Annotated in this window: 58 protein-coding genes and 1 pseudogene (2 of these 59 only partly in view); 9 read left to right on the forward strand and 50 right to left on the reverse strand. The window is 44.3% G+C overall.

All coding sequences use genetic code 11. The annotated features are described in order from the left end of the window. From K1J09_RS07510 to K1J09_RS07630, 25 genes are all read right to left on the reverse strand, one after another. Position 1: a 1-nt sliver of an NAD-dependent epimerase/dehydratase family protein gene (locus tag K1J09_RS07510; RefSeq protein WP_223323731.1), read on the reverse strand. Its footprint begins 860 nt before the window's first position; a 1-nt sliver of its 861-nt coding sequence is all that appears in the window; the start codon is cut by the window's left edge — 1 of its three bases falls inside, at position 1; the stop codon falls past the left edge of the window. Between the two features lie 6 nt (positions 2–7). Further along, complete coding sequence (locus K1J09_RS07515; protein ID WP_125330741.1) at positions 8–613, reverse strand: sugar transferase; 606 nt, start codon at positions 611–613, stop codon at positions 8–10. Between the two features lie 15 nt (positions 614–628). Further along, positions 629–2,431: a polysaccharide biosynthesis protein gene (locus tag K1J09_RS07520; protein WP_223323732.1), complete on the reverse strand. Its 1,803-nt coding sequence runs from the start codon at positions 2,429–2,431 to the stop codon at positions 629–631. A 41-nt stretch (positions 2,432–2,472) separates the two neighbouring features. Next, entirely contained in the window at positions 2,473–3,171 is a 699-nt protein-coding gene (locus tag K1J09_RS07525; protein WP_002902059.1) for a polysaccharide biosynthesis tyrosine autokinase, read from the reverse strand. 10 nt (positions 3,172–3,181) lie between these two features. Next, positions 3,182–3,877 (reverse strand): Wzz/FepE/Etk N-terminal domain-containing protein, encoded by a 696-nt coding sequence (locus tag K1J09_RS07530; RefSeq protein WP_002894051.1) that lies wholly within the window; start codon positions 3,875–3,877, stop codon positions 3,182–3,184. A gap of 7 nt (positions 3,878–3,884) precedes the next feature. Beyond that, on the reverse strand, positions 3,885–4,616 hold the full coding sequence (gene cps4B / locus K1J09_RS07535; protein ID WP_223323733.1) for a capsular polysaccharide biosynthesis protein Cps4B: 732 nt from the start codon (positions 4,614–4,616) through the stop codon (positions 3,885–3,887). Continuing rightward, a complete protein-coding gene (cpsA, locus tag K1J09_RS07540) occupies positions 4,613–6,085 on the reverse strand; it encodes an LCP family glycopolymer transferase CpsA (RefSeq protein WP_438873659.1) in 1,473 nt (490 codons plus the stop codon). The genes cps4B and cpsA overlap by 4 nt, the downstream gene beginning before the upstream one ends. Positions 6,086–6,325: 240 nt before the next feature. Continuing rightward, on the reverse strand, positions 6,326–6,925 hold the full coding sequence (nrdG, locus tag K1J09_RS07545) for an anaerobic ribonucleoside-triphosphate reductase activating protein (protein ID WP_002899261.1): 600 nt from the start codon (positions 6,923–6,925) through the stop codon (positions 6,326–6,328). Next, positions 6,922–7,440: a GNAT family N-acetyltransferase gene (locus K1J09_RS07550; protein WP_223323735.1), complete on the reverse strand. Its 519-nt coding sequence runs from the start codon at positions 7,438–7,440 to the stop codon at positions 6,922–6,924. Before K1J09_RS07550 ends, nrdG begins: the two co-directional genes overlap by 4 nt. Before the next feature lie 9 nt (positions 7,441–7,449). After that, a complete protein-coding gene (locus K1J09_RS07555) occupies positions 7,450–7,947 on the reverse strand; it encodes a GNAT family N-acetyltransferase (protein ID WP_223323736.1) in 498 nt (165 codons plus the stop codon). 52 nt (positions 7,948–7,999) lie between these two features. Beyond that, complete coding sequence (locus K1J09_RS07560) at positions 8,000–8,140, reverse strand: hypothetical protein (protein WP_002894059.1); 141 nt, start codon at positions 8,138–8,140, stop codon at positions 8,000–8,002. Between the two features lies 1 nt (position 8,141). Then, the gene (gene nrdD / locus K1J09_RS07565) at positions 8,142–10,337 is read right to left on the reverse strand and encodes an anaerobic ribonucleoside-triphosphate reductase (protein WP_223323737.1); all 2,196 of its coding nucleotides are present in this window, start codon (positions 10,335–10,337) and stop codon (positions 8,142–8,144) included. A 222-nt stretch (positions 10,338–10,559) separates the two neighbouring features. Continuing rightward, a complete protein-coding gene (locus tag K1J09_RS07570) occupies positions 10,560–12,107 on the reverse strand; it encodes a heme transporter CcmD (RefSeq protein WP_223323738.1) in 1,548 nt (515 codons plus the stop codon). 38 nt (positions 12,108–12,145) lie between these two features. Then, on the reverse strand, positions 12,146–12,289 hold the full coding sequence (locus K1J09_RS07575; protein WP_002905558.1) for a hypothetical protein: 144 nt from the start codon (positions 12,287–12,289) through the stop codon (positions 12,146–12,148). A gap of 178 nt (positions 12,290–12,467) precedes the next feature. Then, on the reverse strand, positions 12,468–14,003 hold the full coding sequence (cls, locus tag K1J09_RS07580) for a cardiolipin synthase (protein ID WP_223323739.1): 1,536 nt from the start codon (positions 14,001–14,003) through the stop codon (positions 12,468–12,470). Positions 14,004–14,197: 194 nt separating this feature from the next. Continuing rightward, the gene (locus tag K1J09_RS07585; RefSeq protein ID WP_009660193.1) at positions 14,198–14,677 is read right to left on the reverse strand and encodes an SP_0198 family lipoprotein; all 480 of its coding nucleotides are present in this window, start codon (positions 14,675–14,677) and stop codon (positions 14,198–14,200) included. A 57-nt stretch (positions 14,678–14,734) separates the two neighbouring features. After that, positions 14,735–15,967: a bifunctional folylpolyglutamate synthase/dihydrofolate synthase gene (locus K1J09_RS07590; protein ID WP_223323740.1), complete on the reverse strand. Its 1,233-nt coding sequence runs from the start codon at positions 15,965–15,967 to the stop codon at positions 14,735–14,737. Positions 15,968–16,148: 181 nt separating this feature from the next. Then, positions 16,149–16,460: a DUF1292 domain-containing protein gene (locus tag K1J09_RS07595; protein WP_002894073.1), complete on the reverse strand. Its 312-nt coding sequence runs from the start codon at positions 16,458–16,460 to the stop codon at positions 16,149–16,151. Positions 16,461–16,484: 24 nt separating this feature from the next. After that, a complete protein-coding gene (ruvX, locus tag K1J09_RS07600) occupies positions 16,485–16,904 on the reverse strand; it encodes a Holliday junction resolvase RuvX (protein WP_223323741.1) in 420 nt (139 codons plus the stop codon). Beyond that, positions 16,904–17,170 carry an IreB family regulatory phosphoprotein gene (locus K1J09_RS07605; RefSeq protein WP_002894075.1) on the reverse strand — a complete coding sequence of 89 codons (267 nt, stop codon included), beginning with the start codon at positions 17,168–17,170 and terminating at the stop codon, positions 16,904–16,906. Before K1J09_RS07605 ends, ruvX begins: the two co-directional genes overlap by 1 nt. A gap of 177 nt (positions 17,171–17,347) precedes the next feature. Then, positions 17,348–17,890 (reverse strand): hypothetical protein, encoded by a 543-nt coding sequence (locus K1J09_RS07610; RefSeq protein WP_009660238.1) that lies wholly within the window; start codon positions 17,888–17,890, stop codon positions 17,348–17,350. A gap of 105 nt (positions 17,891–17,995) precedes the next feature. Beyond that, on the reverse strand, positions 17,996–18,568 hold the full coding sequence (locus tag K1J09_RS07615; protein WP_009660169.1) for an SP0191 family lipoprotein: 573 nt from the start codon (positions 18,566–18,568) through the stop codon (positions 17,996–17,998). A gap of 135 nt (positions 18,569–18,703) precedes the next feature. After that, positions 18,704–19,102: a transcriptional regulator Spx gene (spx, locus tag K1J09_RS07620; RefSeq protein WP_002894078.1), complete on the reverse strand. Its 399-nt coding sequence runs from the start codon at positions 19,100–19,102 to the stop codon at positions 18,704–18,706. Positions 19,103–19,187: 85 nt separating this feature from the next. Beyond that, positions 19,188–20,336: a recombinase RecA gene (recA, locus tag K1J09_RS07625; RefSeq protein ID WP_002902034.1), complete on the reverse strand. Its 1,149-nt coding sequence runs from the start codon at positions 20,334–20,336 to the stop codon at positions 19,188–19,190. Between the two features lie 58 nt (positions 20,337–20,394). Beyond that, complete coding sequence (locus K1J09_RS07630; RefSeq protein ID WP_009660174.1) at positions 20,395–21,651, reverse strand: competence/damage-inducible protein A; 1,257 nt, start codon at positions 21,649–21,651, stop codon at positions 20,395–20,397. Between the two features lie 270 nt (positions 21,652–21,921). Here K1J09_RS07630 and K1J09_RS07635 point away from each other — a divergent pair, with 270 nt between their 5' ends. Then, the gene (locus K1J09_RS07635) at positions 21,922–22,332 is read left to right on the forward strand and encodes a helix-turn-helix domain-containing protein (RefSeq protein WP_009660243.1); all 411 of its coding nucleotides are present in this window, start codon (positions 21,922–21,924) and stop codon (positions 22,330–22,332) included. 207 nt (positions 22,333–22,539) lie between these two features. On the opposite strand, the gene K1J09_RS07640 is transcribed toward K1J09_RS07635, so the two are convergent. The 4 genes from K1J09_RS07640 to K1J09_RS07655 form a co-directional block, all read right to left on the reverse strand. Next, positions 22,540–23,031: a hypothetical protein gene (locus tag K1J09_RS07640; RefSeq protein ID WP_002894087.1), complete on the reverse strand. Its 492-nt coding sequence runs from the start codon at positions 23,029–23,031 to the stop codon at positions 22,540–22,542. Beyond that, positions 23,028–23,651, reverse strand: a complete 624-nt coding sequence (locus K1J09_RS07645) for an ATP-binding cassette domain-containing protein (RefSeq protein ID WP_009660224.1) — start codon at positions 23,649–23,651, stop codon at positions 23,028–23,030. The genes K1J09_RS07640 and K1J09_RS07645 overlap by 4 nt, the downstream gene beginning before the upstream one ends. Further along, positions 23,651–25,633 carry an ABC transporter permease gene (locus K1J09_RS07650; protein WP_009660147.1) on the reverse strand — a complete coding sequence of 661 codons (1,983 nt, stop codon included), beginning with the start codon at positions 25,631–25,633 and terminating at the stop codon, positions 23,651–23,653. The genes K1J09_RS07645 and K1J09_RS07650 overlap by 1 nt, the downstream gene beginning before the upstream one ends. Before the next feature lie 67 nt (positions 25,634–25,700). Beyond that, complete coding sequence (locus tag K1J09_RS07655; protein WP_176693608.1) at positions 25,701–25,967, reverse strand: hypothetical protein; 267 nt, start codon at positions 25,965–25,967, stop codon at positions 25,701–25,703. A 346-nt stretch (positions 25,968–26,313) separates the two neighbouring features. On the opposite strand from K1J09_RS07655, the gene K1J09_RS07660 reads away from it, so the two are divergent. Next, positions 26,314–27,162, forward strand: a complete 849-nt coding sequence (locus tag K1J09_RS07660) for a helix-turn-helix domain-containing protein (protein ID WP_223323742.1) — start codon at positions 26,314–26,316, stop codon at positions 27,160–27,162. A gap of 9 nt (positions 27,163–27,171) precedes the next feature. Here the strand turns inward: K1J09_RS07660 and K1J09_RS07665 are convergent. The 4 genes and pseudogenes from K1J09_RS07665 to ruvA form a co-directional block, all read right to left on the reverse strand. Then, positions 27,172–27,279, reverse strand: a pseudogene (locus K1J09_RS07665) (DNA-3-methyladenine glycosylase I); the annotation flags it as partial. A 127-nt stretch (positions 27,280–27,406) separates the two neighbouring features. Next, positions 27,407–28,060, reverse strand: coding sequence for a CPBP family glutamic-type intramembrane protease (locus K1J09_RS07670; RefSeq protein ID WP_009660214.1), 654 nt, complete (start codon positions 28,058–28,060; stop codon positions 27,407–27,409). Between the two features lie 4 nt (positions 28,061–28,064). Beyond that, positions 28,065–28,619, reverse strand: coding sequence for a DNA-3-methyladenine glycosylase I (locus tag K1J09_RS07675; protein ID WP_124765035.1), 555 nt, complete (start codon positions 28,617–28,619; stop codon positions 28,065–28,067). Positions 28,620–28,628: 9 nt separating this feature from the next. Beyond that, positions 28,629–29,219, reverse strand: a complete 591-nt coding sequence (ruvA, locus tag K1J09_RS07680) for a Holliday junction branch migration protein RuvA (protein WP_124765037.1) — start codon at positions 29,217–29,219, stop codon at positions 28,629–28,631. A 168-nt stretch (positions 29,220–29,387) separates the two neighbouring features. Here ruvA and K1J09_RS07685 point away from each other — a divergent pair, with 168 nt between their 5' ends. Beyond that, positions 29,388–29,891 (forward strand): helix-turn-helix domain-containing protein, encoded by a 504-nt coding sequence (locus K1J09_RS07685; protein WP_124765039.1) that lies wholly within the window; start codon positions 29,388–29,390, stop codon positions 29,889–29,891. Then, the gene (locus tag K1J09_RS07690) at positions 29,875–30,396 is read left to right on the forward strand and encodes an RDD family protein (RefSeq protein ID WP_185681438.1); all 522 of its coding nucleotides are present in this window, start codon (positions 29,875–29,877) and stop codon (positions 30,394–30,396) included. The genes K1J09_RS07685 and K1J09_RS07690 overlap by 17 nt, the downstream gene beginning before the upstream one ends. 35 nt (positions 30,397–30,431) lie before the next feature. Here the strand turns inward: K1J09_RS07690 and mutL are convergent, their stop codons facing one another. Further along, entirely contained in the window at positions 30,432–32,375 is a 1,944-nt protein-coding gene (gene mutL / locus K1J09_RS07695) for a DNA mismatch repair endonuclease MutL (protein ID WP_124765043.1), read from the reverse strand. 184 nt (positions 32,376–32,559) lie between these two features. Between mutL and K1J09_RS07700 the strand changes: the two genes are divergently transcribed. After that, positions 32,560–33,000, forward strand: coding sequence for a LytTR family DNA-binding domain-containing protein (locus tag K1J09_RS07700; protein WP_124765045.1), 441 nt, complete (start codon positions 32,560–32,562; stop codon positions 32,998–33,000). Further along, positions 32,997–33,467 carry a DUF3021 family protein gene (locus K1J09_RS07705; RefSeq protein WP_124765047.1) on the forward strand — a complete coding sequence of 157 codons (471 nt, stop codon included), beginning with the start codon at positions 32,997–32,999 and terminating at the stop codon, positions 33,465–33,467. Before K1J09_RS07700 ends, K1J09_RS07705 begins: the two co-directional genes overlap by 4 nt. Before the next feature lie 45 nt (positions 33,468–33,512). On the opposite strand, the gene mutS is transcribed toward K1J09_RS07705, so the two are convergent. Together mutS and argR are read right to left on the reverse strand one after the other, a co-directional pair. Then, entirely contained in the window at positions 33,513–36,062 is a 2,550-nt protein-coding gene (gene mutS / locus K1J09_RS07710; RefSeq protein ID WP_124765049.1) for a DNA mismatch repair protein MutS, read from the reverse strand. Positions 36,063–36,140: 78 nt separating this feature from the next. Beyond that, the gene (gene argR, locus K1J09_RS07715; RefSeq protein ID WP_223323743.1) at positions 36,141–36,578 is read right to left on the reverse strand and encodes an arginine repressor; all 438 of its coding nucleotides are present in this window, start codon (positions 36,576–36,578) and stop codon (positions 36,141–36,143) included. A 300-nt stretch (positions 36,579–36,878) separates the two neighbouring features. Between argR and argS the strand changes: the two genes are divergently transcribed. After that, positions 36,879–38,567 carry an arginine--tRNA ligase gene (argS, locus tag K1J09_RS07720; protein ID WP_004185127.1) on the forward strand — a complete coding sequence of 563 codons (1,689 nt, stop codon included), beginning with the start codon at positions 36,879–36,881 and terminating at the stop codon, positions 38,565–38,567. 31 nt (positions 38,568–38,598) lie between these two features. Here argS and nrdI read toward each other — a convergent pair whose 3' ends face one another. The 4 genes from nrdI to malQ form a co-directional block, all read right to left on the reverse strand. Beyond that, positions 38,599–39,087: a class Ib ribonucleoside-diphosphate reductase assembly flavoprotein NrdI gene (gene nrdI / locus K1J09_RS07725; RefSeq protein ID WP_002894111.1), complete on the reverse strand. Its 489-nt coding sequence runs from the start codon at positions 39,085–39,087 to the stop codon at positions 38,599–38,601. Positions 39,088–39,149: 62 nt separating this feature from the next. Then, positions 39,150–39,668, reverse strand: coding sequence for an ABC transporter permease (locus K1J09_RS07730; RefSeq protein WP_124765053.1), 519 nt, complete (start codon positions 39,666–39,668; stop codon positions 39,150–39,152). A 181-nt stretch (positions 39,669–39,849) separates the two neighbouring features. Continuing rightward, entirely contained in the window at positions 39,850–42,111 is a 2,262-nt protein-coding gene (gene glgP / locus K1J09_RS07735; protein ID WP_002917857.1) for a glycogen/starch/alpha-glucan family phosphorylase, read from the reverse strand. A 32-nt stretch (positions 42,112–42,143) separates the two neighbouring features. Continuing rightward, the gene (malQ, locus tag K1J09_RS07740; protein WP_223323744.1) at positions 42,144–43,655 is read right to left on the reverse strand and encodes a 4-alpha-glucanotransferase; all 1,512 of its coding nucleotides are present in this window, start codon (positions 43,653–43,655) and stop codon (positions 42,144–42,146) included. Positions 43,656–44,090: 435 nt separating this feature from the next. Between malQ and K1J09_RS07745 the strand changes: the two genes are divergently transcribed. After that, complete coding sequence (locus tag K1J09_RS07745; RefSeq protein WP_125357250.1) at positions 44,091–45,074, forward strand: LacI family DNA-binding transcriptional regulator; 984 nt, start codon at positions 44,091–44,093, stop codon at positions 45,072–45,074. 117 nt (positions 45,075–45,191) lie between these two features. Beyond that, positions 45,192–47,267, forward strand: coding sequence for a type I pullulanase (pulA, locus tag K1J09_RS07750; RefSeq protein WP_223323745.1), 2,076 nt, complete (start codon positions 45,192–45,194; stop codon positions 47,265–47,267). Positions 47,268–47,310: 43 nt separating this feature from the next. Here the strand turns inward: pulA and thrC are convergent, their stop codons facing one another. The 10 genes from thrC to K1J09_RS07800 all read right to left on the reverse strand — a co-directional run. Continuing rightward, positions 47,311–48,795: a threonine synthase gene (gene thrC, locus K1J09_RS07755; protein ID WP_223323746.1), complete on the reverse strand. Its 1,485-nt coding sequence runs from the start codon at positions 48,793–48,795 to the stop codon at positions 47,311–47,313. Positions 48,796–48,907: 112 nt separating this feature from the next. Then, positions 48,908–50,005, reverse strand: a complete 1,098-nt coding sequence (locus tag K1J09_RS07760; RefSeq protein WP_223323747.1) for a LysM peptidoglycan-binding domain-containing protein — start codon at positions 50,003–50,005, stop codon at positions 48,908–48,910. A 446-nt stretch (positions 50,006–50,451) separates the two neighbouring features. Further along, positions 50,452–51,075, reverse strand: a complete 624-nt coding sequence (locus tag K1J09_RS07765; RefSeq protein ID WP_002902008.1) for a V-type ATP synthase subunit D — start codon at positions 51,073–51,075, stop codon at positions 50,452–50,454. Next, positions 51,072–52,466, reverse strand: a complete 1,395-nt coding sequence (locus K1J09_RS07770) for a V-type ATP synthase subunit B (protein WP_002902006.1) — start codon at positions 52,464–52,466, stop codon at positions 51,072–51,074. Before K1J09_RS07770 ends, K1J09_RS07765 begins: the two co-directional genes overlap by 4 nt. Then, entirely contained in the window at positions 52,453–54,243 is a 1,791-nt protein-coding gene (locus K1J09_RS07775) for a V-type ATP synthase subunit A (protein WP_223323748.1), read from the reverse strand. Before K1J09_RS07775 ends, K1J09_RS07770 begins: the two co-directional genes overlap by 14 nt. 164 nt (positions 54,244–54,407) lie before the next feature. Further along, positions 54,408–55,103 carry a GNAT family N-acetyltransferase gene (locus tag K1J09_RS07780; RefSeq protein WP_223323749.1) on the reverse strand — a complete coding sequence of 232 codons (696 nt, stop codon included), beginning with the start codon at positions 55,101–55,103 and terminating at the stop codon, positions 54,408–54,410. A 7-nt stretch (positions 55,104–55,110) separates the two neighbouring features. Beyond that, a complete protein-coding gene (locus K1J09_RS07785) occupies positions 55,111–55,431 on the reverse strand; it encodes a V-type ATP synthase subunit F (protein ID WP_002894448.1) in 321 nt (106 codons plus the stop codon). After that, complete coding sequence (locus K1J09_RS07790) at positions 55,418–56,431, reverse strand: V-type ATPase subunit (protein WP_223323750.1); 1,014 nt, start codon at positions 56,429–56,431, stop codon at positions 55,418–55,420. The genes K1J09_RS07785 and K1J09_RS07790 overlap by 14 nt, the downstream gene beginning before the upstream one ends. A 10-nt stretch (positions 56,432–56,441) precedes the next feature. Then, a complete protein-coding gene (locus tag K1J09_RS07795; protein WP_049552818.1) occupies positions 56,442–57,032 on the reverse strand; it encodes a V-type ATP synthase subunit E family protein in 591 nt (196 codons plus the stop codon). A gap of 10 nt (positions 57,033–57,042) precedes the next feature. After that, positions 57,043–57,055, reverse strand: partial view of a V-type ATP synthase subunit K gene (locus K1J09_RS07800; protein WP_002898768.1) — the 3' portion only. Its footprint extends 467 nt past the window's final position; the window shows 13 of its 480 coding nt (coding positions 468–480); the start codon falls outside the window, past its right edge; the stop codon is at positions 57,043–57,045.

Here is a 57,055-nt window from a genome sequence, read left to right on the forward strand (position 1 = left end):
TCAGCCTTTAATCTTTCTTTTCCATATTTCCCGTGCCGCCTTCGACAACACCTTCGCTCTTAGCAACACTCTTAATGGTTCCAAAGAAACAGCGGACATCTAATCCAAAAGACAAATGCTGGACGTAGTAGCCGTCCAATTCAGCTTTCTTGGCAATCGGCAACTCATCTCGCCCATGAATCTGAGCCCATCCTGTCAGACCTGGCAAAACATCATTTGCTCCATAGCGGTCTCGCTCTTCAATCAAATCATACTGATTCCAAAGAGCCGGTCTTGGACCTATGATACTCATATCACCCACAAAAATATTCCAAATCTGAGGCAACTCATCCAGAGATGTCTTCCTAAGAAATTTCCCAACCTTTGTAATCCATTGCTCAGGATTTTCAAGTAAATGAGTTGGAGTATCCTTAGGTGTGTCAATTCGCATCGTTCTGAATTTCAAAATATAGAAGTGTTTCTTATGCAGACCGACCCGCTTCTGTTTGAACAAAACTGGTCCTTTTGAATCCAATTTAATAGCAAGTACTAGAAACAGAAAAAATGGTGATAGGACAAACATTCCTAAGAATGACAAGACTATATCTAATGTTCGTTTAAAAAATTTATACATGATTATCCTAAAAACTTATTGCTGTGCAAACTTTACCAGGCTATCCTTGAGGTCATTTGCACCAAGAGTCAGAAGGGAGTCCACATAGGAATCCACCTCTATCTTAGGCAGTGACTGAACATTCCCTACAAAAATCTTTTCATAGACTTGATCATTAACCTTTTCCTTGGCAGACAAGAGCTCCTCATAAAGCTTTTCACCTGGTCGAATGCCTGCTTCCTGAATCTGAATCTCCTCTTCAGTATGGCCGCTGAGCGTAATCATCTTTTTAGCTAGGTCCAAAATTTTCACAGGCTCGCCCATATCCAAGACAAAAACCTCTCCCCCTTGCATCAAGGCCCCAGCCTGAATCACCAAGCGGCTGGCTTCTGGTATCGTCATGAAATAGCGTGTCATTCGAAAGTCCGTCACGGTGATAGGACCTCCCTTGGCAATCTGCTCCTTGAACAAAGGAACCACACTACCTCGGCTGCCCAAAACATTCCCAAAGCGAACAGCTGAGAAAAGAGTCTTTCCTTCTTCATTTAAGCTGGTCACGACCATTTCTGCTACACGCTTAGTTGCCCCCATAACATTAGGCGGGTTGACCGCCTTATCTGTAGAAATCATGACAAATTTCGCGACACCAGCTGCCTTTGCTGCTTCTGCTACATTTCGTGTGCCGTAGATATTGTTTTTGACCGCTTCTGTCGGATTGTACTCCATCAAAGGAACATGCTTGTGAGCTGCTGCATGATACACTCGATCAGGGCGATAGGTTTCCATAATATGGAAAATCCTCTCTCTGTCTTGAATATCTGCAATGATTGGAATCAACTCAATATCATCTTTATAACGGCTTGACAGCTCCTTGTGAATCAAATAAATTGAATTTTCTCCATGACCTAGAAGCAGGAGCCTAGCTGGGCAGAATTGAGCAATCTGACGGCAAAGTTCCGAGCCGATAGACCCACCGGCCCCTGTAACAAGCACTGTCTTGCATTTAATATTGGACTTCAAACTTTGCTGATCCAGCTTAACTTCTTTACGCCCTAACAGATCTGCAATATCAATTTCCTGAAGTTTGCTGACAGATAGTTTCCCCGTAATCACCTGTTCATACTTAGGCATGGCATTGACCTTGACCTCCGTCTGTTGGCAGTACTCTACGATTCGTTCGTAGTCATCCGGAGCCAACGAAGGAATGGCAATGACAATTTGTTCGACTTCATAATTCCCTACAATTTCAGGTATCTGCTCAGTTGTTCCTACAACTTTTACTCCATGAAGATAGGTATTTTGCTTATTCTTATCGTCATCTACAATCGCGACTATCTTCAAATCTTTTGATTTTTGCTGGGCTGTCTTGATAAAAAGACTAGCACCATCCCCTGAACCAACAACAAGGGTCTTCGTCCCATCTACTTTCTTACCCAGTAAGGCTGAAGGGTGCTGCACGAATTCATGAATCTCCCGCCAGGTCAGCCTTGAAGCAATAACCAACAAAAATGATAGCAGCATAGAAAGGACAATATATCTACTGTTTGTGGATTCGTAAAAGATTTTCTCTACAACGTATACAATTGAGTAAGCTCCCAAAATTGAGCCCCCCACTCGAAACATTGTTTTGTAATCTGTATACCTTGTAATGGTAGAAAAGACATTCGACAGTGTTGCAAATGTCAAATACAATACAATAATCCCCATTAAAATAGAGACAAAAGATAAATCCGTTATCCCGACATATTTTGCTAAGAAGAATTTTGAAATCCCCTGACTTATACTGAGCAAAATAATATCAACAATAATTAAGATGACTCTTTTTCTCGCTCTTGTCATGTTCCTAATCTCCCAATTATCCTAAAACTCTTTAATCCCTATTATTTCCCATAATTGCCATAGCTGCCGTATCCCCCATAAGTTCCGTAGGCACCATAGCGTTCCAAATCAATGTTATATTTATTGAGGACAACACCCAAAAAAGAAGTTCCCGTTTGTTCCAACTGCTCTTTAGCCTTCATGACTGCTTTTCGTTTGATATGGCCTGCTTGTGTCACCAAGAAGCTAGCATCGCATTTCTGAGCGATGATAGCCGCATCAATGACCAGACCAATCGGTGAAGTATCCACAATGATATAGTCATAACGAACACGTAAATCAGTCAAAAGCGCATCAAACTGCTTGCTTTGCAAAAGCCCCGTCGGATTAGGTGATACTGGACCAGATAAGATCACATCCAGGTTGTCCAGATCTGTATCGTTGATGACTTCATGCAGGGCAGCCTGTCCTGACAGATAGTCCGTCAGTCCTGATACTTTTCTCTGACTGCTAAACACACCAGACATGACTGAGTTGCGGATATCCGCATCGATCATCAAGGTCTTATGACCAGCTCTGGCAAAGGCGGCCGCGAGATTCACTGAGGTTGTAGACTTTCCTTCATTTGCCGTCACCGAGCTTATTTCGACCATCTTGATATTGGCGCCACTCAGCTGTACATTAGTACTTAGAGCATTGTAGTATTCCTCGGTTAGTTTGACAAGGTTCCTTTTTTTCCTAACTAATTCTAAGGTTGCCATTTTCTCTCCCTTACATTCTGTTCATATCTGGGATAACGCCCAACAGCGTCAAGCCCATGACTTCTTCAATGTCCTCTGGCTTCTTCACCCGATCATCCAGGATTTCGACAGCGATGATAAAGATTGACATCAGGACGCTGCCCCCTAAAAATCCTAAGATAACATTACGCCGAATATTTGGTGAAGAAGGCTCTGCTGGGACTGTTGCTTCTTCCAAAGTTGTCACATCAGAAACTTTTGTCACTTCGATGATTTTCTCAGCGGCGATATTACGAAAGGCATTGGCAATGCGAGCCGCTTCCTCTGGATTGTCATCCTTAACCGTAATCGAAACGATACGAGTATCCGCCGGAACGGAAACGGTGATGTGACGCGTCAGCTCTCTTGGTGACGTTTGCAGTTTCAGCTCACTAATTGCCTGTGATAGAACCGCCTGTGACAGAATGATTTCCTTAAAGTCCTTAACGAGGTAAGACCCTGCCTGCAAGTCCTGATTAGTCAAAGCTGCCTGCGTTTCGTTCTGACGGCTAACCACATAGATGCGTGTGGTGCTCTGATACATTTTCTTAGCAATAAAGACGCTGTAGCCAAAAGCCAGCAAAGAAAAGAGCACCGCTCCCAATACGATGGTGAATTTCTTCAGCCACAGGGCTCTCAGCAAGGACAGAATATCGATTTCTACGATTTGCTTTTCTTGTTTTTCCATTTTTCCCCTAAATCAATTCATTTTTCAATAATAATGCTTGGTTACCGCCAAAGAGGGCCTCTGCCCGGCGGGAACCGTATTTCTTAGCGACGATGTCAAAGGCCTCCTTCATAAAGGGCGGTCTCTGACTTAGATTGTGCATGTCGCTGGCAACAAAGTGGACCAAGTCCTTCTCCAAAAAGAACTGAGCCCGTTTTTTCATAAATTTATGCGAGTCTCCTAGCAGCTTGGGCTTCAGAACACTGGAGCTATTAATCTGAGTATAGCAGCCCATATTAATGAGTTCCTGCACCTTCTTTTCATCATTTTCCAGACAGTGATAACGCTCGATATGAGCCACGACCGGTGTTAGACCTAAGCGCAGAATCTGAGCCAAGCCTTTATGGATATCCTTATAGGGCGTCGCCATGCTAAACTCAATCAACACATAGCGTGTGCCAGCTAGACTGGGGAAAATTCCCTTTTCCAACTTATCCGCCACATCGCTGGTGTAGTAAACCTCTGCCCCATAGAGAACCGTCAAGTCAGGCCCTACAAGCTCTGCCAATTCTTTCACCATTTTAAAGTTAGCGCTTATGGTCTCTTCAGGCGTTTCAAACATGCCCTTTCTGCGATGAGAGGTAGAAATGATGGTCCGAACTCCCTGTCGATAACTTTCTTCCAGCAGTTTTTTGGAATCCTCAAAGGTCTTAGGACCATCGTCCACATCAAAGATAATATGAGAATGGATATCAATCATGGTGTTTTCCCTTCCATTACCTGCTGAATCGCTGCCTTAGCATTATCAAGGCTTTCCGGTTGGATTTCCATCATGTAGAGATTGGAATCTGGCATAGCATAGGATGGTAGATCCATACGACCGTTTCCGCTGATGGCTTGTGACTGAACTTGATAGCTTCCACCTGACTCCAGCTGGGTATTGACCAGATTCATAAGAACAGGCAGCTCCATATTGGTCTGGATAGAATCTTGCAAGCCGGAAATAATCTCGTTGTAGTTCTTCAAAGCACTGGTTGAAGTCAGCTTTTTAATGACTGCTTCGATAACTTTTTCTTGATTTTTTCCGCGGTCATTGTCGCCCCCCTGAAGAGAGTAACGTTCGCGAACAAAGCCTAGTGCCTGATCTGAGTTCATATGGACTTTCCCTACTGGGAAATGATGATTGCCGTGTCGGCTAGTAAATTCTTGGTCATTTTCAACATCAATCCCACCCAGCAGGTCTACCAGCTTGAGGAAAGAAGAGAAATTCAGACGAACATAGTAGTCAATGCGAATACCGTAAAGATTTTCCAGCGTGTGGACAGAAGCATCTACCCCGTAAATCCCTGCATGGGTCAGCTTGTCCATCTGTCCAGCTCCTCCATCTGCAATCGCCACATAAGAATCACGAGGAGTTGTAGTCAAGAGGACTTTCTTGGTCTTGCGATTGACCGTCATGATGATATTGACATCTGAGCGTGAGACAGATGAGATAGAGCCATAAGTATCGATACCGCTGACATAGATATTAAAGACATCCGCATTGGCATCATCGCTGCGCTTGCCGGTCTCTACCTGACGGGTAATTTTATAAGTATAGATTTTCTTTATCTTTGAAGCATAGTCAGCATCGTGAGAAGCCAGCATATCTCCAAATGAGCTGTTGAGGGCAATGGCCTCGGTCTCTTGATTGATGAGGGCCTTGTAGGCTGCGATATAAGACGAGCTATTTTCTACAGTGAGTTCTGTCTTTTTAGTCTTCTTGATGTGAGCCAGAAGAGCCGTTACATTGTCCTTGTCTCCATTTTCAGTCGGAGCCGTCAGCTTCTTCAGCTGAGTCACATCTGATTTGTCGCTGTCCGCCCGGACATAAACGGCCATTTCAATTTCAGAGTAATTTGAGGTGGAGTTCACACCTCTAGATAAGTCCATCAGCTCCTTGACCCCGTACATAGCTCCTGAGGATACCAGCAAAGTCACAAGCAAAAGCACCATGGTCAGGACTTTGAACTTATTTTTCCATACAAAGAAGGCTGCCAGTAAAATAACAGCCGCCAAAAGAGCAGACAAAATAAGGTTCAGGTGATGAAACGCCAGAACATTATTTTTAAATATAGAAAAAACAAGCAAACCTGAAACCAAGCTTACCAATGTCAGTAAAGCTGCATTAAAGAGCCTCAGCTTCTTCCCCTTTTTAGAAGCAGGCACATTTCTCCTATGTTGATTCATAATTCTCCCTTTTTCTCCCCTGAGATATAAATACATTTTATTATATCATAAATGCATTATGATACACTAAAATATTTAAAAATATTTTAGTTTTTTCCAAAATTTGTTGACAAAAAAGGACAGTCTGTATTAATTTTCGGTAAATTCTTTCTTTCTTCTCGAAAAACCGATATTTTATACTGTTTTTGACAACAGAAAAAAGAGGCAAAACCTCTTTTATACCAGCATTTTACTTATTTTTTAAAGCATCTTATCCCTGTCAACTTGCTCATAGGCCTGGAGGCCATCATTCAGCTTATCCCAGATGACTACCTGGCCTGACTGAAGGGATTTCTGCACATCAATGATGCGCTGATTAGAAGAACCACGGAACTGCAGCATGAGATTCTTCTTGGTAAGGTCAAAACGGCCGTCCACTAGAATGTCAATCAAACTCAGCAGCTCCAGCTTATCCTCCGTTTCCAGCATCATCTCCTCCCAGGTGTAGCCAGTCCAGGACCAGATATCCTTGTCCGGAAGCTCTCTCCGAATCCGCTTGACCAAGGGCAGGAGAATACCTGTATTGAGAAAAGGCTCGCCGCCTAGGAGAGTCAGTCCCTGCACATAAGGCTCCGCCAAGTCTTTCATTATCTGCTCCTCCAACTCTTGGGTATAGGGAATACCAGCGTTGAAGGACCAGGTTGCTGCATTATAGCAGCCCTCACAGTGAAACATACAGCCACTGACATAGAGGGAGTTACGGACACCTTCACCATCCACAAAGTTAAAGGCCTTATAGTCAATGATTCGCCCCTTACTCAGCTCCTCACTTTTCCATTCTTGAGGTTTGGGATTATTCATGACACCTCCCCATCTAGCTCTATCCAGTAACGCTGACTTCTATCGATTGTATTTTCGTAAACACCGCCAGCAGAGAGAATGGTGCGACGACTGGCTTCGTTGTCTTCATCGCAGGTAATCAGTACTCGTTCCAGTCCTTGCTTTCGAGCCGCTGCTAGTCCTAATCTCAACTGCTCCTTCCCATATCCTTTGCCTCGTTGGCTGGGCCGGATAGAATAGCCAATGTGGCCACCCTCTACAAATAATTTGTCATTCAAGGATAGGCGCAGAGCTAAAAATCCTAGAGGCAGGACAGTCTCATCAAAGGATAAAAATTGAATGGCAGGAACCCAACCTGCTGGCAGCGTGGTAGCATCCTCCTGCCGTTCTACAATTTTCAACCAATCCTCATAATCCTTTGCTCGCTTCCAAGTGGAGCCCATGCCACCGTGCATATAGGATTTTGCAGCATCAAACTCCGCAATCATCTCTAATATCGCTTCTTTATCTTCCAAAGTTGGTCGTCTTAGCTCCATGCTCCCTCCTTAATCGACATCAATCCAATAACGCTCTTTCCCGCCTCGAATATCCTCTAAAGCTCCGCCATTAGCCAGAATCACTGACCGACTGGCAGCATTATCACAATCGCAAGTCACTAGGACTCGTTTTATATTTTTACTTTTGGCTACTTGCAAGCCTTGTCGCAGCTGCTCTTTTGCCAATCCTTTCCCACGCGCAGAGGGACGAATACTGTAACCGATATGCCCGCCTTCTTGGAGCAAATAGTCATTGAGCCGCAAGCGCAGATTGAGAAAGCCCACAGCCCGACCATCCGCAGCAAAAGAGATTAGTTGGATGTAAGGCACAAAACCTTGCGGCAAGCCTAGACCTGCCTCAGCTAGCTGAATCGTCTCCAGCCAGTCCTCATAAACAAAATCTGCTCCACCAAAGAAGCCGTCCTGTCGGCTACCAGCCGCTTCAAAGTCAGCCAGCATCTCTAAAATCTTTTCCTTGTCTTCTAGTTTCGGTCGTCTTAGCTCCATAGTGCCTCCTGATACGAAGAGAGTGAGACCGCCTTGCGCCCCACTCTGACTTCTATTGTTTCTTGTTCTTTTCTAAAAATTGCTGACGTAGTTTGGCTAATCGTTCTTTTTTGCCGCTGCCTCCCTGCGAATGTTTTTCATGGAAACGCTGCACCTGAGCCTTTCCTTTGTCGTCCAATTGATACTTTCCCATCTTAATTTCCTTCGTACTTAATAGTCGAGCCATTCATGTGCTTAACCCGAGCTGATATTTCCTTGTGACGGCCATTGACCATTGGGCGGGCTTGCGGATTTCCTAAGTAGCCGCAGGTCCGCTTGACCACATCGACCGTCTTGGGATCGCTGTTGCCGCAGTTTGGACAGGTGAAGCCCCGCTCGGTCGGCGTAAAATCTCCCTCAAAGTTACACTTGTAACAGCGGTCAATCGGTGTATTTGTACCTAAGTAACCAACTCGGTCATAGGCATAGTCCCAGACAGCTTCCAGTGCCTTTGGATTTTGCTGAAGAACAGGATATTCACAGTAATGGATAAAGCCGCCTGAAGCACCCACTTCAGGATAAATCTTCTCAAAGTCCAGCTTTTCAAAAGGAGTTGGATTCTTGCGCACATCGTAGTGGAAGGAGTTAGTATAGTATTCCTTGTCAGTAATATCTGGAACGACGCCAAACTTCTCTGTATCCAAACGGCAGAAGCGGTCGGTCAGGCTTTCAGATGGAGTTGAGTAGACAGAGAAATGATAGTCATACTGATCTGACCACTCTTGCACCCGGCGCTTCATATCTTTGACAATGGCAACTGTAAAGTCCTTGGCTTCAGGATTGGTCTCCCAGTCGCCGCCGTAAAAGACTGCTGCCACTTCATACAGACCGATATAGCCTAGGGAAACCGTTGCACGACGGTGAGTAAAGAGCTGGTCTACCTGATCATACTTGCCCAGACGTTGGCCAAAAGCCCCATACTGATAAAGAATCGGCGCATTGGCTGGACTGGCTTCCTTGGTCCGCTCCACTCGGTAGACCAAAGCGTCCTCAGCGATATTCATCCGCTCATTAAAGAGTTCCCAGAATTTATCTAAATCCCCCTCAGATTCAAGCGCAATCCGCGGCAGATTGACAGTAACGACACCTAGATTCATACGGCCGGAGTTGACTTCCTGACCATTTTCATCCTTCCAGCCTTGTAGGAAAGAACGGCAGCCCATCGGCACCTTGAAAGAACCAGTCAAGTCGATAATCTTGTCATAGGAAAGGACATCTGGATACATACGCTTAGTGGCACACTCCAGAGCCAGTTCTTTGATGTCGTAGTTAGGCGTTCCCGGCTCAAGATTAAGCCCGCGCTTAAGGGTGAAAATCAGCTTAGGGAAAATTGCTGTGCGGTGCTCGCTTCCCAGTCCCTTGATACGGATATTGAGAATAGCCTTCTGAATTTCCCGCTCAAAACGATTGGTCCCCAGACCAAAGCCCAGCGAAGTAAAAGGAGTCTGACCGTTAGAAGTAAAGAGAGTATTAATCTCATACTCCAGCGACTGCATGGCATCGTAGATATCCTTCTTGGTCTTCGCCCAGGCGTACTCTTCCCGCTTATCCGGCAAAACCCACTGCTCTGCATCCTTGAGATGCTTTTGATAATTAAGCTCAGCATAGGGCGCCAAGACTTCATCAATCCGGTCGGCCGAACAACCGCCATACTGGCTGGAAGCTACATTGGCAATGATTTGCGAGATCTGCGCTGTCGCAGTCTGAATAGACTTGGGACTCTCTACTTCTGCATTGCCAATCTTGAAGCCATTTTTCAGCATGCCGTCAAAGTCAATCAGACAGCAGTTCGTCATCGGTGTATAAGGGCTGTAGTCCAAATCATGGTAGTGGATGTCCCCCTTCTGGTGGGCATTGGCCACATGAGGCGGCAACATCTTAAGCCCAATGGACTTGCCAACAATCCCAGCTGTCAAATCCCGCTGGGTATTGAAAACATCACTGTCCTTATTGGCATTCTCATTGACTACCGTGCGGTCTTTATTGAGGAGCTTGTCGATGGTAAAGTTGATATCAGTCGCTTTTGAGCGCTCAAAATCCCGTTGGGTGCGGTAAGTGATGTAGTTCTCTGCAATGGCATATTCCTTGGCATTCAAAAGCTCATGCTCAACAATGTTCTGAATCTCATAGATTTTGACATACTTAGCGAAGCGACTGCTGATTTCTGCCACAATGCGGTCTGTGATAGCTTCTAGCTTGGCTTCCAGCATTGGATTCAGCGGACCGACTTCCTGAGCTGCCCGCACCATAGCCTTATAGATCTTTGACACATCAAAAGCCACTCTACGGCCATCCCGCTTCTCCACATAAATCGCTGGAGCAATTTCAAACTTCTCTTCCCTTAAAATCATCACGAACACTTCCTTTTCTCTGCCCTTAGGACAAATCAAGTCTCTTTAAACCTATCACTTGCGAAGAAATTTCCAAGAAATCTCCGACAGCAGTTCATCCAAAGAACAGTATTTTATAAATAAGTCGATACAAGACTCATTATAGCACGTTAAAATTAAAAATCAATATGTTGTGGCAAAAAAGTTATTTTTTCTTTTTATACACAACATATTGATTTTTTACTACTTAAGTTGATAAAGCTTGAAATGGTCAAGTTTGAGGTCAGCTTCCTTATAATTTTTGGAAATTAGCTGTTTCACATCTGACAGCAGTTTGACATCATTGTTAACCAAAATATACTTGGGCTGACTGTTTTCAAGTCCATTCTGAAGACCCAAACGATTTTCAGCCGTTCCCACATACAAAGTTGGAGACAAGAGAGAGACAGCTGATAGGCGGCCGCTCTTTTGATACAGACTAGCCGAGGTATCCCAAGCATAGATGGTATCCCCATCCTTGGTCTTTTCCTTAATATACTGAGCCGCCTCGCTTCTTTCAGCAGAGACACCGCTGGAAAGGATATACTCATTCACCAAAGGATAGCCAATCAGATAAAAGATGGCTAAGAGTGGCAGAAAGAACTGGCCTGAGAGATAAGAAGTCCACATCGTAGGGCGACGACGATCCCGACGATGACGCCCTGGTTCCTGCTGCTTGCCTTTATTGAACCACAAAGCAAAAAGAATCATGGCAAAAGGCAGGGCAGGAAGCAGTTGATAACTGCCCTGATCTGGCAGGATAAAAGCCGCAAAGACAGTAATGAAGAGCCCTAGCAGACCGATAAAGCGCAAGACGCGCAGGCTGGTTGCTTGTCCCTTTTCTCTTGAAAAGAGATTGACACCCAAAGCGGAAATAAAACCTAGACCGACTGTCAGCAAGCCATAATAAATCAAATTAGAAAGACTATGACTGCCAATCAAGCTGATGGAATCCCAAGCATAGGTCACCTGACTGATAGCCTGGCCAAAGGTTTGATTGGCAACAGTAAAGTAGCCGATAGGATAAAAAATCACTGAGAAGCCAAAGAGACCGGCTAAAAGCTGATAGAAGCCTCGAGCCGCACGCTTGGCTGCGATATTGTAGACCAAAAGCACCAGAGCAGTCAAAGAATAGAAGACTAGGCTGGAAACCGGATCAATCATAAAAGCAAGAGCTCCGAAAGCTCCATATAGAATGAACTTTTCATCCTTGATTGAATCCTGCAAATAGCGCACCAAAAAAGATAGATTCCAAAAAATAAAGGGCAGAACAAAAATACTAGAGTAAAGACCGCCAAATCCAAGGGCAAAGACTAGCAGGTAAAAGAGCAGCAAGAGACTGCGTGATAGGTCCTGTTTAGGTTGTAAGAGCACCAAGGTCTTGTGCAGGAAAAGTCCAGCCAGCCACAGAGCCAGCGTCTGAAAGACCATCCACAAAAGCTGGCCAAAAGCCAGACTGCTGGTCCAAGCCATCAGATAGTAAAGCAGACCACTAGTCCCATATATTTGCGAATAAGGCACTTGCCCCTGAGTCATGGCCCAGCCGGCATAGAGATTCTGACTTTGTAAATTCGTTGCTAGGTTGGTCAAAAAAGGATTGACCACACTCAGCAGGCTGATAGCCAAACTACACAAGAGCGTCAAAAAATAGGGCGTCGGCTCTGGCTTGGTAATTTTTTGCTCAGACCTTTCAGCCCTAGTCAGCTGCTCTTCTGAAACTTCTAAAACTTTTTCTTCCGTTGTATCATGCATATAAAATATTCTCCTTGATATCAGTCCCATCTAGTATATCAAATTCCTGTCCTCCTGTCAGCTTTCTCTTGACCCTTCTTCTGAGCATTATAGCTTCTAGCCAGCTCCTCCAGTTCCCGAAAACAGCGATATTCTCTCGTTTCATAAGCAAGCGGCTGACTGGAAATTTTCTCCATTATCATCTTAAAAAATTCCTTTATTTTTTACATTCGTAAAAACAGAGCAAAAATCCGTCCCCATATAAAAGCAAAAATAACAAGAACACATCTCAGCACAAACCGCAAAAGCACATACAAAAAAATCTGAGACTTCCGCCTCAGATTTTCTGTATATTTCTGCAGAACTTACCCTCCTCCGGCATTAGAGCATAGGTGCAAAGAGCTGCATGATTTCTTTGATAAGGCGACGATACCAGCTGCTATCAAGATTTTCAGGAAGAATTTCCTCAGAAGCCTCAAAAATGGCTTCAAAATCTTCCTTGATAGCTGGGATACTCTCCGTATGGTACATCAGAACTGCATTTTCATAGTGGTGCACCAGACTGCGGTAGTCAAAGTTAATCGTCCCTACCACAGCAAATTCATCATCGGCCACCACGTTCTTACTATGGATAAACCCTGGCGTGTACTCAAAGATCTTAACACCTGCTTCCATCAGATCCGGATAGGCTCCACGGGTAACAATCTGAATCAGCTTCTTGTCCGGAATGAAAGGAGTCACGATGCGGACATCCACTCCCCGCATAGCAGCATTCTTAATATCCTCCGTCAGGTCATAGTCAATAATCAGATAAGGCGTGGTAATGTAGACATAGTCCGTAGCCTGACTGATGATATTTTGATAGACCGTTTTGCCAACCTGAACCTTATAAATAGGCTTAGGCCCGCTGCCATAGGGAACGTAAAGCCCTTTGCCTTCGACAGCTTTATTTTCCAGATGGTACTTGTCAAAGTCTGTAATTTCCCCACGATTGATATACCAGTTCATGAGAAAGAGCCGCGTCAGAGCCTTGACTGCCCGACCTTCCAAGCGGACACCGCCATCTTTCCAGTGGCCAAAACGGACGATATGATTGATATACTCGTCAGCCAGATTGATGCCGCCAGTATAGCCAACCTGACCGTCAATGACCAAAATCTTGCGGTGGTCACGATTGTTATAGGATACCGTCATTCGCGGAATCACCTTGTTAAATTTATAAGCCTCGATGCCCATCTTGCGCAGCTTACGCGTATAATCGCCCGGCAAAGTAGCCATGCAGCCAATATCATCATAGAGCAGTTTAACTTCAACGCCTTGCGCAGCTTTTTCGACCAAGATTTCCAGAACACTGTCCCACATCAGCCCTTCATCAATGATATAAAACTCCAGAAAAATGAATTTCTCAGCAGCCCGCAGGTCAGCCAGCATGGCCTCAAACATCTCCTCACCGATGGGAAAATAGCGAGAAGCTGTACCGTCATAGACATCCGCATTATTGTCCATACTCAGCAGTGATTTGATAATACCGTAGGCTGACTTGTTTTCCTTTTTCAGCTGAACACGGAGTTCATAGCTATTGTCCTCTCGAAATTTCATAGAGTCCATATTTTCCAGCTGAATCATTTCTTTTTTAGACAGTCGTCGCTCGCCAAACATCAGATAGAGCAGGAAACCAAAGACCGGCACCACGGCAATCAAAAGCCAGGTCACCTTACTCTCGGGCGGCATATTGCGGTTGACAATCGCTAAAATGGTCCCAATATACAGGAAGACAATCATCGCCACTGACAGCCAGTTGGGTGCAATTTCATTAAAATAGAAAAACGCAACAAAGACAAAGACCAGCTCCAATAGCATAATAATGATGCTGAAACCGTATTTTGACATTAATAAGCGGAATTTCCTGAAAGTCATACACTCTCCTATCTCATTGCATATATTCTAGTATAGCAGTAAAAGCTCCTTAAAACAACGTTTATATCAATGCAAACTGTATTTCTGGTGGATGAAAATCCAAGCACAGCTTTTGAATACCACTATCCTCAAAATTTCAATACAAGATTACAACTGATAAAAGGAAAAGCCCTATTCAAGACAGGGCTCTTTCATCATTGTTTCGTAAAGACCAGTGTGTCATCATCATAAGGTTCTTGGGAAAGATCCTCAATTGTCAGCTGATTGCCCTCAATGCGATAGCGCTTGACATCATCTCCGATGATCATGGTCTGGTTGGTAGCATCAATCTGAACCTGTTCAATTTCCTGCTCACCATCCGACTCGACCTTGGTCAGCTGGCCAGTAGTTCCTGAAATCTGCAAGGTCAGCTGATCGCCTTCATGGCTTGTCTGATAGCTGCCATCCAGCTCGCCATTGGCTACTTGCTCGGAAGAGGATGCAGAAGCAGATGAGCTGCTATTGGCCGCACTAGACGTGCTAGCTACTGACGAAGACTCTGCTGGCTTGCTGGAAGCGACTGACTGAGACTGAGAGGAAGGTGCCGTCTGGTTCTGATTAGAACCGCAAGCTGCCAAGGCTAAAACAGCCGCAGCAGTTAAACCTGAAATCATTAACTTTTTAGAAATTGCCATAGTGTTCTCCTTTTTCTTCTGTCTTTATTGTACCAAAGCAGGACTCCGGCGGTAAATTTATAAACTTGTCAAATAAGCTCTGACTTCTGCAATAAAATAAAGAGAACCCGTAATGAAAAGCAGCTGATTAGCGTTTTGCCTCTCCTGAAAATTCTGAATAAGCTGCCGATAATCCTCTATGTAGAAGAAGCCTTCCGCTTCAGCTTGACCAAGGGAATCTCCATCAGAAAAGGAAGTAACCGTCAACTGAACATCTGGCAGAGCCTCTCGCAGATAAGCCAGCATAGTGCTGTAGTCCTTACGCTTGAGAGCACCAAAAAGAAGCAAGCACTCTTTATCTTTCTGGCTCTGGATAAACTCCACTAACCTCTCCAGTGCAGGAAGATTATGGGCCCCATCAAGATAAATACCTGGACTAGCTTCTTCCAATCGCCCTGCCCAGCGAGTCTCCTGCAAGGCTGTCCGAATCCTAGCAGAATCTATTTCCCACCCCTGCTGCTGCATGAAGAGCAGGAAAACCTGCAGGGCCAGCGCCGCATTTTCCTCCTGATAACCTCCCTTGAGGCCCAGCTCAAGATTGGATAGGGTCATGGTCGAATTGGAAAAAGTCTGATTTGCCAGAGAAAAATCGCGACCATACTGATAGAGTTCTATTCCCAGCTCCTGAGCTCGCTGCGCACAAACCAATCGTGCCTCCTCTGGCAGCGGTCCGATGACCGCTGGCCGCCCCGGCTTGAAAATCCCAGCCTTTTGCTCTGCTATCGCCGTCAAGCTCCTTCCCAGAGTCTCCTGATGATCCAAGCCCACAGAGCTGATGACTGCAATATCTCCCGTAATGACATTAGTCGTGTCCAAGAATCCGCCAATCCCTACCTCAATCAAGGCTATGTCCACTTCCTGCTCCTTGAAATAGAGAAAGGCAATCAAGGTCAGAATTTCAAAATAGGACAGCTGGTCATGACTTTTGAGCAGTTCTTGCTCCATCTTTTGCACCTCTTGACCCAGACGGATAAAATCAGCTGGAGCAATCGGTTGACCGTTGATACAAATCCGATCATAAATACTAATCATGTGTGGTGAGGTAAAACTCCCTGTCTTGCGACCATGCCCCGCAAACAGCTGACGCATGAAAGCAATAGTAGAGCCTTTGCCATTTGTACCAGTTACATGAATCGTTGGAAAACTCTGCTCAGGATTTCCAAAAAGAGCTACAGCCCGCTGCATCCGCCCTAGACCCGAACGAAAGTTTAGACCAATTCGGCTGTTCAGCCATTCTTCAATTTCATTCATTTTCTTACCCAAAAAAGAGCAGCGAAGCAGAATTCAAATCTGAATTGCAACTCGCTCCTCTTTCTAATGTTTATGATATGAGATGGAAAATAGCCCAGCCTTGGCTACTTCCTTCATCTGTCAAGTTCAGCTAGCATCTCGCCTGCGCTTGTCCATTTCTGGAAGCGAGGCTAGCCCAGTCTTACTCCTCCATAAAGCTGTTGAAGACTTCTTCAATCATATCCCATTCAGCATCTGAGTCCTCTGGGATTGGCTGCAGGTCGCCTTCTGTGCCATCTTCATTTTCGGTAAAGGAATAAGCTTGAATCTCTACCTCACCGTTCTCATCTTCTTCCGCATTAGCCGGAATCAAAAGAACATAATTCTTGCCAAACTCTTCCTTACCATCAATGGTCAAAAGAATTTCAAATAAAGTCTCGTTCCCTTGCTCGTCAACCAAGGTAATTAATTCACGCTCTTCATGCTCGTGGTCATGGTTATGATCATGTGTCATACTAGTGTCTCCTTCATTTCTTTTCTAAAAATCTCGATCCAGATAATTCTGCAAAATCAGCTGCGCCGCCAGCTTATCAATAACTTTCTTGCGCTTGCTGCGGCTAATGTCCGCCTGCTCCACCAGCATGCGCTCAGCAGCCACCGTCGTCAGACGCTCATCCTGATAGTCAACCGGCAGACCAAACAGCTCAGAAACCCGCTGGCCATAAGCCTGACTGGCCTCCACTCGAGGCCCGCTGGTATTGTTCATGTTCTTAGGTAGGCCAATAACAAACTTATCAACCTTATACTCTTTCACCAGCTCACCCAAGCGCTCTAGGCCGAATTCGCCCTTTTCTTCATGGATCGGAATAATCTCCAGTCCTTGAGCCGTAAAACCAAGAGGATCACTAATGGCAACCCCAACCGTTTTCGAGCCCACATCTAATCCCATAATTCTCATTAGAGATCGACGCCTTGTCCTTTCAAATAATAACGAACCAACTCCTCAACAATCTCATCGCGCTCGTATTTGCGGATTTGATTGCGGGCATTGTTATAGCGAGGTACGTACGCAGGATCGCCACTGAGTACGTATCCCACGATTTGATTGATTGGATTGTATCCTTTTTCATTGAGCGACTTGTAGACATCGGTCAAAGTCTCGCTAATTTCCTTTTTATTTGAATCATCGAGATTAAAACGTACTGTTTCATCTGTAAATCCCACAATTACACCCTCTTTCTTTAGAATATCCCTATTATAGCATAATTATAGGCTTTTCACAAATTTAATTCACCTGAATTTCCCTAATTTTTCAATAAGCTTTAGCTAATATTTATTCGAAGTCTGACTCTGAAATCCAGCAAAAATCCAGCTCTCTTCAGAGAACTGGATGGAAACTTCCTAATTTGAAGACGGCACTTCCACACCGTCGCTTCCCTTAAACTTGTTAAGCAATTCTTCCGGACTCAGGGTCTCGATTTGCTCAAACAGCTGCGCGTAGTTTGGAAGCTTTTTGGCTGCTTCGTAGTCTAGATTCTCAGGATCGATAGTCATCTCCAGAGAAATCTCTTCCGCTGTCATATCTGTTTTCAAGTCAAGACCGGTTATATTCACTGCTTCTTTCAGACCAAGCGCTTCCTCGATCAAAGACAGCATTTCTTTCTTTACGGTGGAAACATCCTGTTTTGACAGAGCTTCCTTGATATTGTCAGGAATAGCCTTGCTGACATGCAGGATAACCTTATCATACTTCTGTCCGCTGTAGCTGACGGTTAAGATCCTAGTTTCTTTTCCATGTTCTAATTGCTTCTCAGTTTTATAGGACTTAGTGACAATATCTCCTTTTCCAGCCCCTCCCTGTGAGGATGAACTGCTATTTGACTGCTGACTGCAAGCCGTTAAGATTGCCAAAGCTGTCAGCAAAAAGACAATTAATTTTCTCATGTCTTATCTCCTTCAATATTGAGCTGATTTTATCATATCATTATAAAAACGGCGCTGTCAAACTGATTGTCACTCTGTCATTAAAATGTAATAAAAAAGAGCAGCTTATTTCTGCTCTTCTGCTCCATTCATCAGGAGATTGTTGATGTATTCTTCTGGCGTCAGCTTAATCATTTCTTTGAACTTGAGATTTTGAAAATAAGGCATAGCCGCTGCTTTTTCGATATCCAAACTCTCAAAGTCATAGGTAGAAGTCATTTTCAGCTCGTTCTCATTCAAAATTGTCACTGAGCCGCTAAAACCTTGAAGTCCACGAGCCTGCACATAGTCTGCATCCTGCTCCAGTGACTCATTGAGCGACTTCTGCGCTTCCTCCAGCCCCATCTGCTTGATGGCTTCTTTCATCTCATCATCAGTCGCAGTCAGCCTTTCAATAACCAAGCGTTTAAAATGCTCTCCCTGATAAGTTACTGTCTGACTCTGCTGGTTTCCTCGTTCATCCTTTGGAAAAACAAGCGTCCGAGTAATCACTTCCTGCTGCTTGGCATTATCAATGATAGGCAGATTATTGCTGATTTCTTTCTTGTCAGCCGCATTCGAATTCGTCTCTGTCTTTTTATGTCCACAGCCTGCTAACAGTGCCACACTCAATCCCAGTCCTACTAAAATTTTCTTCATCTTCCATCCTCCTCAGAGATATTGTATCACAGTTCTGCTCCTTGTCAATCCATCCAGTCGCCAAAGACTGCTATCAACCTGAACAAAAAGAAGAGCCGAGATTCTCTTCCCGACTCTTTCAGTTATATTCAAAGTTTAAAGAGCTGCTCGCAGACGAGCTTCTGCATTTTCAACATTGCGAACAGAACGTGGCAGAAAAGCACGGATATCATCTTCTTTGTAACCAACTTGGAGACGTTTATCATCCACTAAAATGGGACTTTTCAAAATACGTGGGGTCTCCATGATGATGTCAAGAACTTCGTTGACACTTAATTCCTCAATGTCAACACCCAAACCTTTAGCATAGCGGTTTTTTGATGAAACAATGCTCGCGATACCATTTTCTGTTTTGGTTAAAATATCCAGAAGTTCCTCTTTGGTGATGCCTTCTTTGCCTAAATTTTGTTCTTTATAAGTTAATTGATGAGCGTTTAGCCAGGTTTTTGCTTTTTTACAACTAGTACAACTTGAGACAGTATAGATTGTGATCATGTAAGTACTCCTTTCGCTACACGATACTAATATCGTAGTCTATTATATCACAAAAACCATCGGTCTTGCGACCTATTTTGCAAAATTACTCTTCAATTTCGATGGCATCGTCCAAATCCAGAGTCACTTCTTCCATCGTTTCCACAGGGCTGTCAGCCTTGTTGCCAACCGCTTCTGCCAAGTCATCGCCTTCAATCAAACCATAACGTACACGAACCTGGCGGTCAATTTCGTCAAAGACTTCTGGATGATCAGCCAAGTACTTCTTAGCATTTTCAGAACCTTGACCGATTTTTTCATCATTGTAGGAGTACCAAGCACCAGCTTTTTTGATGATGTCTAAATCAGTCGCAATCTTAATCAGCTCACCTGTCTTGGAAATACCTTCGCCGTACATGATTTCCACGAAGGCTTCTTTGAATGGCGGAGCTACCTTATTTTTAACAACCTTAATCTTGGTTTCTTTACCAACATTGGTATCCTTCTCATCACCAGTTCCCTTGATTTGAGTATTACCACGGACATCCAGACGGACAGAAGCATAGAACTTCAGTGCACGGCCACCTGGTGTTGTTTCAGGATTACCAAACATAACGCCAACTTTTTCGCGCAGCTGGTTAATGAAAATCGCAATCGTCTTCGTTTTGTTGATAGAAGCAGACAGTTTACGCATAGCCTGGCTCATCATCCGAGCCTGCAAGCCGACATGGCTGTCACCGATATCGCCATCGATTTCTGCACGTGGTACCAGGGCTGCAACTGAGTCTACAACCACCAAGTCCACCGCACCTGAGTCAATCAGCTTGCCGGCAATTTCCAATCCCTGTTCCCCAGAGTCAGGTTGAGACAGCAGCAACTCATCAATATTAACACCTAGAGCAGCCGCGTATGACGGATCCAAAGCATGCTCAGCATCGATAAAGGCTGCGATACCACCTTCTTTTTGCGCTTGAGCAACAGCGTGAAGCGCAACGGTTGTCTTACCAGAAGACTCCGGACCATAGATTTCAATAATCCGTCCCTTAGGGTAACCACCAGCACCAAGGGCAATATCCAAGGCCAAAGAGCCAGAACTCATAACTTGAACCTTTTGCTCTGCCCGCTCGCCAAGACGCATAATAGCTCCCTTACCAAAGTCCTTTTCAATGTTTTTAAGAGCATTATCCAAGGCTTTTTGGCGCTCATCGCCGAATTTCTTTGAGATTTCGTCTAATTTTTTTTGTTTCTTTGCCATTTATTTCTCCTGTTTTTTCTAAAATGTCTTTTGGCCATCTTGGTCATTATACCAAAAATCAGCTATTTAATAAAGTTTTTCGTACTAGGTTGAAGGCGTGCAGAACAGCAATTTTCCGCACATCACGCCGACTTCGTCCAGCAATATTGACCTTAATAGTTTCTGTTCCTGAAGCACTTGCTAAGCCGATAAAAACGGTCCCTGCTGGATGGCCTTCCAGTGAATCTGGACCAGCCACACCTGTCAGACTGACAGCTAGGTCACTTTCGGTCAGCTTTCTAGCCTGCTCTGCCATTTTCCCAGCCGTAAAAGCGGAAACGACACCGTGCTTCTCCAGGTCTCCCAACGGAATATCCAGCATCCGGCTCTTTTCCTCCATGCTGTAGGTGACAAAGCCACCTGAAAAAATGGAAGAGGCTCCAGCAAAATCAGCCAAGGTCGCCTGAAAGAGCCCTGCTGTCAGACTCTCCGCCGCCGAAATCGTCTTTCCTTGACTCTTGAGCAAATCAAAAGCCACCTGTGCCAAGGAATTGTCATCCCCGTAACCATAGAAAATCTCTGACAGTGACTGTCCCTCAAAAGTCTTATGGGACAAAATTTCCTTTTCCACAGCCTCAAACTTAGTGTCGGCTTCTGCCTGACTCAGAGCCTTGGTAGACAGTCGTAGGGTAACTTCTCCTGTCTTTGCATAAGGAGCAATGGTGGGGTCACTCTGCTGCTCAATCATCTCTGACAAAATAGTCACTAGCTGACTCTCGCCGATACCAAAGAAGCGCAGCACCCGTGAATACAATTTCTGGCCTGTGGATAAGAGGGGAACCAGCTCGTTATTGACCATGGGCTTGAGCTCACTAGGCGGGCCAGGCAGGACTACATAGGTCACTCCGTCTGCTTCTAACAATCCTCCGACAGCTAAACCAGTCGCATTTGGTAAAGGAGCCGAGCCTTCAACCAGCTGGGCCTGACGCTCATTATTGGGAGTTCGAGCATAATCTGGCCGGCTGGCAAAAAAGCAATCCAGCTTTTCCACAGCCTGTGAGTCAAAATTGAGCTCACGTCCTAAGAACTTAGCCAAGGTCTGCTTGGTCAAATCATCCTCTGTTGGCCCCAAGCCTCCTGTTAGGATAATCAGATTACTACGCCCTTGAGCAATTTCCAAAACAGAGAGGAGACGATTTTCATTGTCCCCCACTGCTGTTTGAAAATAAACATCAATCCCTAGACTCGCCAGTTTTTCAGATAAAAATTGGGCATTGGTATTGACAATCTGACCTGTCAGAATCTCGGTGCCCACAGCAATAATTTCTGCTTTCATAGAACCTCCTATCTTACTATTCGGAATTGGCTTTATTTTATCACAAAAAATCTTAAAAAAGTTGATTTTCATTTCAAGAAATAAAAAGAGCTGTCAAGCTCCTTGACAAACTTGTCAACATGCTGTGAAAAACTTTTAAAAAGGACTGGTGTTATGCAGAATAACTAGATTGTTAGGGAAATGCTATTGGCAAATGGTTTCATTATTTTTATAATAAAGATGAAAAAATAAAATCATCTAAATAATTTTATTTGAAGAAAGGAGATCATCATGAAAATTTCACAAGTTCTCAAAGATATTCGTCAACAAAATCAACTCACTCAGGAGGCTTTGGCGGAAAGACTCAAGGTTTCCCGCTCCGCCATTGCCCGCTGGGAAAGTGAAAAAGGGATCCCTGATATTGGAAATCTCATCGCTATCAGTCGGGAGTTCGATATCAGTCTGGACACACTCATCAAGGAGGATGAGCGCTTGGAGAAAAAAGTCATCGAAGACAGTAAGGCCAAGAAATGGCATTATTTAGTCATCCTCTACCTTTTTTCCATCTTGGTTTATATTGGTGTCTTTGCTTACTTGCACCATATCTTTATGGCTGGCTTCCTCATCTCCACCCTCTTTATGCTCTTCTATGAACTACGCATCTTTATCAAGGAAAAGATTTGGATGCAGAAGGATAACTAAACGAAATTCCTTGGATGTTAGAAAACCAAGGAATTTTTTCTATGAAACAAGGAATATAGTCGCACTATTATGAAAGAGAACAGACAAGCAAAGAAAAAAGAGGAAAGTAAAACTGCAGCTACCTTTGACAAATGAGCTGAATCAAGATTTGTATTTCAAAAATTTATTGGAACTTTTGTCTTTATGCGTTTGTCGTGTCATCATAAATTATTTTTTAAACGCTTCGTATAGTTTTTTATAGAACTCTTTCTTTTCTTTTTTTTGATTATTAAACTCTTTTTTGCCGTAATCAAAATTCGCTACTGAAAATCCCTTGCCATCATCAGAAAAAGTGAAGAATTCTATCCCAATCAATTTATTATTTTTAGCATCTACTACAGTAGTTCCTAAATTATTGTTAAATTGTTTAACTTCTTCTTCACTAACTCCAAATCCCATAGCAGTGCCATCTGCAATAATATTTGAAAACACTTCTTCTGAAGATGCTACTTCTTTGACAGATATTAGATAGACAGCATCTTCTGTTTCTACTTGCCTTACCTTATCCCATCTTTCGGTATCATTCGAAGAGATTGTATAGACTGTTAAATCCACCGAAGGTTTATTGGAATTTTCTTTTTTAATCACTTGTTTGCCAATTAAGACGATTGCGAGTATTCCAATGACTAGTAGCAAACTAATATAAATTTTCTTTTTCATGCCTGACTTCCTATATCTTTTATATCAATGATAACATCAACTTTACTATATACAGCTGGATCATGCGTTGCTATAATAACATAATTATCCTTGGTTGCTTCACTCAATAATAAGTTGATGATTTCATTCCCAATCTCACTATCCAAGGCTCCTGTAGGTTCATCCGCTAAAATAATTTTACGCGGTTTCATTAACATTCTTGCAATAGCTACACGCTGAGCCTGTCCCCCAGACAATTCATATATTTTATGTTTTAAATAGTCCCTAGAAAGGCCTACTTTTTCAAGTATCTCAGATATAATTTTTTTGTCTTTATTGAGGAGTTTTAAATTATCATATACTGTTTTGTTTTCTATCAAAGAATAATTTTGGAATACATACCCAATAGTATTTTTAAAATAGGTTCTTTCTTTTGTTTTCCAAATATCCTGTTTATCAACTAACACTTTTCCACTGTCAATTTTTTCTAGCCTTCCTATAATGTTTAGCAAGGTAGTTTTACCTGAACCCGAACCGCCAATCAAGGCGTAGCTCTTTCCAGCTTCAAAGGTTAAATTTAAATCTGTAAATATTTCTTTTGAGCCATATTTTTTTGTAACATTCACAATTTCAATTGTCATTAGTCATCCCCTTTTAGAATTTGAGTGTATCTATCAGATAATTTTCTGAAACTTATTATCATTGACATCATTAAAACCGTTAAAGAAGCAAGACCAATATACAATAACTCTATTTGTCCTGTCATGATAAATGTCAATAAGATAACCATTATAATCGTTATCATAAAATATTTTAGACTTGAAATGGCCATACCTGTTTTCGATAGGCCTAAAATGATTTTTTTGACATAGTCATTCTGTTTTAAGGCAACAAACATTTGAGCATATTGATAAATGAGTAGAAATACAATTCCACAAATAATTATTTGCAGTATTTTTGAAAGGAGAATTTGGTGCTCTAAAGATTGAATATTAAGTTTCACAGTTTGGTAAACCTCGACTGGATTGATTGAAAAATTCAAACTAGCACTCAAATCGTTGATGTCCTTAATTGCTTCTGGACTAAAAAGTGAGTTATATATGATATTGCTTGCCAAAATAAAATCGTTAGTTTCTACCATTTTATCAGTATCTAATATAACCACTATATTACTCTTACTATTTGTCACACTTTCCAAAGGTAGATTATCTTTATTTTCAGGGACACTACTGCCATTTTCATTGAAATAGAAAAATTCTTGCCCATCAGGAATGACTTGCACCGTAAGATCATCTTTTGTATAGTTTGTACCAGTAAATTGTTCTGCTACAACCGTATTCTCGATTGATGCCTTATTCTCTTTAAATTTATTAGGAATATAGATGGTTGCTATTTTATTATCTAAAATACGATAGTTTGTTCCATTAACTTTATTTTGTACCTTAGCACCTGTTTGATTGATATAAACCAGCTCTTTATTAACCTCTGGATTCGTTATCCCATCACTTTTTAATTGCTTAGAAAAATCTTCTGTAACATGAGAAGTTTTCATAAAATCTGGAACATAGGCTGAAGATGATTTGATATATATAAAATCCAGTTTTTTTAAGGCTTTAGCAATCTCTATATACTTAGCTCCTGAGTCATTTGCTTCTTCTCCATTAGTAACAGATTCATTTTCAATACCCAAAAACTCTAGTCTTTTCCAATCTTTTACTGCACTCCATGGTTCTAAATGCTTTATCTGTATATTTATCTTTGATTGACTAGCCTTTGTTTCCCGTAAAAAGACTCCTGAAACAACTATTATGCTAGAAATAACCGCAAGCCATACGATAAAAATGAGGCTGTTTTTGGCCTTATTTTTTATAATTTCAATAGGCTTTTCAACCTGAATCGTCAGCCAAAATAAAACAAAGGTGATGAGATCAATGATTTGAAAAATTATAAAATTGGTTAGAAGTAGAGAGAAGAATAACTTGGAACTATAGGTGAAGAGACCACTCCCCAGAAAAGAGCCATAGAAAACCATCAATAAAGCAACTAAAATCAGCTCAAAAGTAACAGAAATTAAATAATCCTTTTTTAGGTTATACACAGGCAATCCTAAAGAACGTCTTATCATCCCTTCTTTAATCTTTCTCGCTCTAACAACAAATAAAACAACTAATAAGGTTAAGTAAATTGAAATCATTAACAAAAATCTTAAAGAGCCAGTAAATTGTATCATTCCTCCCATATACCAAGGGTAAGCCATATATACTACTTGCAGACCTGTAGACGTAAGTTTTTTTAAACCATTTGAATCTATTTCCCCTAGAGTATAGTACATCCCTGTTATCGGTATAGACTTTAATTGTTCATGGCTGGCATCATCAAGATTTATATAAGTCAACTGTCCTGAATTCTGAACCACCGGCTTGTATATTTTAACTTTTTTCTCTTCTGATAGGCCACTAATCATTTGATATATTTCTTCATTAGAAAGATTGCTTTTCCCTTGAATGGAGAAGGCACCATCAATTGGTAAAGGTATTGGTTTTTGAGTATCACTAATACTAACCAGACCAATGGCAGCAATTAAGCAAAAAAAGAGTCCTATAACACCTAATTTTAATTTCATAAGCTCCTACCTATATTATAAAAGACCCTATAATATTATTGGTTCTTCCAACTTTCATAAACTATTGTTAAAATTTAAAGTAGTTCCAATGTGCATTTAATCGAACATCATTCCAACTTTTTGTTGAACTTGACATTGCCCATCCATATTTTTGAGAATCAGATGACTTAACAGTTCCCCAAAGATTAGTTATCGAAGATTTTGAACCAATATTATTCGGAGATTTAACATAGTAATTAGAATAACCATAGTTATCATTCACACCATAATTCCATTCATCAATAATCGGATATGGGGCTGGATATGCTACTTCTGCACTAACGATACTAGTCATAGTAGTTAGCCCAAAACCTAAAGAAACTGTAGCTAATAAAGCTAATGTTTTATTTTTAATTCTTAAATTTTATAGATTCTAATTTTTAAATATATATATATTTAATCTTTGCCTACTTTTTTGAAATATTTAGAACATTGAACTCACTCCACTTCTATCCTATCCACCTTATCTCCACGGCCACCACCATGGGAGTGCATTTACAAGCATTATTAGCGTCATTGCCAATAAAATAGAATTGTATTTCACTTTCTTCATTTTTGCCCTCCTTTTTATTTCATGATATACTATTTTAAAATATTTTTTCAAAATGTAGCTTTTAGTAACATTTTAAAAAGGAGTTCTTATGCGCTGGGATTATGGAAAAATCTATAAAAAAATTAGGAAATCAAAAGGGTTGACTCAAGAAGAAATTTGTGGAGATTTTTTAGCTCGCTCAACTTTGGCACGAATTGAAAGCGGGCAAGTCGTGCCAAAGTTCGATACCATGATTTTTTTACTTCGCCAGATAGATATGACACTAGAAGAATTTAAATATATTTGTGATTATTATCAACCTAGTCAACGGCAGAAAATTTTAAATTCTCTGTATAACCAAGGTGAGTCTATTGTAGGGACGAAAAGCTTGTTACAATTGAAGAGAGAATGCGAGGCATATCTATATAAACATTCCGATATTCCGATTAAACATGCTTTAGATAGCATCAATATTACTATTCATCTGAGACAAAATGGAATTTCTGAGACAAAAGAAATTAATGCTACTACCAATAAAATTTGGGCGTATTTAGAAAAACAGGACACTTGGTATGAAAGTGATTTTCGACTGCTTTCTACCATCCTTTATTTCTTCCCTTTAGAAAATATCAAACAATTTACCCAAAAGATTTTAAATAGCATAAAAAAATACCAATCATTTCGCAATGGGAATAATCTACAAATCGGACTCTTAGTCAACCTTTCTACCATCTATCTTTATAATGGATTAAAGAGAGAATGCGCTGAAATTACTAAATACATTTACGATTTGTCAAAAAAAGAAAAACATTATGATTCCCTCGGGCTTTCACAGATTCGACTTGGAATTTGCAAAAATGATAACGAATTAATAAAAAAAGGGATTGCTCTACTACAACTTGCCGATGAAAAAGAGCTAGTAAAATCTCTAAAAGAAGAAATTGAAAAATACCGTTGAGAATCTTTCTCAAACGGTATTTTTATGTAAATTGAAGTCACAATCCTTTTCATGATCATTGATAAGGCCAGCTGCTTCTAGGAATGAATAGACACAAACAGGACCGACAAATTGAAATCTTTGACAAGGTGTCAAAATACTTTTATAGTCTCTTATTAAACAAAAGGAATCACTATTTTAAATGATTTACATGCTCCCTACTCTCTAAAGATAAATTAGCTGATTATACATTACTTTCATCTTTCTATCTTAAAATAAATGAAATAATAAAAGCAATAATATTGTTGCAGCAATGAAGGGCAATTGGATACCAGATATTCTTGTCCTTTCTCAGATACAGGAGCGAGAGAAGAAGACCTCCGGCAATATAGGAAATAGCTGTCACCCACTCTGATAAGTCCCAGCTGTGCATATGAAGGGTGGCAAATAGAAAGGTTGTTAAGACAATACCGAGCCCGTCAGAGAATTTTGCCAAGAAAGTGCCTAGGAAAAAGCGACGGAAGAAAAACTCTTCAACGATTGGCCCGATAAAGCAACCGATAACCAAGATTAGAAAGGGATTTTTCAACAAGGCACCTTGAATACTGGCATCATTCTGCCCCTGTAGGGGCAGTCCTAGTACCTGTTTAATGACACCCGAAAGCAGGTTGCAGGCAATGGACAGGAGGAAAACAAAGAACATATACAAGGAGATCGTTTTTAGAAATTCCTTCTTTTTAGTCAGAATCAAGGCCAGCTGCTCCTTTAATTCTTCACGATAAGCTAAGATTCCCAAGATAAATAAAAGGAAATAAACTGGGTAAATCAACCAATTTATCCCAATCAACTGCAAGCCTCTAGCTAGGAATAAGATCGTATAGAGGGTGATAAAAATAAGGAGAAATTTTCTTGTTTTCATTGTTCTACTTCCAATCACAATCATTTTCATGGTCATTGATAAGGCCAGCTGCTTCTAGGAATGAATAGACACAAACAGGACCGACAAATTTGAAACCTTGCTTTTTCAGCGCCTTGGACATAGTTTCTGACAGCTCTGTCTTAGTCGGTGCTTCCTTGTAGTTCGTAATTTGATTGTCAATCGTTTTGAAATCCACAAAAGACCAGATATAGTCATTAAAAGAGCCAAACTGCTTTTGAACAGCCAAAAAAGCTTGGGCATTAGCCCTAGTTGCATAAATCTTCATCTTGTTACGGATAATATCAGGATTGCCTAACAAACCATCCAGATCTGCATCCGTCATCTGGGCAATTTTCTGGGCGTCATAGAAATGAAAAGCTTCCCGAAAAGCCTGGCGTTTATTCAGAATGGTCTCCCAAGAAAGTCCGGCCTGATAGGTCTCCATGCAAAGCAATTCAAATAATTTCTGATCATCATGGAGGGGCTTGCCCCACTCCTCATCATGATAGGCCACATACAAGGGGTTGTTCATTTTTACCCAGCCGCAGCGTTTGGTCATAGCTTTCTCCTATTTCACCAACATCTTGAGGGCTGACTTGATATAGTTTTCAGCTGTATCCGTCGTTCCTTCAAAGAATTTCTTTATTTTCTTAAGCTCAGCAGCCTTATAGCCTAGTGCCAGCATGGCTTCCATGGCTTCTTCCAGCTCCTGATTATCTCCATTCTGGACGGGCGCCTTGCTTTCTGTCGGACCATCCGTCGCCACTACCTTTCCCTCCAAGTCTAGCACCATCTGCTGAGCTGTCTTCTTACCAATTTTAGGAAACTTGGTCAGGTAGGTGATGTTTTTCTGCTCAATGGCTTGCACTAAGCCAGCATTATCATCCGCCGCAATAATAGCCAGAGCAGACACTGGGCCAATACCTGAGACTGAAATCAAGCTGAGAAAGAGTTGCTTCTCCTCCTCAGTCGCAAAGCCGTAAAGGAGCTCCGCGTCTTCTCTCACCACTTGGTGGACATAGACCTTGGCTTCCTGATGAAGATGCCCTGAGTAAGCATAGGGGTTGGCCACATGAAGAATATAGCCGATAGAGTTGACTTCCAACACAATGTATTTGGCTGTAATTTTACTGATGATTCCTTTAAAATATTCGTACATAATCTTCCTTCTTCTGTATCATTTTGCCTATCTAGTATATCATATTTTCTGCTTGGAAACTGCAAACAGAAGTGCAACCGGTAGTTGACAAAATGTACAGGAAGCTGTATTCTCAAGATAACTAAAAGCTGTTAGGATAGAGTTAGCAAAGAAAAGGAGGCTGCAATCATGAAACTCGCTGATAAATTATTTGAACTAAGAAAAGAAAAAGGCTGGTCACAAGAAAAGCTAGCTGAACAAATCAATGTCTCTCGCCAGAGCATTTCCAAGTGGGAGTCTGGCCAAGCACTGCCAGAACTCGAAAAAGTTGTAGAGCTGAGCAAGATTTTCCAGGTGACGACAGATTATCTGCTTTTAGAAGACAGCGATAAGCCGGAAATAAAACCCATCCTCTCAGAAGACGAAAAAGATCGCTACTATAAGGAAGTGAAATCTTATGGCTTCTGGCAGGTTCTATATATTTTTGTATCAGCTCTGGCTATCTTTCTCTTTTTCGCAGGTTCTAGCTTTCCAGCAAAATTCACTGCCCTGGTCTGGTTGAGCTTTTTCCTCTTAATCGCATCAGCAATGGCTATTAACAAGGCACTAAAGATTAAGAAAAAGTATCTGGACAAGGTTATAGGCCTTGATGATTCTAAGAAAGAAGGTGCTAAAGATGAAACTAAAAACTGACAATCCCATACCTGTCAAAACGCGTCTGAAAGAACTCTTTGGCGACTGGCTCTTCATCTCAGGCTACCTCATTGCTCTTTTTTTACTAGCTATGGGCTTTTATAATCTGGTTCTAAAAGGCATTCCTGCATTCACTGAAGCCCAGAGCCAGCTTCTGGCTTTTTCTACCTCTGTTCTTCCTCTAACTATTATCTTTGCTTGGCTAGACTATAGAAAAGGCAGTTTCGGAAAACGTTGGGCAGGTTTACAGTTGGTTTACAAACATAGGAGCCTTTCCCACAGCATTTTGCGCTCTGCTATCAAATTTTTTCCTTGGCAGCTGGGACATATGGGAGCTATCCGTAGTGCTTATCAAGCAGATACCCTGTCAATTTTCTTGTCAACTTCAGCAGGGATTCTCTTCTTGACCTTTTTGCTGATGGGACTGCTTCGCAAGGACAAACGCCATCCAGCTGATTTGCTTACTGGAACACAGGTTCAGCTCAAAAATTTAAAACAGCTCTAGTTCTATAACTAGGGCTGTTTGATTTTCTATAAGGTTTAGTATTTCCCCAACTCCCGCAGGCTAGTATGATTTTCCTGAATGCGACGGAACATTTTTTCCATATCCGACTTGGTAAAGTTGACCAAGACCGGCCGGCCGTGTGGGCAGTTATAAGGATTATCACACTGGGATAGCTGAAAGAGCAAATCACGCGCAGAGTAGTCATCCAGACTGTGATTGGCCTTGATGGAGCGTTTGCAGCTCATCATAATGGCCAGCTCTGCTCGATATTTCTTGATAGAAACTTCCTTGGTCAAGAGAAGCATGTCACACATCTCATAGATGCCAGCTTCAATCTCCTCTTCCTTGAACCAAATCGGATGCTCACGGAGAATAAACTGGTTGGCTCCGTACTCTTCTAAAAAGATGCCAGCATCTTCTAACAGCTCCATCCGCTGCTTGATTCGCAGCATATCGTCCGCTGGAAATTCAAAGATATAGGGCACTAAGAGCTGCTGCTGGCTATTGTCCACATCCCCAATCTTCTCCCGATAATACTCATACTTGACCCGCTCTTGAGCAGCATGTTGGTCAATAATGTAAAGACCGCCCTTGCCTTGAGCAAAGAGATAGGTACCATGCATCTGACCGAAATATTCTAACTCTGGGAAGCTTGACTTCTCTTCCTGTTCCAACTTATCCACAGCCTGCTCCAGGCTAGCCTGGTCTAGCTCTGGATGGTCTAGTTGGTCATAGCTGGCCGGCTTTCTCTCTGCAAATTTGACCGAAGTCGGTTGCGGTTCCGATTTTTCATCTGTCGCTTCATGAACAGGTTCTGATGACTCTTCAAAGGATAACTGCTGCTCGGCCACCTGTGGCTTGAGGAAAAAGTCATTCTGCTCCTTATCGTAGTAGAGGCGATTTTCTTTAAGGGGAAGACTGGTCTGTTCAGGCTTATTGGCACGCTTAACAGTTGATTTGGCTAGATTTTCCAAAGCATCCGGGATAAGATCCTGCTCCTTGAGACTGGTCGCAATGGCTTGCGAAATCAAGGCCATGAGTTCCCGCTCTTTAGAAATCCGCACCTCTTGCTTGGTCGGATGGACATTGACATCGGCTAGATAGGGATCAATCTGAATATTGATGACCGCGAGTGGGAAGCGACCTACCATCAGCTTACTGCCGTAGCCGTCCAAAATAGCACGATTAAGCAGGAAATTCTTAATGTAGCGGCCGTTGATGAGAATCGTAATATAATTCCGATTCGCACGAGTCAACTCAGGCAGACTGACATAGCCGCTCACTTCAAAGTCCAAATCTGAAACAGAGATTTCCACCATTTTCTTGGCTGTTGCCAGACCATAGATGCCTGCAATAGCCTGACGCAGATTGCCACTGCCGGCAGTCCGTGTCATTTCTCGGCCGTCGCTGATAAGGGTGAAAGCCACTTCCGGACGGGCCAGACTAAGCCGATTAATCACATCAACGATATGGGACAGCTCAGCCTGCTGGCTCTTCATATACTTGAGCCGGGCTGGAGTATTAAAGAAGAGATCTTCTATCTTGATTTTCGTTCCCACCGGACTGCTGGTAGGTTCGTGCTCTTCTATCTCGCCACCCTGCGCAACCAGCAGAGTCCCGTGCTGGCCGGCTTCCGTCGCTGTCTCAATGGTAAAACGAGAGACAGAAGCAATGGACGGAATGGCCTCGCCACGGAAACCCAGTGTCCGAATCCGAAAGAGATCTGCCTGTTTCTTGATTTTGCTGGTAGCATGACGTCGAAGAGCCAGAGGGACATCTTCGTGATCTATGCCTTCACCATTATCTGTCACCTGGATAGTCTTGAGTCCGGCCTCCTCAATTTCGATGGTAATTTGGCTTGCACCCGCATCAATTGAATTTTCCACCAGCTCCTTGACCACGCTGCTAGGCCGCTCAATGACTTCACCGGCCGCAATCTGATTGGCCAGAATTTCTGGAAGTTCGATAATTTTTGACATCATTTTCTCCGTATTTGTTCTGCTATCTATTATAACACATTGGGCTTTTTCTATCAGAGGGCAGCATTTTCTTGACCATTCTGTCCGCCAGCCAAACCATATAGACACAAATAGCTGCCACATAGGCAAAAGGGCTTGTTTTCTTTGCCTGGTTGCGGTTTAATAAAGGTGAAAGGAGGAAGTTATGAAAATTAAGCTAAGAATCGATTCTCAAATTACCGAAGACTCCGTTAGCATTGAGGCTCGCCTCATGACAGAAAGCATTCAGGAATTGGTCCACTTTGCTCAACATCTAGGCAAAGAGGACAAGATTCATGTCAAGAAAGAGGAGCAAATCTATCTGCTGGATGCTAAAGAAATCCACCGAATCTATACAGAAAATCGTCAGGTTCGGGTCCGAACAGCAAAAGACAGCTATCGTGCTCAACAAGCTCTTTATCAATTGCTGCAGGTCCTACCGGACTATTTCCTACAGATTTCTCAGTCGGAGATTATCAACAGCCGACAAATCAGCCATCTCAAGCTGACTCCAAATGGTCTGATTCAAATATTTCTGAAAAACGGCGATCAGACATACTCGTCCCGCCGTTATCTCAAATCTATCAAAGAAAGGTTGCAATTATGAAAACTCGTCTTAAAGAACTCTTTTTCGGAGGGATTGGAGGGATTTTCATCGGTCTCTTCTTCTCCATGATTGTTTCTTATTTTTACAATCCAGCTTATCTACCGCTGCACCCTCGCTCTCCTATCGGCCACTTCTTTTTGAGCCAACATGTCCATGTTTCCCTCATCATGCTCTACTGCATGCTTGTCTGGTTTATCATGGGAGCTGTTTTCAGATGGAGTGGAAGCTTCTTCCAAAGAGACTGGAGCATCGTGCGCTCCATCGTCAGTCACTATGGTGTGATGATTCTGACCTTTGCACTTTTAGCTAATCTAGCTGGATTTTTCCCAAAAGAAAAAATACTTAGCCTGACACTGACTGCCGTCGGGGAATTCACTCTCATTTATCTGATTATTTCAGGAATCATCTATTACCACACCTACCGTAACATTCAAAAGATCAATAGCGGTTTGTCTAGCAAATCGTGAGAAATAAAAAGAGCAGACTTGAAGCATTAACAAGTCTATTCTTTTTTACAACTTCTTCTTGAGCTCGGCCACTGCTGCCATGACTTCCAGGGGAGTCATATTGTAGATGTCCAAGTCTCGGAGTTCAGTCAGGACCGGATTTTCCGGCCCTTCTGCAAAAAGAGACATCTGCTCCGCCACTTGTGACCGTTTTTGTCTAGATTCAGCAGGAAGCTCTGAGCCTAGTCCTGTATCCTGACTCTCCAAATGACTCAAAATGCTATCCGCCCGCTCCAGTAATTTCTCAGGAAGACCGGCAATTTTCGCCACGTGAATCCCGTAGGACTTGTCAGCCGGACCCGGCTCAATCTTATGCAGGAAAGTCACCTGCCCATCCTTTTCCAAGGTTGCCACATGGACATTTTCCAAATGCTCCAAGCTGTCCTCTAAGGTTGTCAGCTCGTGATAGTGGGTGGCAAAGAGGGTTTTGGCCCCAGTATAGTGATGAATGTGCTCGATAATAGCCTGAGCCAGCGCCATCCCATCATAAGTCGCCGTTCCACGCCCCAGCTCATCAAAGAGAATGAGCGAACGCTCGCTAGCCTGCCGAATGGCCCGATTGGCCTCCATCATCTCCACCATAAAGGTGGACTGGCCGGACACCAGATCATCCGCTGCGCCGATGCGAGTGAAAATCGCATCGAATAGCGGCAGACTGGCAGACTGAGCAGGCACATAAGATCCCATCTGTGCCATAATGACGATGATAGCCAGCTGGCGCATATAGGTCGATTTCCCGCTCATATTCGGCCCGGTAATCAGCTGGATGTCCGTTTCCTGGTCCAGCAGAATACTATTTGGAATGTAACTTTGGGCTCCCATGACCTTTTCCACAACGGCATGCCGGCCTTTTTCAATCTGCAGACGGCGCTCTGCAGTAAAGACGGGGCGCACCAAATGTAGTTGTTCTGCCACCGCAGCAAAGCTCTGCAGGACATCTACAGCTGCCAGCGTTTGTGCCAAGGCCTGCAAGCGCTGGATGTATTTGCCAGCTTCCTCGCGAATCCGCATGAAAATCTCGTATTCCAGATTAGCAGATTTTTCACGCGCCTCCAACATCTCTCCCTCAATCCGAGCCAGCTCCTCCGTTCCGAAACGCTCCGAATTTTTCAGGGTCGCCTTGCGGAAGAAATGACTAGGCACATGAGCCAGTTGGGAATTAGTCACGTGGAAATAGTAACCATCTTTTTTGTTGTAATCGATCTTCAGATTGCTGATGCCGCTGTTAGCACGTTCTTTAAATTCCAGCTCTGCAATCCATCCGGTTCCCTCCCTCAGCACAAGCCGATACTGATCCAAGGTCTCATCAAAACCGGTCCGAATGATATTGCCCTCGGTGATGATATGGGGAGCATCCGGGGAAATAGCCGAGCTAATCAAGCCCGCCAACTCTGAAATAGGATCCAATCCCTCAATCAAACGAGCTAGATGCGGGCTGCCAATTCCTTGCAGGATAGCCTTAATCTGAGGCACATTGCCCAGGGTAGCTGCCAGCTGCAGCAGATCCTTGGGATTGGTCTTGCCAAAAGACACTCGACTGGCCAACCGCTCGATATCATAGACTCCCTTGAGGCTTTCTGTCAAATCACTTCGCTCAAAGAAATGATCCAGAAAAACCTCGACGACATTCTGCCGCTGGATGATTCGCGCTTCATCAATCAGCGGACGCTGGATCCAAGAGCGCAGCATGCGGCCTCCCATGGCCGTCTTCGTCTCGTCCATCAGCCAATAAAGACTGCCGTGCTTCTTGCCCGAGCGAGCATTTTCTGTCAAATCCAGACTCGCCTTGGTGGCATAGTCCATTTGCAGGAAGTCCTTGATTTCATAATGCTGAGCCTTCTTTAAATGGCTGAGCTCCCTCATCTGGGTCCGGTGCACATACTCCAGCAATTTCCCCGCAGCCTGACGTTCCATAGGAGACAGCTCCTCGCCCAACAGCTGAACATCATCCAAGGCTGTCTGTACATAGGACAGCAAAAGGTTCATCTGCCCAGCCAAGACCTGCTCCTCAGCTTCTGGCAAGGCATAGCCCAGCACCACTTCCCTAGCCTTCAAATTGCGGATTTCCCCGCAGACCAAGGCAAAGTCCTCTAAACTAGTCACCTGAAACTCACCGGTCACCAAGTCCATATAAGCCAGACCATAGAGGCTATCCGAGTAATCCAGAGCCACCAGAAAGTTATTAGCAGAGTCCGGCTTACTGGAGTCTACCACCGTCCCCGGTGTGATAACCTGAACGACCTCCCGCTTAACAACGCCCTTGGCTTCCTTGGGATCTTCCATCTGCTCCGCAATCGCTACCTTATAGCCTGACTCGACCAAAACATCAATATACTGCTGTGCCGAATGATAGGGAACTCCAGCCATGGGAATGGGGTTTTCAGCATTTTTATTGCGGCTGGTGAGAGAAATCTCTAAAATCTGGGCGGCATTGACCGCATCATCATAAAACAACTCATAGAAATCCCCCATCCGAAAGAGCAAGAAAGCATCTGGATAGTCCTTTTTGATATCCAAATACTGCTGCATGCCTGGCGATAACTTTTCTACTGCCATCTCTATCCTTTCTAAAAACAAACGAGGTCAGGACATCCGTCTCAAACCTCTCCATTTTTCCTGAAAAAACTGTGACTCTTACATCACTTCCTGTATTTGCTCCTCAATCTCCTGAGCCGCTGCCTGATCCCGGCAAACTACTAAAAGAGTATTGGCACCCGCAACGGTTCCCAGAATGCGGCTATCGAACGAGCTATCCACGACATTGGCCAGCACTGTTGCCTCTCCCAGGCCCGTACGAAGAACTAGACTAAACTCGGCTCTGGCTACACTCTCCACATGCTTGGCTAAAAACTCTATCAAATCAATCTCTTCAGTCTCATGCGCCAAAACATAATAAGTCAGCCCCTTCTTCTTAACCTTGGTCAGGCCAATTTCACGGAGGTCACGCGACAGGGTAGTCTGCGTTACATAAATCCCTTGCGCCTCCAGACGATCCTGAATCTCCTTTTGCGTTCCTAGCTTTTCTTCCTTAATCATCGTTTTGACTAACTGATGACGGTCATTCTTTCTCATTTTTACCTCATTATTGAATAATTAGAAGCTGCATTCATGAAGGACACTTCAACGGACAAAAGACTGCTTCTCCATCAATCTAGGCAAAGATTTGCAGGAATACTGAGAATAAACAAAAAACTTTAACGAAGAGTGACAGGGAAGGAAGCATTCAGACGGAAAGCCCATCTATAAATACAGGTTCTTATCCCTCTTATTATATCAGAAAAATTCCTATTAGCCCAAAAATTATTCCCAAAAAAATTGAAGATTCCTTGAAAAATGTGATAAAATAATAACAAAAGACACAAAGGAGCAAATATGGATAACAAACAGTTGATTGCCGGCGAATTGGCCAAGGTTATTGACAGCCTTGATCAAGACGCTATTTTAAATTTATTGGAGCAGCCAAAGAGCTCTGAACTTGGTGATATCGCCTTCCCAGCCTTTTCTCTGGCAAAGACTGAGCGCAAAGCTCCTCAAATCATCGCTGCTGATATCGCTGAAAAGATTGATACAGCGCATTTTGATAAAGTCGTTGCGACTGGTCCTTATGTCAACTTTTTCCTCAGCAAGGCTGAAATTTCTGGCCAAGTCATCAAAGAAGTCATCAAAGATGGAGCTGACTATGGCCAGCAAAACGAAGGAAATAATCAGAATATCACCATTGATCTATCAAGCCCAAACATTGCCAAGCCTTTCTCAGTCGGCCACTTGCGCTCTACTGTTATCGGTGATGCTCTTTCCAACATCTTCCGCAAGATTGGCTACAACACCATCAAAATCAACCACTTGGGAGACTGGGGCAAACAGTTTGGCCTCTTGATGGTAGCTTATAAGAAGTGGGGAAGCCAGGAAGCTGTTGAAGCTAACCCTATTGACGAGCTCCTCAAACTCTACGTGCGTATCAATGCCGAGATTGAAAACGACCCATCTCTGGATGAAGAAGGCCGCCTTTGGTTCAAGAAGCTGGAAGATGGCGACCCAGAAGCAACTGAGCTCTGGCAATGGTTCCGAGACGAAAGTCTGACAGAATTCAACCGTATCTACGAACTCCTAGGTGTCGAATTTGACAGTCTAAATGGTGAAGCCTTCTACAATGACAAGATGGACGAAGGGATTCAAATCCTCGAAGAAAAAGGGCTTTTACAGGAATCAAAAGGAGCTAGCATTGTAGACTTGGAAGACTTTAACCTTCCGCCTGCTATGATTAAAAAATCAGACGGTGCTACCCTCTACATCACACGTGATATCGCAACAGCCATCTACCGGGCTCGCACCTACAACTTTGTCAAAAATGTCTATGTTGTAGGCCAAGAGCAGGCCAACCACTTCAGACAGCTCAAGGCCGTTCTGAAAAAGATGGGCTTTGACTGGAGCGATGACATGATTCACGTTGACTTCGGACTGGTGACAAAGAACCGGCAAAAATTGTCCACACGTAAAGGAAATATCATCCTCCTCGAACCAACTCTGCTGGAAGCTATCAGCCGGGCAAAAAGTCAGATTGAAGCTAAAAACCCAGATTTGGAAAACAAGGAAGCTGTTGCTCGTGCAGTTGGGGTCGGAGCAGTTAAGTTCTACGACCTCAAAACCGACCGTCGCAATGGTTACGACTTTGATTTGGAAGCTATGGTTTCTTTCGAGGGAGAAACAGGTCCTTACATCCAGTATGCTTATGCTCGTATCCAGTCTATCCTGCGCAAGGCTAACTTCCAGCCAGATGCAGAGGCTACATACAGCCTGAACGATCCAGAAAGCTGGGAAATTATCAAGCTGCTCCAAGACTTCGGTCGCGTTGTCAAGCGTGCTGCTGATAACTATGAACCATCCCTGATTGCCAAATACGCTATCAGCCTGGCTCAAGCCTTTAACAAATACTATGCGCACACTCGGATTCTGGATGAAAGCCCTGAGCGCGACAGCCGTCTGGCTCTCAGCTACTCAACAGCTGTTGTCCTCAAAGAAGCTCTGCGTTTGCTGGGAGTAGAAGCGCCAGAAAAGATGTAAGCTTAATTTAGAACATCAAAAAACGAAAACCTCACTGGTTTTCGTTTTTTTCAATATGATAGAGCTCCTCAATAATCCCCGCAACCTTCTTAATGTCTCCCAACATGCCGCGCATTTCAAAATCAGCCAAAACCGGAAATCCGAAGCGCTCTGAATATTGCTTGGCAGTCAGACAATATTGGTTGTTAAAGTTACGATTGCCACTGCCAATGACGCCCAGACACTTGCTGGCATTCTGACCATAGGCGATAAAGTCCCCTACATCGGTTGTCAGAATTTCTACATCGCCATTGTCCACACCATTGCCACCCTCCAGATAAGTCGGCAGAAAAGCGATAAAAGGATTGTCCATTTCAAAAAAGGGCTGCCCTTCCTTTACCATGTCTTTGATATGAATCTTCTCTACTTCTAGGCTTGGATGCTGCTCCAGCAAATAGTCTGTCAGCCGACGGACAAAACTCTCTGTATTGCCGCTCAAGCTGATGTAAACCAAGGAAACCTTTGTCATTTTACTCTCCATTCTAAAAAATAACAGATATTGCTTCTTAAAATTGTAAGCACTTATCTGTTATTTGTCAAATCTTATTCGTTGGCAGCCACTTCCGCTTTTTCAGCCTCTTTCTGCTGCTGGACTAGCTTAAAGATGACGATGGAAAGGAAGATAAGGCTGATGACCACTGACAGGAGGATGGAGAAATTCAACCCCGTCATCTGTGCCGAAAGAAGAGTTGAGTCTGAAAAAGAAGAAGCTATAATTCCCTTTGATACCACATAAGCATAGGCTGTCGAAATCAAGCCCACAAGAACATCGGCAATGTAGACAAGATTGGCCTTAAATATATCTTTCCTAAAAAGGAAGAAAAGAGCCACTATTAAGAGAACGATGTGCCCGTAAAAAAAGAAATTATTGGCTAGCGAATTCGCCACTTCTGCACTCTTGCTAAAATAAGTTGCATACTGGGATTTTGCTGGTTCTTCTATCTGCTTAAGAATGCTTTTCACTCCAGCATCAGAAGAATTGAACTTGCTAAAAAGTCCCCACAAGGTTCCCACGGTTGACAAGCCCAGCAAAACATAAAGATAAATTGGTTTCTTTTTCATGAACGCCTCCTGTAAAGAAATATTTTCACTTATTATACACCGAAAAGAAAAAGCTGACAAGGCCAAGAGGCTTTCACCTTTTCAGAAGCCCACACAATAGCTAAATCCTTATTCATATCTTCGATTGAAAAATCAAAGCCGAAACACTGATGTCTCGGCTTTTGTTTTGGTTTAAAGAATATTAGCTATTCAAGTGCCATACTTCTTCTTCGTATTGAGCGATAGTACGGTCAGATGAGAAGAAACCAGCTTTGGCGATATTGACGATGACTTTGTCCATCCATGCATCGCGGTCTTCATAGTCCGCCAGCATGCGCTCTTTCACTTGGATATAGTCTTCCAGATCCAGCAGGGTCATGAACCAGTCCTTGCTGATCAGTTCATTGTAAAGACGTTCCAAGCGTTCAGCTTTACCAACTGCCAATACTTCATCGCTAACGATAAAGTCAACCAATGGCTTGATAGCTTCACGTGCATAGTACTCACTAGACTTGTAAGCGGATTTTGCGTAGAGGTCAATAACAGTCTCAGAATCTTCACCGAAGATGTAGATGTTGTCTTCACCGACCAGCTCTGCAATCTCAACATTCGCTCCGTCCATGGTACCAAGAGTCAAAGCACCGTTAAGCATGAACTTCATGTTACCAGTACCAGATGCTTCCTTAGAAGCTAGGGAAATCTGCTCAGAGATGTCACCAGCCGCAATCAAGAAGCTAGACGCTGTAACATTGTAGTTTTCTACCATAACTACTTGCAAGTGCGGAGCCACTTGAGGGTCATTAGCAATCACTTCTGACAAGCAAAGGATAAGGTGGATGATGTCCTGTGCAATTGTGTAAGCAGGAGCAGCCTTACCACCGAAGAAGACAGTGATTGGACGAGCAGGGATGTTGCCAGCCTTGATGTCCAGATACTTGTGGATAACGTACAGAGCGTTCATTTGTTGGCGCTTGTACTCATGCAGACGCTTGATTTGGATATCAAAGATAGATTCTGGATTGATTTCCACACCTTGTGCTTCCTTCAAGTGACGAGCCAATTTACGTTTGTTGTGAGCCTTGATGCCTTCCAATTTTTCTTTAACATTTGCAGCGCCAGTGAATTCCAACAAGCCTTCGAGCTTAGTTGCGTCATGGTGCCAGTCGCGGCCCAGCAACTCATCCAGATAATGAGACAGACGTGGGTTGGCATGCATGAGCCAGCGGCGGAAAGTAATACCGTTGGTCTTGTTATTGAATTTTTCAGGGTAGATATCGTAGAAGGCTTTGAGCTCAGAGTTTTTCAGGATTTCTGTATGCAGAGCAGCAACCCCATTGACACTGTATCCGTAGTGGATATCCATGTGAGCCATGTGTACACGATCGTCCTCATCAATGATTTGCACTGCTGGATCTGTGTATTTAGCTTTCACACGCTTGTCAAGCTCTTTGATGATAGGCACCAGGTGCGGCACTACTTCTTTCAAGAATTCCAAAGGCCATTTTTCAAGGGCTTCAGCCAGAATTGTGTGGTTTGTATAAGCAGTCATCTTCTGTACGATGGCAATTGCTTCATCCAGATCCAAACCACGCTCAGTCAAGAGACGAATCATTTCTGGGATAACCAGAGATGGGTGGGTATCATTGATTTGGATGACAGCATAGTCTGCCAAGTCGTGCAGGTTGCTGCCTTTTTCAATCGCTTCGTCAATAATCAGCTGAGCACCATTTGAAACCATGAAGTACTGCTGGAAGATACGGAGCAGCTCACCTTGCTTGTCACTATCATCTGGATAGAGGAAGAGGGTCAAGTTGCGAGCGATATCTGTCTTATCAAAGTCAATACCGTCTGTGATGATATCCGCATCCACTGAGTCCAAATCAAAGAGACGAAGACGGTTCTTAGTTTCTGTCTTGTAACCTGGCACATCAATATCATAAAGAGTAGATGTCAGAGTGAAGTGAGCAAATGGCACTTGGTAGCTGCGGCTAGAGCGAACCAACCAGTTTTGTTCAGTCAGCCAGAAGTTAGGAATAGTCGTCTGTTCGTTGTTTTTCAAAACCTGTTGGAAAAGACCAAAGTGGTAGTTCAGTCCTACACCATCACCATTGAGACCAAGTGTCGCAATAGAGTCCAAGAAGCAGGCAGCCAGGCGGCCCAAGCCTCCGTTACCAAGAGACGGCTCCAACTCAACTTCTTCTACTTCGATCAAGTCTTTACCAGCATCTGCCAGTTCTTGCTTCACATCATCGTAAAGTCCAAGGTTGATTAAGTTGTTAGACAAAAGTTTACCAATCAGGAACTCTGCTGAGATGTAGTAGAGTTTTTTCTTACCAGTGTTGACTGGCTTTTGAGCGCTGGCTAATTTAGTGTAGTTCAAAAGAGCCAGGTAGAGTTCTTCATTGCTGCAATCAGCAAGATTTTTTGAATAAGTATTTTTGATATAAGTTTGTAAGTTTGACATGATTACTCCCTTCAAGCCTAGTTAGCTATTCTTTATTTGTTAATTAAATCGGTATTCATACGACGGTAAGTCTTGGTCAAGCTATAAAGCTCACCTTCGACAATTGGATTCAGCTCTTCAGCTGTCATCCGCCAAGTCCAGTTACCACCAATTGTGGATGGATAGTTCATCCGTGCTGCACTGTCTAATTCCAGTAGGTCTTGCATGGTCGCAATGGCCATAAAGCTGACTGAAGCAAAGATTGTGCGCAGCATTGCATGAGGTACTGTTTCGTACTCCTTGCGGTTGGTGTACTGTGCCATGTACTGGCGAGTAGCGTCGTCAATCTCATCCTTGTACCAGCCCAAAACAGTATTGTTATCATGGGTTCCTGTATACATGACTGAGTTATTTGGTGCCAGATGCGGACTGTCGATGCTTTCATCATCAGGATTGAAGGCGAATTGCAAGATCTTCATTCCTGGGAAACCAGTGCGCTCGCGCAGCTCGATCACTTCATCCGTCATAAAGCCTAGGTCTTCTGCGATGATATTCAAATCACCCAAGGCTTCCTTAACTGCTGCAAAGAGTTTGTAGTCTGGACCTTTGACCCACTTACCAGTAGCAGATGTTTCTGAGTCAGCAGGTACTTCCCAGTAAGACTCAAAGCCGCGGAAGTGGTCGATACGGACAATGTCGTAAATCTTGAAGCTTTCACGCAGACGCTCAATCCACCAAGCATAGCCATCTTTGTCCATAGCTTCCCAGTCATAGATAGGATTGCCCCAAAGCTGGCCAGTTTCTGAAAATTCATCTGGCGGACAGCCTGCCACACAGGTCGGCTTGCCAACAGCATCTGTCTTAAAGAAGTGCGGCTGTGCCCACACATCAGCACTATCAGCTGCCACATAGATTGGCATATCTCCGACAATCTCGATGTGATGTTCATTAGCATAGGCTTTTAATCTTAACCACTGCTTAAAGAAGAGATACTGGGTCACACGATGATAGGTCAGCTTGTCAGCCAGCTTTTCACGATAAGACGCGAGGCTAGCAGCCTCACGGCGGCGGATGGCTTCATCCGGCCACTCTGTCCAAGCTAGATTATCAAAATGCTCTTTGATAGCCATGTACTCAGCGAAAACTTCCAGCCAAGCTGCATTTTGCTCCACAAAGCTCTCAAAGTCAGACAGATCGTCTGCTTTCAAGAAGCGAGCTACTGCTTTTTCCATGATTGGACGGCGAACATCGAAAATCTTTGCATAATCCACTTTTCTAGGATCATCTCCGAAATCAGCTCCCTTGACATCTGCCTCGTTCAGCAAACCTTCTTCTATCAGAATATCAAAATCGATAAAGTAGGTATTCCCCGCAAAAGCAGAGAAAGACTGATAAGGAGAATCACCATAACTGGTAGTTCCCAGTGGCAAAATCTGCCAATAGCGCTGCTTGGTGCGAACCAAGAAGTCTACAAAATCATAAGCACTTTGGCCAAAAGATCCGATACCGTACTTGCCCGGAAGGGATGAAATGTGCATGAGCACGCCGCTTTGACGTTTTTTCATTTTGTCACCTCGTTATTTTTCCTCTACGCCTTTTCATTTTTACTTAATGCAAACGTTTGCGTCGACTTGATTATAACCTATTTTTTTTTTTAGTGCAAGGGGTTTTTGAGATTTTTTTCAATTTATTGGTTAATGGATATAATGCTCTTTTAGGACTCTCCTACTGCCCCAATTGTTTACCGTTTTTCTCTTCTTGCAAGCGTTCTCTTTTTGTGTTAAAATGTTCTTACAAACAGAAAACGTTTGCGTTTACTGAGAAACTGCTTTATACTTGCTTTTTTGACCATAATAGTTAGACAAAATCACTGTCGCTGCTAGCTATTTTTGGCACAGGTTTGCATGACTCTTAGAAAGCAAGTGCTTCTACTAGTAGATTTAAAATAGTTCATGTTATCGTAAGGATTTCCAGCAAATGCAGGCCTTTAGGAGGTTTTTATGCGAGTTACTATCAAAGAAGTCGCAAAACTAGCAGGCGTATCACCCTCTACCGTGACCCGCGTCGTGCAAAATAAATCAACCATCAGTGAAGAAACTAAAAAACGGGTCCGTGCTGCTATGAAGGAGCTGGACTATCATCCCAACCTCAATGCCAGAAGTCTGGTCAGCCAGTCCAGCCAGGTCATCGGCTTGGTCCTGCCGGACGACTCAGATGTCTTCTATCAAAACCCTTTTTTCCCAACTGTGTTGCGGGGGATTTCTCAGATTGCTTCTGACTATGACTATGCCATCCAGATCAGCACCGGGCAAGATGAAGAGCACCGCTTGGAAAATATGAAGCAGATGATTTTAGGAAAGCGAGTAGACGGACTGATCTTCCTTTATTCTAAGCAGGACGATCCTTTGGTCGACTTTGCAGTCAGAAACAACTTCCCCTTCCTTATCCTTGGGAAAGCTGTCTCACCTTTCATCTCTCTGGTGGACAATGACAATATTAAGGCCGGTTATGACGCGACCAGATACTTCCTTGACAAGGGCTATCGAAAAATCGCCTTTCTGGCTGGGAATAAGGAGCTGGTCGTTTCTCAGGATCGTTACACAGGCTACAAGCAAGCCCTAAATGAAGCAGACCGACCTTTAGATGAACGCATTATCAAATTTGCCTTCGGTTTCCTTCTGGAAGACAACAGTTACAAGATTATGGAGGAGCTGCCACTGGATGAGATTGAAGCTATCGTAACCTCTGATACCTTGGTAGCAGAAGGAGCCCTGCACTATCTCAAAGATCAGGACTACCAGATTCCTATTATCACCTTTGATTCTATCAAACCGCGCATTGATGTGGATGCCTATATTGATATCAATGCCCTCGAGCTTGGGAAAGAGTCTTTCCGGACCCTCTTCCAAATCATCAAGGACAATAAAGAAGACAAGCAGATCTGCTATCGCCAGCTGATTCCGCATAGCATCAGCACTCACTAATCCGAGTGCTTTTGCTCATTTATCAAGTATACACTGAGCGGCCTTGTCCCAACCCAGGGCAGAGCCTGAACTAAAAGCAATTACCCGAAGAGAAACCGACAAAGAAAGAGGAAAAACATGGCCTTTCGTATTTTTCAAGCCTATTTAGATGACGAAAACATAATCACCATCGAACTGGAAAAGAGCTTTGATGCCTACTCCATCCACTTTACACTGGAAGACAAGCACAGCTCCAGCCCTTTAACTATCAAAAATATCAATAATCAGGAAGAGCGGATTATCTATACCGTGTCGGCTAATGAGCCCATTGACCTGACGCAATCCTACAAGGTTTATGACCAAGACCGCAACCATACTGACCTGCAGTACCGCCATATCGTGAAAAAGCCTATTTTCGATGAGATCTTTGATTATGCAGGCGACGATTTAGGAGCTCAATACAGTCCCCAAGCCACCGATTTCAAACTCTGGGCACCTATTTCCGAAAAAGTCCTCCTGCATCTGAAAGACCAAGTTCACCATCTCAAACGTCTGGATAAGGGAGTCTGGCATACACAGATTGAAGGAGATTTAGAGGGAGCCTCCTATTCTTATCTCCATAAGATTAATGGCACGTGGGTTGAAGTTCATGATCCCTACGCCCTATCCTCAGATGTCAATTCGGGCAACAGCTATGTCATTGATTTAGAAAAGATTAAAAAGCCTATCAAACGAGCAAAAACACAGCTGAATCCGACAGAAGCCGTCATTTATGAAATGAGCGTCCGCGATTTCTCTATGCAGAAAGAAGCTGGTTTCTCCTATCCTGGGAAGTTTGCCTCGCTGAGCGAATCTCCAGTCGTTCACGGTCAGAAGTTTGGTCTGGACTATCTGAAAGAACTAGGTATCAGCCACGTGCAGCTTCTGCCTGTCTACGATTTTGGCAGCGTTGATGAAAAGCATCCAGAGCTCGTCTACAACTGGGGCTACGATCCTGTCCAGTACAATGTCCCAGACGGCAGTTTTGCCAGCAATCCGCGAGACCCTTATGCCCGCATCTTAGAGCTGCAGGCAGCCATTACTGCCTACCACAATGCTGATATCAGCGTCATCATGGATGTGGTCTACAATCATGTCTATGATGCCAATAGCTATGCTTTTGAAAAAATAGTGCCCGGCTATTTTTTCCGACTCAATGACATGGGCTACCGGACCAACGGAACCTTCTGTGGTAATGATGTAGCCAGTGAGAAAATCATGGTCCGCCGTTATATCAAGCACTCGGTCAAGCAATGGGTCAGTCTCTATGGCTTTGACGGTTTCCGCTTTGATCTGATGGGGATTTTAGATATCCAAACCATGCAGCAAATAGCTGACGAGCTCAAGGCACTCTATCCTAACATCTATCTCTACGGTGAAGGCTGGCAAATGGATACTGGGCTGGCAAGTGAACGTTTGGCTCATCAGTACAATGCTGCCCAGCTTCCGGATTATGGGTTTTTCAGCGATCATTTCCGTGACAGTCTCAAGCAGACCATCGCTCAAGGCCGGCAAATCGAGAGCGAGACTCCTGCCAGTCAGCTTGAGAATGTCCTGACAGCCAATATCGGTCTAAAAGGCAAGGCTCACTTCATAGCGCCCCAGCAAGCTATTAATTATGTGGAGTGCCATGACAATGCAACGGTTTTTGATTACTTTGATATCGTCAACCCTGCTATCACCCTGCGGGATCGGCTGGCCAATTCGCAGCTGGCTCTCCAACTCGTCCTGCTGGCTCAAGGTGTTCCCTTTATCCACAGTGGTCAGGAATTTTTCCGGACTAAAAATCTGATTGACAACACCTACAATATGCCTGACGAAATCAATAAACTAGACTGGCTGCGCTCCCTGCATTACACAGAGGATATTGCTTTTGTTAAACAGCTGATTGCTTTTCGCAGGGCACATCCGCTGCTGCATCTAAAAACCAGCGCCGCTATCAAGCAAGCCTGTCAGGTCAACTGGCTGACAGACAGTTTATTGGAGTACAAAATTCAAGACAGGAAAGAGAGCATGACCATTGTCATCAACTTTGGCAACCAAGAGGCTGTATACGAAAACAAAAACAAGCAAAAGCTACACCTCCAATACCCAGCCATTGATGCCCAAAAGCCTATCGCACCACTAGCTGACAGTTACAGCCTAGCTGGCAAGCAATTGATTGTGTTGAAATAGATTATAAAACATCAGCCAATGAATAAGCTGATGTTTTTATTTTTTACAATCCCAAGTAATCCTCGACTGCTGCCTGCATTTGGTCTGCAGCGACCGTCGTTGTGTGATATACTGGGGCTGTTTCTAAGCCGTCCACAGCTGGTGGCAGGGCTACGCCAGAAAGTTCGTGCAGTTGAGTCAAAGCCTCGAAGTCACTGAGTCCTGTTTGGCCAGTCACAGCCTCAACAGCCACGACTGGGAATTTATATGGACTAGCGGTAGATGCGATAACCGTCTTGCGCTGATCGCCAGTCTCTGCAAGATATTTTTGATAGACAGCAGACGCAACGGCAGTATGAGGGTCTTCGATGTAGTCAGATGCTTGATAGACCCGCTTGATTTCAGCTGCTGTTTCTTGCTCTGTCGCATACTCAGCTGCAAATAGTTCCAAAATCTCAGCATCAAAGTCCGTCAATTCATACTGTCCATGCTCATTCAGAGCCGCCATCAGGGCAGCTGTTTTCTCAGAGCTGTTACCAGACAGATGGAAAATCAAACGCTCCAAGTTAGAGGAGACCAAAATATCCATGGACGGACTAGACGTCACCTTGAAGCTCCGCTTCTTATCATAAACCTGAGTCTTGAAGAAGTCAGTCAGGACATTGTTTTCATTCGATGCGCAGATCAGCTTGCCAACTGGCAGACCGATTTGCTTGGCATAATAGGCCGCCAAGATATTACCAAAGTTCCCTGTCGGAACAGTAAAGTTGACCTTGTCTCCTGCTGTGATTTCTCCCGTCTTCACTAGCTGAGCATAAGCATAGACATAGTAAACAATCTGCGGCACCAAACGGCCGATATTCATAGAATTAGCTGATGAAAACTGCAGCTTATGCTCCAAGAGACGAGCTCGTAGGTCTGTGTCATTGAACATGTGCTTAACATTAGTCTGGGCATCGTCAAAGTTACCGTCAATGGCAACCACATGCGTATTGGCACCTGTCTGCGTCGTCATTTGCAGTTCTTGGACCTTGCTGACACCATCCTTCGGATAAAAGACGATAATCTCAGTCCCAGGAACATCCGCAAAGCCTGCCATAGCCGCCTTGCCTGTGTCACCAGAAGTCGCCGTCAAAATGACAATTTTGTTTTCCAAGCCGTGCTTTTTGGCTGCGGTTGTCATCAGATGAGGCAGGATAGACAAAGCCATATCCTTGAAGGCAATGGTTGCTCCGTGGAAAAGCTCCAGATTATACTGACCATCCAGCTTGACCAAGGGAGCAATCGCCGCATCATCAAACTTGCTGTCGTAGGCATGATTGATACAGTGGTCCAGCTCTGCTTCAGAAAAATCATCAAAAAATGCGGATAAAACCAGTTTGGCTACTTCCTGATAGGAAGCATCTTTGAGCTTGGCAAAGTCCAAATCGACCTGCGGATAGGTAATGGGCGTAAAGAGACCGCCGTCTGTCGCTAAGCCTTGCAGAATCGCCTGGCTGGCTGTTACTCTATTCTTCTCGTCGCGTGTTGATTGATAAACTAAGGTCATTCTCTCTCATCCTTTATCTGTAGTTCGCTTTATTATACCAAAATTTATCAGAAAATTCTCGCTTTTTCACAGAGAATATCAGAAAAAGCCCATTTCTGGGCTTATATTCATCTTATTCATTCATAGATACGTGAACGTGGTCGTAGTGGTTTTCAGTTACGCTGCCACGATCTGGCATTTGGTTCCAAGTATTAGCTGGTCCATAAATGCTTTCAAATGGTGCATAGAACTGTTGCTGCCAGATAACGTAAGAGATTCCTCTTTCAGTCATGTTAGAAGTAACATCGGCTGCGACCCGGTTTCCTAATTCAGTATTCTCACCAACGATAAAGTCAGCTGCCAAGCCCTTACCATGGTCACCACTATCACCTGGGCGGTAGAGACTAAATTCTGTAATGCCATATTTAGCTGCTATTTCTTCTTTCAGAGCAGCAGTCTGTGGCTGAAGACCTTCATTAGCAGGATTGTTAGTTGTCACGCTAGCAGCGTCTGTTACAGCTGGAGCGTTGTAAGTTGTAGGTTCAACTGCAGCAGTTGCTTGACTGACTTGGTCTTGGCCTAATTCAGCTGCTGCTGGGGCTGCTTCAGCTGGTGCTTCTGGACTTGCAGCAACTACTGGTTGTGGCGCTGCCTCTACAGGAGCGGCTGCATTTGCTTCCGCAGCTGGCGCTGCTTCACTTGCAACTTCTGCTACTGGGGCAGGAGCTTCTTCAGCAGGCGCTGGGGCTTGGTCTGCTGGAGCTGCAACTGCTTCCTCAGCAGCCGGAGCTGGAGTTTCTGCTGCTTGAGCCGGTGCCGCTGGAGCGGCTTGTTCAGTACCAAAAATATCACTTGCTGTATAATCTTCCGTTACCAATCCTGCATTATTGCCTGCTTGGTAGCTTTGGATTTCTACAGAGGTAATTTCGTTGTGGCCATTTGTCGTAATAGTCAAAACAGTACCTGGGAAAATCAAGTCAGCATTGGCAATTTGGTTGATTTTAGCCAAGTCAACAAGATCAATGTTCATCGCTTGAGCGATATTTCCCAAAGTGTCACCATATTGAACAGTGTAAGTTTGTTGGTTTTCATTACTTGTAATATCTGCTTTGATTTGCTCAACTGTTCTGGCAGTCCAGTTTTGTGGCTGCTCCTCAGCTCGCGTTGTCAACAAAGGCAATGCTGACAAAGCAACAGTTGAAGCCAAAAGTAATTTCTTATTCATTTTCATATGCAAAATGCACCTTCCTAATCATTCATGATACGAAAACCATCTTACCATAAATCTTCTAAGAAAAAAGCCTTTTTCGACCTATTTAACAAAACTGTCTGCCCTCTGTAATATGGAGATTTTCTTGTAACATATAAAAACAGGCAAAAAGTAAAAGAACCCCGTTTAGAGAGGTTCTGTTTTTTCTTTTGGGCTTATTTGAATTTTTTCTACTCTGGTAAACTGAACCCGACCTAAGCTCTTGGCAAAAAAGATAAAATCTCCTAGAAGCTGTCACTTCTTCGTCTATTTTCCTATTTTTGCTGTGAATAGATCTATTCAGTCTAGGTTAGCTCAGCTAAATCGAGCTTCGGCTAAAAACTCGGAAAAAAGAGAACTGGACTTGGATTCATAGAATCCATCGCCCAGTTCCTATTTTTCAGTCGTTTTTTTAACGCCTACGCATCTTACTTCACCTTCATCATTCGGACGAGGCTGGCTCGTTCGGCTTCTTCCAGTTTCATTTCGATGTAGTAGATGGTTTCTTTGAGGTCAGGGATGGTAGCATACTCTAGTCCGTTGACCCGACGGCGGGTTTTCTCGATTTCATCCGCCATGAGCTGGCAGCTTTTTTCAATCTCAGCCAGTCGCAGCAGGTCAGGAAGCAGATCGCTCATGCTTTCAATGGTTTCATCCATCTGGCTGTTAGACGCCACATAGCTATAAACCACGTCTCCCTCGTCATCAGTATGCGGATTGTCAATATGGGCGTACATCTTGGGCACGCGCACACTCATGATATTCTCAGTCTCCACATGCAGATTGACCTCCCGCGTGGGCACAGCAAAAATCTCCTCGACCATGAGGTCACTCTCCAGCGCCTTGGCCATGACAAAATCCTGCAGATGACCGACCAGAGCGGATTCGACCTTTTGGCGGAGCTGATTGTTCTCACGGACAGACTCAATGAAGCGCCGCATCAGCTCATCCCGCTTGTCCTTGAGCAGTTTATGCCCACGGACAGCCGTTTTGAGACGGGCTTTTAAGTTATTCAGCTCCATCCGAGTCGGCTTGACATTGAGTCGTGTCATCTTTCTTCCTCCTTGGTCTGCGGCAGGTATTGGTCAATCATATCGTCCTTGATCCGCTTGAGCTCCGTTCTAGGTAAGATGGACAGGAGTTCCCAGCCCAGATCCAAACTTTCTTCAATGGTTCGGTTGGTCTGGAAACCTTGATTGATGTATTCCTGCTCAAAGCGGTCGGTAAAGCGCACATAGAGCTTGTCCGTTTCGGACAGGGCGGATTCCCCCAGAACGACAGCCAACTCCTTAGCCTGCTTGCCTTGCGCATAGGCGGCAAAAAGCTGGTTCATAGTCGCAGCATGGTCTCCCCTAGTCTTGCCCTCACCTGAACCCTTGTCCTTGAGACGAGACAGAGATGGCAGGACATTGATGGGCGGACGATAACCACTGTTGTAAAGGTCGCGTGAAAGGATAATCTGCCCCTCCGTAATATAACCCGTCAAGTCTGGAATCGGATGGGTAATGTCATCCTCTGGCATGGACAGGATCGGAATCTGAGTCACTGAGCCTTTCTTGCCGACCAGACGTCCAGCCCGCTCATAAAGGGTGGACAGGTTAGTATAGAGGTAACCCGGATACCCACGGCGGCCCGGCACTTCACGCCGAGCTGCGGAAACTTCCCGCAGGGCTTCGCAATAGTTGGTCATATCAGTCATGATGACCAGAACGTGCATGTCCTTTTCATAAGCTAGGTACTCGGCTGCTGTCAGGGCAATCCGCGGCGTTGCAATCCGCTCGATAGCCGGATCATTAGCCAGATTGATAAATAGCACCGAGCGGTCAATGGCTCCTGTCTCCCGGAGATCATTCATGAAGAACTCGGCTTCTTCAAAGGTAATCCCCATGGCCGCAAATACCACGGCGAAGTTTTCATCAGAGTTAAGCACGGTAGCCTGACGGGCGATTTGAGCAGCTAATTCCTTGTGGGGCAGACCAGAGCCAGAGAATACTGGCAGTTTTTGCCCCCGAACCAAGGTATTGAGGTGGTCGATGGCTGAAATACCGGTCTGGATAAACTCATCCGGATAATCGCGAGCTACTGGATTGATGGCTTGACCGTCAATATCCAGATATTTTTCTGGCAAGATAGCTGGGCCACCATCAATCGGCTTGCCCATCCCATTGAAAATCCGTCCCACCATGTCTTCTGACACTGGCAACTCTAACGGACGGCCAGTAAAGCGGACCTTGGCTTTTTCCAGATTGATACCGCTTGATCCCTCAAAAAGCTGGACCATAGCCTTATCTTCTTGGACTTCCAGAACCTGGCCCTGACGCTTGCTGCCGTCATGCAGCTGGATTTCTACCAATTCATTGAAATGCACGCCAGCGACTTGGTCGACAATCATCAGAGGGCCGACAACTTCACTGACGGTGCGGTATTCTTTAATGACGCTCATTGTCTAGTCCTCCTTGGGCAAGAATCTGGTGCAGGGTTTCCTCGATAGTCTGACTGAGAGCCTGAATTTTTTCCAGCTGGTCTTCGTGGATAAACTTGCTGCGGGCAATTCGGTCACGCAGCTCTACCGTTCCTTCCATAATTTCCCGGAAATAAGCCCCCAGCTCCAAGGCACGATTGGCCTCCGCATCAAAGGTTAGGATATTGCTCAATAAAGCTACCTGTTTTTTGAAAGAAGTATAGGTGTCCACATCATCAAAGGCATTCTGCTGCAGATAGTCCTCGCGGATCATCTTGGCTGCATTCATGGTCAGTCGGTCCTTTTCAGACAAGGAATCCAAGCCCACCAAACGCACGATTTCCTGCAGTTCACTTTCCTTTTGCAGGATATTCATGGCATTGGTGACCTTTTCCGCCCAAGCAATCTTTTCATGCTGGTCGATATATGCTCCCACTTCGTCTAGATAGAGCGAGTAAGAGCTCAGCCAGTTGATAGCTGGAAAATGCCGGCGTTGAGCCAGCTGAGCATCCAAGCCCCAGAAGACCTTGACAATCCGCAGGGTATTTTGCGTCACTGGCTCAGAAATATCTCCACCTGGAGGTGATACGGCCCCGATAGCAGTTATAGAGCCTTCGCGCGCAGTTGAACCGAGTGTCTTGACCCGACCTGCCCGCTCGTAATATTCAGCAATCCGGCTGCCAAGATAGGCTGGATAGCCTTCGTCACCTGGCATTTCTTCCAGACGGCCGGACATTTCCCGCAGGGCTTCTGCCCAGCGAGAGGTAGAGTCCGCCATGATGGCCACGGAGTAGCCCATGTCACGGAAGTATTCTGCAATCGTAATCCCTGTGTAAATCGACGCTTCCCGAGCCGCCACCGGCATATTAGAAGTGTTGGCAATCAGCACCGTCCGCTGCATAATGGACTGACCAGTCGCTGGGTCAATCAGTTCTGGAAATTCATTAAGTACGTCGGTCATTTCATTGCCACGCTCACCGCAGCCGACATAGATAACGATGTCAACATTGGCAAACTTAGCCACCTGGTGCTGGACGACAGTCTTACCAGCCCCGAAAGGTCCTGGTACGGCAGCTGCTCCGCCCTTGGTTACTGGGAAGAAGGTATCGATGACCCGCTGACCTGTCACCAAAGGCTCAACTGGAATCAGCTTCTGAGCAAAAGGACGCCCACGACGGACCGGCCATTTTTGCATGAGAGTCCCTTTAAAGACAGAACCGTCCGCCTGCTCAATCTCGTAAACAGTCTCTTCAACAGTGAAACTGCCAGCTGAGATATTGGTCAAACGTCCACTGACTCCAACTGGCACCATGATGCGGTGCTCCACCAGATTGGTCTCCTGCACCGTTCCCAGAATATCGCCAGCCTCAACCGCATCTCCGACAGACAGACTTGGAACAAAATCCCACTTAGCCTCTCGGTCTAAATTTGGCAATTGGACACCGCGGACGAGGAAGTCGCTCGACGTGATGGTCTGGAAGCGCTCCAAAGGCCGCTGAATTCCGTCAAACATCTGAGAAATCAGACCTGGACCAAGTTCAACAGACAGAGGGCTTCCAGTCGTGATGACCGGCTCTCCCGGACCCAAGCCAGAAGTTTCTTCATAAACCTGAATAGAGGCTTGGTCCCGCCGCATTTCGATAATTTCACCGATTAGCCCCAAATCGCCAACCCGGCAGATATCCTGAATATTCGCTTCCTGCATCCCTGATGCCAGCACCAGAGGACCAGAAACTTTGATAATCTTTCCTTGACTCACAATCTTCCTCCATTCTTGGGAGATTTTTGTTGTTTCTCAATGAAAATCAAAGCTCAAACCAAGCAAAAGTTTGAAATTCATTTCCAAAGAGTATTTTTTGATTCTTGCCGCGAGTTTGAAATTCTTCTTAGCTAGCTCTAGGGCAAGGATTGTTACTTTTTATTTTAAAAATCAGATAAGGCTTTTATTTGCTGGCCTTTTTCGTCGAAATTGTCTGGACTTAGCCATTTTTCTAGACGGCTCTTGACGGCCGGCCAATCCTTGTCAATCATAGACAGCCAGTCCGTGTCTCGGTTGCGCCCCTTATAGACTACCGCCTGACGAAACCTACCCTCATAGATGAAACCAAGCCGCTCTGCTGCCCGTCTTGAAGGCTGATTGAGGGAGTCGCATTTCCATTCATAGCGGCGATACTCCAGCTCTTCAAAGACATAGCGTGCCAGTAAGTACTGGGCTTCCGTAGCCAGTCTGGTGCGCTTCAGCTTGGGTGAATAGGTCACCGCTCCCACTTCGATAACGCGGTTATTTCGGTCAATCCTCATCAAGGCAAAAGTTCCTAGAGCCTTGCCGCTCTCCTTGTCCACAATCGCATAGTGGAAACGATCCTGTGCTGCCAGCATCTGATCTAGCTTCTGTGACCATTCTGCCTGATTTTGGGCAGGATTTTGAAAGAGATAGGTCCACATATCCACAGGAGAATCCGGACCATACACTTCATACAAATCTGCTCCATGCTTGTCCTTGGATAGACATTCAATGACAACATACTGTCCTTCGATCCGCTCCAGGTTAGGCAAGTCCCCCGGCTGAAAATCCGGCAGAGCATCCCCAATGGGCTGACCTAGTTGATTGATTCGCATAAAAACCTCACAATATATCTTGTCCTACAGCCTTTTCGACATTTTCATGAATCCGCGAAAGAGCCAGTCCCGTGCTCCCCTTATGGGTAGGAATGAGCACAAGGGCAGGAATCTCCAGCTGGTCATAGTAGGCCAGGGTTTCTGGAATATCCGCAGCCATATCCTCCGTCAAATAGATAATGCCGAAATCTTCACGGGCTAGCCGACGCAGGGTATTGACCGTCTCCTGAGCTTCTTTCACTGGAAAGGTCTGAAAACCAATCAGCTTAAATGGGAGAATGGTGTCGCGATTCCCCACGACAGCAATCTTGTAGCTAGTCTTGTCCATAAATCGGTCGCATCCTTTCTCTGATAAGCTCTACGGGTAGCTGATTGTCCATTCCGGTCAAAATCAGCCGTAGGTTCTTGACTTCTAGCTCCTTACTCAGCAGATAGCGGGCGAGAGGGAGCGGTCCATCTGTCTCAAACTGACCAGCCGCCAGCAACTTAGCCTGCAAGAGGTCCGCTAGATATTCTAACTCTACTGTTGTCAAGGTCTGGTTCCGCATTTTTTCCTCATAGGAGCGCAGATCCAAATCGTAACCACAAGGATTGATCTGGCTAAACCAGGTCAAGAAATCTCCCTGCTCTGCCATGGCAATCCAGTTGGCAGCAGAAAGACTTCCTTCATCAGACAGGAGCTGCCTCATAAAGCTATGAGGTTTCTCCAAATCAACAGCCCGCTTGACGGTGATGGCATTGTAAAAATCAATAGTCAGATTCACCAGCTGCAGCAAGCGGTCATCTTCCAACACCTGTGTCAGGCGCTTGAGATGCTGGAAATAAGCCATATCCATGCCAATCTCCAAGACGCGCATATCCTGATAATCCTGGTATTCCTGCCAGGTCGCAAGCACCTCGTCCAGCATGAAATCTGGACAATACTCAGCCGAAAAGGCCATGACCAAGTGCTCCAAAACCTCCAGCGAATAGGTCCCCACCGGCATCAGCAAATGCTCCAGGGACTGACCTGTCGCCCGACCTTTAAGAAAAACTTTGAGATTGTGGTAGGTGTAGCGGAGCGTGAAAATCTCCACCAGCTCCTTACTAGGACTGATCTCAAGCGCCCAATTATAAACGGAATACAAATGCTTCATCAGCACCTGCTCAATGGCATTGAGATCCTTGATAGCTTCAGCATCCATGGCATAGACCGTTCCCTGCAGAAGAGACGAACGGCTGGCAGGATTGTCAGCCTGCAGCAACTGTTCATATTGCTGGGGCGTCAAAAAGGAAGCCTCTTGCACACTGATGGCTGTATTGACTTGAGAGAAGCTTGTTTCACTCATGGTCCGCCTCCTATTCTGCCTGGTCTTTGAAAATATCCTGAGCTAGACGGTAGCTTTCCTCCTGCCAGACAGAGTCCAGCAAGTCACGATAGAGATAACTATCATCCACTCGTCCTTGGCTCAGCACAAAGCCTGCCTGACCGGCTATGGACTGGTCTGAAAAGTGTACTTGCGGAAAGGATTTTTTCAAGTCTTCTAACTGGCTGGAGCTGAATTTCTCAGCTGATAGAGCACCGAAAGTCAGTGCCAACTCTTTCTCTGGGTATTTAGCCAAGACACTCTTCAGAAAATGCTCTTCTTCAGCTGGTGACCAAGCCGCCATCTGAGCATAGGCTTCCTCAAAAAGCTCTCTGAGAACCCGCTGCTTGATGACCAGAGTAGACTGGCGCTTTTGATTTTCCAGCTGCTGAATATCGCGCTGACTGCGCCGGCTGATTTCTTTCAGCTGCTGCTCTCGCTGTCCAAGCTTTTGCCGAACCAGCTGGGCCTCACGTTCCTTGGCTTCCTGTTCTATTTTCTCAGTAGCCTCGGCCAAAAGCAGACGCCCCTTTTCGTGAGCCTGCTCCAAGACAGAAGCTTTGAGATCTGATATGTCAGACATAAAAGCCTCCTTACTTCACATTC

Origin of the sequence: Streptococcus sanguinis, assembly GCF_019928825.1 — a bacterium.
In the GTDB taxonomy this organism is placed as follows: domain Bacteria; phylum Bacillota; class Bacilli; order Lactobacillales; family Streptococcaceae; genus Streptococcus; species Streptococcus sanguinis_L.

Bases quoted from the DNA above. Each gene is read 5' to 3' on its own strand.
- K1J09_RS07765 (WP_002902008.1), bottom strand. From the start codon at position 51,075: ATGACACGACTCAATGTCAAGCCGACTCGGATGGAGCTGAATAACTTA.
- ruvA (WP_124765037.1), bottom strand. From the start codon at position 29,219: ATGTACGAATATTTTAAAGGAATCATCAGTAAAATTACAGCCAAATAC.
- argS (WP_004185127.1), top strand. From the start codon at position 36,879: ATGGATAACAAACAGTTGATTGCCGGCGAATTGGCCAAGGTTATTGAC.
- K1J09_RS07635 (WP_009660243.1), top strand. From the start codon at position 21,922: ATGAAAATTTCACAAGTTCTCAAAGATATTCGTCAACAAAATCAACTC.
- K1J09_RS07550 (WP_223323735.1), bottom strand. From the start codon at position 7,440: ATGGAGCTAAGACGACCAACTTTGGAAGATAAAGAAGCGATATTAGAG.
- K1J09_RS07555 (WP_223323736.1), bottom strand. From the start codon at position 7,947: ATGGAGCTAAGACGACCGAAACTAGAAGACAAGGAAAAGATTTTAGAG.
- mutL (WP_124765043.1), bottom strand. From the start codon at position 32,375: ATGTCAAAAATTATCGAACTTCCAGAAATTCTGGCCAATCAGATTGCG.
- K1J09_RS07700 (WP_124765045.1), top strand. From the start codon at position 32,560: ATGAAAATTAAGCTAAGAATCGATTCTCAAATTACCGAAGACTCCGTT.
- K1J09_RS07760 (WP_223323747.1), bottom strand. From the start codon at position 50,005: ATGAAAATGAATAAGAAATTACTTTTGGCTTCAACTGTTGCTTTGTCA.
- K1J09_RS07675 (WP_124765035.1), bottom strand. From the start codon at position 28,619: ATGACCAAACGCTGCGGCTGGGTAAAAATGAACAACCCCTTGTATGTG.
- K1J09_RS07780 (WP_223323749.1), bottom strand. From the start codon at position 55,103: ATGCGAATCAATCAACTAGGTCAGCCCATTGGGGATGCTCTGCCGGAT.
- K1J09_RS07730 (WP_124765053.1), bottom strand. From the start codon at position 39,668: ATGAAAAAGAAACCAATTTATCTTTATGTTTTGCTGGGCTTGTCAACC.
- K1J09_RS07590 (WP_223323740.1), bottom strand. From the start codon at position 15,967: ATGAATGAAATTGAAGAATGGCTGAACAGCCGAATTGGTCTAAACTTT.
- recA (WP_002902034.1), bottom strand. From the start codon at position 20,336: ATGGCAAAGAAACAAAAAAAATTAGACGAAATCTCAAAGAAATTCGGC.
- K1J09_RS07630 (WP_009660174.1), bottom strand. From the start codon at position 21,651: ATGAAAGCAGAAATTATTGCTGTGGGCACCGAGATTCTGACAGGTCAG.
- K1J09_RS07615 (WP_009660169.1), bottom strand. From the start codon at position 18,568: ATGAAGAAAATTTTAGTAGGACTGGGATTGAGTGTGGCACTGTTAGCA.
- K1J09_RS07560 (WP_002894059.1), bottom strand. From the start codon at position 8,140: ATGGGAAAGTATCAATTGGACGACAAAGGAAAGGCTCAGGTGCAGCGT.
- K1J09_RS07585 (WP_009660193.1), bottom strand. From the start codon at position 14,677: ATGGCAATTTCTAAAAAGTTAATGATTTCAGGTTTAACTGCTGCGGCT.
- K1J09_RS07660 (WP_223323742.1), top strand. From the start codon at position 26,314: ATGCGCTGGGATTATGGAAAAATCTATAAAAAAATTAGGAAATCAAAA.
- K1J09_RS07610 (WP_009660238.1), bottom strand. From the start codon at position 17,890: ATGAGAAAATTAATTGTCTTTTTGCTGACAGCTTTGGCAATCTTAACG.
- cps4B (WP_223323733.1), bottom strand. From the start codon at position 4,616: ATGATTGATATCCATTCTCATATTATCTTTGATGTGGACGATGGTCCT.
- cpsA (WP_438873659.1), bottom strand. From the start codon at position 6,085: ATGAATCAACATAGGAGAAATGTGCCTGCTTCTAAAAAGGGGAAGAAG.
- nrdI (WP_002894111.1), bottom strand. From the start codon at position 39,087: ATGGAGAGTAAAATGACAAAGGTTTCCTTGGTTTACATCAGCTTGAGC.
- nrdD (WP_223323737.1), bottom strand. From the start codon at position 10,337: ATGATTTTAAGGGAAGAGAAGTTTGAAATTGCTCCAGCGATTTATGTG.
- K1J09_RS07575 (WP_002905558.1), bottom strand. From the start codon at position 12,289: ATGATAATGGAGAAAATTTCCAGTCAGCCGCTTGCTTATGAAACGAGA.
- pulA (WP_223323745.1), top strand. From the start codon at position 45,192: ATGGCCTTTCGTATTTTTCAAGCCTATTTAGATGACGAAAACATAATC.
- malQ (WP_223323744.1), bottom strand. From the start codon at position 43,655: ATGAAAAAACGTCAAAGCGGCGTGCTCATGCACATTTCATCCCTTCCG.
- K1J09_RS07690 (WP_185681438.1), top strand. From the start codon at position 29,875: ATGAAACTAAAAACTGACAATCCCATACCTGTCAAAACGCGTCTGAAA.
- K1J09_RS07790 (WP_223323750.1), bottom strand. From the start codon at position 56,431: ATGAGTGAAACAAGCTTCTCTCAAGTCAATACAGCCATCAGTGTGCAA.
- K1J09_RS07520 (WP_223323732.1), bottom strand. From the start codon at position 2,431: ATGACAAGAGCGAGAAAAAGAGTCATCTTAATTATTGTTGATATTATT.
- K1J09_RS07515 (WP_125330741.1), bottom strand. From the start codon at position 613: ATGTATAAATTTTTTAAACGAACATTAGATATAGTCTTGTCATTCTTA.
- K1J09_RS07525 (WP_002902059.1), bottom strand. From the start codon at position 3,171: ATGGCAACCTTAGAATTAGTTAGGAAAAAAAGGAACCTTGTCAAACTA.
- K1J09_RS07645 (WP_009660224.1), bottom strand. From the start codon at position 23,651: ATGACAATTGAAATTGTGAATGTTACAAAAAAATATGGCTCAAAAGAA.
- K1J09_RS07650 (WP_009660147.1), bottom strand. From the start codon at position 25,633: ATGAAATTAAAATTAGGTGTTATAGGACTCTTTTTTTGCTTAATTGCT.
- spx (WP_002894078.1), bottom strand. From the start codon at position 19,102: ATGATCACAATCTATACTGTCTCAAGTTGTACTAGTTGTAAAAAAGCA.
- K1J09_RS07795 (WP_049552818.1), bottom strand. From the start codon at position 57,032: ATGTCTGACATATCAGATCTCAAAGCTTCTGTCTTGGAGCAGGCTCAC.
- K1J09_RS07685 (WP_124765039.1), top strand. From the start codon at position 29,388: ATGAAACTCGCTGATAAATTATTTGAACTAAGAAAAGAAAAAGGCTGG.
- thrC (WP_223323746.1), bottom strand. From the start codon at position 48,795: ATGACCTTAGTTTATCAATCAACACGCGACGAGAAGAATAGAGTAACA.
- K1J09_RS07595 (WP_002894073.1), bottom strand. From the start codon at position 16,460: ATGACACATGATCATAACCATGACCACGAGCATGAAGAGCGTGAATTA.
- K1J09_RS07570 (WP_223323738.1), bottom strand. From the start codon at position 12,107: ATGCATGATACAACGGAAGAAAAAGTTTTAGAAGTTTCAGAAGAGCAG.
- nrdG (WP_002899261.1), bottom strand. From the start codon at position 6,925: ATGAATAATCCCAAACCTCAAGAATGGAAAAGTGAGGAGCTGAGTAAG.
- cls (WP_223323739.1), bottom strand. From the start codon at position 14,003: ATGACTTTCAGGAAATTCCGCTTATTAATGTCAAAATACGGTTTCAGC.
- K1J09_RS07655 (WP_176693608.1), bottom strand. From the start codon at position 25,967: ATGACTAGTATCGTTAGTGCAGAAGTAGCATATCCAGCCCCATATCCG.
- glgP (WP_002917857.1), bottom strand. From the start codon at position 42,111: ATGTCAAACTTACAAACTTATATCAAAAATACTTATTCAAAAAATCTT.
- ruvX (WP_223323741.1), bottom strand. From the start codon at position 16,904: ATGAGAATTATGGGATTAGATGTGGGCTCGAAAACGGTTGGGGTTGCC.
- K1J09_RS07785 (WP_002894448.1), bottom strand. From the start codon at position 55,431: ATGGACAAGACTAGCTACAAGATTGCTGTCGTGGGGAATCGCGACACC.
- mutS (WP_124765049.1), bottom strand. From the start codon at position 36,062: ATGGCAGTAGAAAAGTTATCGCCAGGCATGCAGCAGTATTTGGATATC.
- K1J09_RS07770 (WP_002902006.1), bottom strand. From the start codon at position 52,466: ATGAGCGTCATTAAAGAATACCGCACCGTCAGTGAAGTTGTCGGCCCT.
- argR (WP_223323743.1), bottom strand. From the start codon at position 36,578: ATGAGAAAGAATGACCGTCATCAGTTAGTCAAAACGATGATTAAGGAA.
- K1J09_RS07670 (WP_009660214.1), bottom strand. From the start codon at position 28,060: ATGAAAACAAGAAAATTTCTCCTTATTTTTATCACCCTCTATACGATC.
- K1J09_RS07530 (WP_002894051.1), bottom strand. From the start codon at position 3,877: ATGGAAAAACAAGAAAAGCAAATCGTAGAAATCGATATTCTGTCCTTG.
- K1J09_RS07640 (WP_002894087.1), bottom strand. From the start codon at position 23,031: ATGAAAAAGAAAATTTATATTAGTTTGCTACTAGTCATTGGAATACTC.
- K1J09_RS07745 (WP_125357250.1), top strand. From the start codon at position 44,091: ATGCGAGTTACTATCAAAGAAGTCGCAAAACTAGCAGGCGTATCACCC.
- K1J09_RS07705 (WP_124765047.1), top strand. From the start codon at position 32,997: ATGAAAACTCGTCTTAAAGAACTCTTTTTCGGAGGGATTGGAGGGATT.